We start from the raw sequence: 57671 nt of genomic DNA, 5'->3' as shown, positions 1-57671 counted from the left end.
CGAGGTCGCGCCGGTCGTGCCGGCCGCCACGCTCGCCAAGCTTCCACGCGACGTCGCCGGCGCGATCGAGGGTCACAAGGTGCTCGTGCTCGCCGTGCTGGCGGACGGCGCCAAGCACTGGCGCCCGCTCGCCGATGACGATCGCTACGTCCGCAACACGCTCAAGAAGGTCAACCGCTACGACGGCCAGGTGCTCGTCAAGCAGGTCCCGCTTGCGAGCCTCGCCTCCTACGGCCCGATCGTGAATGACCTCGACGTCAACCAGACGCCGAGCGTCGTCGTGGTCGACCGCAAGCTGCAGGCCAGCGTGATCCCCGGCTACGTCGACCGGATCTCGATCAACCAGGCGATCGCCGACGCCCGCCAGGCGAGCATCAGCCCGCTGATCTCCGACGCCTACCTGCGCAAGGCGAACGAGGTCTGCGCGAATCGCAACGTCGTGTCGACCCGGTTCTCGCTGCCCACGATCCGCGGCCGCAAGGCAGCCGTGGCGGCCAGCAAGCGGCTCCAGAAGGTCATCCGCGACTACATCGCCGCGGTCCGCAAGCTTCCCGCGCCCGCGCGCTGGCGCGGTCTCAAGCGCCAGTGGCTGAAGGCGATGGGCGTCGAGTCCAAGACGATCGACCGCTCGTTCGCCGCCGCCAAGCGTGGTGACCTCGAGACCGCGGTCGGTGTGCTCGCGAACTTCGACGACACGGCCGCGCGCAAGCTGGATCACCGCTTCGACGAAGTCGGCCTGACCAGCTGCTCAGTTCTGCGCCGCCAGTAGCCGGCTCTAGACTCGGCGCTCGTGGACAACGAGCGCTTCGCCGAGCATCTCGCCGCGCCCGAGGGGCGCGGCGACCCACCGCCGGGCGCCCATGACGGGGCGGCCGGCGGCAGCGTGTGCGGGGACCTGATCCGCTTCTCGGTGCGCGTGCGCGGCGAGCGCGTGGAGGCCGTCACGTTCGCCGCCGAGGGCTGCGGCGCGCTCACCGCGGCGGGCTCCGCGGCCGTGACGCTGGTCGGCGGCGAGCCGCTTCTGCAGGCCGCGCGCGTCGGCACGCGGGAGATCGCGGCCGAGCTCGGCGGGCTCTCGCCGGGCAAGCTGCATGCGGCCGAGCTGGCCGCCGACGCGCTGCACCGCGCGCTCGGCGCGGCATCCGCCGACGCGGCGATCGCGCCCTCCGGCAACCGCACGCTGGTCGCGCTCTCGGGCGGCGTGGACTCCGCCGTCGCGGGCCTGCTGCTCACGCGCGCCGGGCGCGAGGTGGTCGCGGTGACGCTCGAGCTGTGGGCCGACCCGGCCAACGACGCGGAGGCGTCCTGCTGCTCCGCCCACGCCGTCCGGCTCGCGCGCTCGGTCGCGCATCGGATGGGCCTGCCGCACCTCACGCTCGACCTGCGCGAGCCGTTCCGCGCCGGCGTGGTCGACCCGTTCCTGGCCGGCTACGCGGCGGGGGAGACGCCCAACCCGTGCGTCGGGTGCAACGGCCACGTGCGCCTGGACGCGATGATCGAGCTCGCCGACCGGCTCGGCGCCGCGGACCTCGCGACCGGGCACTACGCGCGGCTCTCCGACGGGCTCCTGCGCACCGCGGCCGACCCGGCCAAGGACCAGACCTACATGCTCTCGGCCCTCTCGCCCGCGTCGCTCGCCCGCATGCGCTTCCCGCTCGGTGAGCTGACCAAGCCCGAGGTGCGCGCGCTCGCGGCCGAGGCGGAGCTGCCGGTCGCGTCGCGCGCCGACAGCATGGACCTGTGCTTCCTCGCCGGCACGGGCAAGGCGGCGTTCCTCGCTCGCCACGCGGCGCTCGAGGACCGCGAGGGCGAGATCGTGGACGCGCGCGGCGAGGTGCTCGGCACCCATGCCGGGTTCCATCACTTCACCGTCGGGCAGCGGCGGGGGCTCGGCGTCGCGGCGGAGGAGCCGCTGTACGTGCTGCGCACCGAGGCGCGGGCGAACCGCGTCGTGGTCGGCACGCGCGAGGAGCTGGCCACGCGGCGTGTGCGGGTGCGGGGCGCGCGGATGCACCGGCCCGACGAGGAGGTCGACGCGGTGCGCCTGCGCTACCACTCGCGCGCCGTGCCGTGTCACGTGGAGCGGACCGGGGACGGGGTCGAGCTCGCGCTGGCGGAGGACTTCCACGGGGCCGCGCCGGGGCAGGCGGCGCAGCTGCTGCGGGGGGACGTGATCGTGGGATGGGCGACGATCGCTCGCGCTGGCGGCTCGGATCGTTGAGAGTGTTCGCCCAGGGGGCGAAGCTCTCGCGCGGCTCACTTCGTCTTCGCGAGACACCAGGCGGCGACTGACGCGGCGTCCCGGATCTGGTTCGACCGCACCATCCGCTCCACCTCGTCGATCGTGAACCGCGCCGCCACCAGCCCCCGCTCGGTCTCCTCCAGCGCCGGCTCGCCGGGTTCGAGTCCGCTCGCCCGCCACACGTCCACGGGCTGGTTGGAGATCCCGTAGGCGAAGTAGAGGCGGCCCAGCAACTCGACGGAAGCCGCACGCAGCCCCGTCTCCTCGGCCAGCTCACCCCGCGCGAGCGACTCGGCCGAAGCGACCGGATCGTCTTCCCAGGAGCCCTGCGGGAACTCCCAGAAGCGCCGCCCGACCGGGTGGCGGAACTGCTCGACGAGCCACACGTGGCCGTCGTCGACGGGCACGATCATCGCGGCCGGCGGCTTCTCGATCCAGCCGTAGAGGCCCGGCGACCCGTCCTCGCGCTCCAGCCGGTCCTCGTGGACCCGCATCCAGCGGTTCTCGTAGACGACGCGAGTCGACGTGACGCGGTGAGGGCGCAACCTAGACTCCATCCTGCCATGACCTCAGACGAGATCCGCGAGCGCTTCCTCAGCTTCTTCGAGAGCCGTGACCACCGCCGGCTCCCCTCCGGCTCTCTGGTCCCGGCCGAGCACGACCCGAGCGTGCTGCTCACCACCGCGGGCATGCACCCGCTCAAGCCGTACTTCCAGGGCCGCGAGAAGCCGCCCCACCACCGGCTGACGTCGTGCCAGAAGTGCTTCCGCACGCCCGACATCGACAAGGTCGGCACGACGACGCGGCACCTGACGTTCTTCGAGATGCTCGGCAACTTCTCGATCGGCGACTACTTCAAGCAGGGCGCCGCGGAGTTCGCGTGGGAGCTGTCGCTGGAGGGCTTCGGCTTCAACCCCGACGACATCTGGGTCACGGTCTTCGAGGGCGACGACGAGCTCGGCATCGGCCCCGACGAGGAGGCGATCGAGGCCTGGCTGGCGATCGGCGTGCCGCGCGAGCGGATCGTCGAGCTTCCGCGCAGCGAGAACTTCTGGCAGGCGGGCGACACCGGCCCGTGCGGGCCCTGCAGCGAGCTGTACCTCGACCGCGGGCTCGACTTCGGCAACGCCGACGACCTGCCCGGCGGCGAGAACGAGCGCTTCCTCGAGTACTGGAACCTGGTCTTCATGCAGTTCGACCAGAACCCGGTCGGCACGCTCACGCCGCTGCCGGCGAAGAACATCGACACCGGCCTGGGCCTCAACCGCCTGGCGGCGATCCTCCAGGGCGTCACGACCGTGTTCGAGACCGACCAGTTCGTGCCGCTGATCGCGCTCGGCGAGGAGCTGTCCGGCAAGAGGTACGGGACCGGATTCCCGACCGACCGCGCGCTGCGCGTCCTGGCCGACCACACGCGCGGGATGAGCGCGCTGATCGCCGACGGGGTCGTCCCGTCCAACGAGGATCGCGGCTACGTCCTGCGCCGGCTGATGCGGCGCGCGATCGTGCAGGGCCGCCGGCTGGGCATCGAGCCCGGCTTCCTACCCGCCTACGCAGGGCGCGTGCGCGAGCTGATGGGCGCCGCGTATCCCGAGTTGGTCGAGCAGGCCGAGACGATCGACATGTGGGTGCGGACGGAGGAGGAGACCTTCAACCGCACGCTCGAGCAGGGCCTGAAGCTGCTCGAGGACGTGATCGAGCGCGCGCGCGACGAGGGCCGCGAGGGGATCGGCGCCGACGAGGCGTTCCGCCTTCACGACACCTACGGCTTCCCGTTCGACCTCACGCTGGAGATCGCGGCCGAGCGCGGGCTGGGCGTCGACAGCCAGGGCTTCGAGGAGCTGATGGAGCAGCAGCGCGTGCGCGCGCGGGCGACCGAGGGCCGCGAGAGCCAGGACCGCACGCGCGAGGCGCTGCGCACGTTCGCGGCCGGCGCCGGCGGCGCGACCGTCTTCACCGGCTACGAGACGACCGAGCAGGCGACCGCGGTCGCGGGTGTCGGACGGCAGAACGGCCACGTGCTCGCAAAGCTCGTCGAGTCACCGTTCTACGCGACCGGCGGCGGCCAGGTGCACGACCTCGGGACGATCGAGTGCGAGCACGGCGACTGCCGCGCGCGGGTGCTGGACGTCGTGCGGCTCGGCGACGACCAGGCGCTGGTGCTGGAGCCGCTCGAGGGCGAGCTCAAGAACGGCGAGCGCGTGATCGCGCGCGTCGACACCAAGGCGCGCCGCCCGACCGAGTGCAACCACACCGCGACGCACCTGCTGCACGCGGCGCTGCGCGAGACGCTCGGCACGCACGTGCGCCAGGCGGGCTCCTACGTCGGCCCGGACAAGCTGCGCTTCGACTTCACGCACGGCGCTCCGCTGTCCCGTGAGGAGCTGCGCAGGGTCGAGGACCGCGTCAACGAGATGGTGCTGGCGAACATGCCGGTGCGCGCGATCACGACGACGCTCGACGAGGCGCGCTCGCTCGGCGCGATGGCGCTGTTCGGCGAGAAGTACGGCGACGTCGTGCGCATGGTCGAGGTCGGCGACGGCAGCTGGTCGCGCGAGCTCTGTGGCGGCACGCACGTGCGTGCGACGGCCGAGATCGGCGTCTTCAAGATCACGCAGGAGACGTCCTCGGCGGCCAACGTGCGCCGCATCGAGGCGGTCACCGGTCCGGTCGCGGTCCAGCTGCTGCGCAAGTACGACCGCGTGCTCTCCGAGACGGCGGCGACGTTGCGCACGCAGCCCGAGGCGGTGGCGGACATCGTGGCGGACCGCGAGCGCAAGCGTCGCGAGCTCGAGAAGCAGCTGCGCTCCGGCGCCGCGGCGGCGCCGAAGGAGCTGGCCGCGGACGAGATCGTCGAGATCGACGGGATCCGCGCGGTCTTCGAGATCACGCAGGTGCCCGATCCCAAGGCGCTGCCTGACCTCGCGGACCGGCTCAAGAACCAGCTCGGCGATCCCGCGGTGGTCGTGCTCGGCGCGCCCGGAGAGGGCCGCGCGTCGCTGCTCGTCGCGGTGACCCCCGGCGCCGTCGAGCGTGGCGTGAAGGCCGGCGCGGTCGTCAAGGTCGCGGCGGCGGCGGTCGGCGGCGGCGGCGGCGGGCGCGACACGATGGCCCAGGCCGGCGGCCGCGATCCCGACAAGCTGCCGGACGCGCTGGCCGCGGCGCGCGCGGAGATCGAGCGGGCGCTCGCGTCCTGAGGGTCCTCGCGCTCGATTACGGCGCCGCCCGCTGCGGGGTGGCGGTCAGCGATCCGACAGGCACGCTGGCCACCCCGCTGGAGCCGGTCCTGCGCCCGGGCACCAAGAAGGGCTTCGCGCGCGTCGTCGCGCTGGTGACCGAGTTGCAGGCCGAGCACGTCGTCGTCGGCCTGCCGCTCTCGCTCTCGGGGCGCGATTCCGCGCAGACCACGGAGACCCGCGCCTTCGCGGCCAAGCTGGCGGCCGCCGTGGCGGTTCCCGTGGAGCTCTACGACGAGCGCTTCACCACCTCGCTCGCGCATCAGGCGGGCGGAACCGCGTCGCTCGACAGCAGAGCCGCAGCCGTCCTGTTGGACGAATGGCTACATCTGCCGATGAAGGAGGGGACGGACTAAGCCTCGCCCCCCGGAGACCGCCCAGATGAACCCCTCGACCACCCCTCCCTCGAGCACGCCCGATGCCGTGCTCGCGGGTGCCGCGGAAGGCGCCGAGCCGCCCGACGCGCTCGATGCGCTGCTGCGGCAGATCGTCGGCGGGTACTTCGTCCTCACGGACGGCCAGGGCGCGGTCTCCAAGTGGTCCGAGCCCGCCGAGCTGCTGTTCGGCCGCGCGAGCGAGGAGATCCTCGGCCAGGGCTTCTTCGAGACGCTGGTCGGCGGCTCGCTGCCGCCCGGCGGCCAGGCGTGGCGCGGGTTCCTCGACCTCGGCGAGCCGCCCCAGGCGCCCGGCACGGTCGAGCTCGTCGGCCGCAGCACCGACGGCACCGAGTTCCCGCTCGCCGCCGTCTTCGTCCCCGTCAAGCTCGACGAGGGCTTCGACTTCTCGCTGTTCCTCGAGGACCTGTCCTTCGAGCTTCCCATGAACTTGATGCTGCTGCGCATGCGCCAGCAGCACCCGGTCGTCGTGCGCGCGCTGCGCCAGGCGATCGAGCCGGTCGCGCAGCCGTGGGAGGGCTGGCGGACCGCCGGCACGCTGATCGTCTTCACCCCGCTGGCGGCGACGCCGTGGGTCGAGGTCGAGCTCACACGCCGGCGGGCCGAGCGAGAGGCTGCCGACGCCGAGGCCGAGGACCGCCTGACCAACGCGGATCCGGGCATCCAGGGCTCGGTCGCCGATCTCGACGATGCGGCCGCCGTCGTCGCGCGCCTGCTGAGCGCGCTGGAGCGCATCGACGAGCTCGAGCGCGTCGCCAACGCCCTTCCCGCCCAGGTCGACGAGGCCCGCCGCGAGGCCGAGGAGCGCGCCGAGCGCGCCGAGCAGGCGCTGCGCGCGGAGCTCGGGCAGAGCACCGGCCCCGACCTCGAGCTGCTCGCCCGCCTCGACCGGCTCGAACGCGCTCGCATGGACGGCGAGCAGGCCGACGCCGACCGCCGTCGCGCGCTCGCCGCCGCGGAGTCCGCGCAGGCGCAGATCGCCGCGCGACTGGACCAGCTGGAGCGCGCCGGGGGCGACGCCGTCGCCGTCGCCGACGCGCGCCTGGCCGAAGCGATCGCCGCCGCCGAGGCGCGCGCGGAGGCCGCCGCGGCCGAGGCGAACCGTCGTGCCGACGCCGCGCGCGCCGGCCTCGAGGCGCGGCTGGCCGAGCTCGAGCGTGGCGGCAACGCCGCCGTCCAGGCCGCCGAGCTGACCGCTCAGCTCGAGCGCGTCCGGGCCGAGCACGAGGAGGCCGCGCAGGCCGCGCGCCACGAGCTCGCCGCGACGATCGAGCGCCTGGAGCGCGACCGCGAGCGGGAGCGCGAGGCCGCCCGCGCCGAGCTGGCCGGCGCGCTGGAGCGCGTCGACCGCGTCCAGCGCGAAGCCGACGCGGTGCGCGAGCAGCTGTCGGCCGTCACGGTCGAGCGCCACACCGCCGAGGGCCTGGCCGGCGACGACCGCCGCCGGCTCGAAGAGCTCCAGCGCGACGCCGAGGCGCTGCGCGCGCGCATGGACGCCATGCGCGACGAGAGCGAGGCCGCGCGCGCCCAGGCCGCCGAGCTGGCCGAGCTGCGCGCCGTCGTCGAGCGCCAGGCGGCCGCCGCGGCGGAGCTGCGCGACGAGATCGCGCGCCAGGACGCCGCCGCGGGCGAGCTGCGCGACGCCGTCGCGCGCCACGAAGGCGCCGCCGACGAGCTCGCCGCGCTGGGCGAGGCGCTCGCGCGCCAGGAGGCCGCGGCGGGCGAGCTGCGCGAGGCGCTCGCGCGCCACGACGCGGCGGCCGCCGATCTGCGCGACCAGGACGTCTTCGGGCAGATCGCCTCCCTGCGCGAGGCGATGGGCCGCCAGGAGGCCGGGGCGGAGGAGCTCGCCGAGGCGCGCCGCGCCCGCGCCGAGCACGACGAGGCCGTCGCGGCGCAGCTCGAGCAGTTGCGCGCGCAGATCGCCGCTCAGGAAGCGGCCGCCGGCCGCGCCCCGGAGCCCGAGGCGGTGCGCGAAGAGGTCCACTCGCTCGTCGGCGACGCGCAGACGCAGCTCGCCGCGCTGCACGCGCGCATCGAGGTGCTGGCCGACACCGGCCGCGACGTCGACGCGCTGCGCGAGCGGGTCGAGCAGCTCGCCGGCCGCGACGAGCTCGATGGCCTGCGCGAGGAGCTGCACCAGCTCGCGAGCCGCGGCGAGCTCGACCGGCTCTACGAGCAGCTCGACGGCGTCGCACGCCGCGACGAGCTCACCGGCCTGGCCTCCGCCGAGGAGATCGCCGCGCTGCGCGAGCGCCTCGACGGCTTCGCCGGCCGCGACGAGCTGACCGTCCTGCGCCAGGGCCTGCAGGCCGTCGCCGGCCGAGACGAGGTGCATGCGCTGCGCGAGCGGCTCGACGCCGCCGCCGGCCGCGAAGACCTCTCCGCGCTGGCCGCACGCGTCGACGCCCTCGCCGGCGCCGACGAGGCGCTCGCGCTGGCGCGCGAGGCGATGGCCCGGATCGACGAGGTCGACCGCGGCGCCGGGACCGTCCTCAACGACGTGCACGCGACGCGCGCCGACGTCGCGCGCCTCGGCGGCGAGCTCGAGGTCGCGCGCGGGCAGATCGACCAGGCCGAGGCCGAGGCGCTCGGGGCGCGCGAGGTCGCCGCGAGCGCCGGCGGCGCCGCCGCCGCCGCGCGCGAGGACGCCGCCCGCGCTCGCGAGGAGTCCACCGCGATGCGGCGCGAGCTCGAGACCGCGGCCGAGCGGCTGACGCTGCTCGGCGGCGACGTCGAGCGCCTCGGCGACTCGATCGCCGGCGTGCGCGAGTCCGCCGAGGCGGCCGCCACCGCCCGCGCCGACGCGGCCGAGGCCCGCGCGGCCGCCGACGGGCTGGCCGACCGCCTGACCGCCGCCGACGAGCGCGCCGCCGCGCTGCGCGCCGAGCTGGCCGCCGGGCGGGAGCGCCTGGACTCGGTCGGCACACAGGTGGAGCGGCTGGGGGAGACCGTCACACGCCAGACCGAGGCCGTCGAGGCGGTCCGCGGCCGGCTCGACGAGCGCGCCGACGCGCTGCGCGGCGAGCTCGCCGAGGTCCGCGACGTCGCCGAGGCGGCGAGCCGGGGACTGCACGAGCTGCGCGGCGAGCTGAGCGCGTTCCGCCAGGCCGCCGACGCGCTGCGCCAGGACGCCGCCGCAGCACGCGACGCGGCCAAGCGCTCCAACGAGCGCGTGGAGGCGATGCAGGCCGAGGTCACGTTCGCGATCTCCAACCTCGACGAGCTCAAGCAGGGCCTCAGCTCCGCCGGCCAGGCCGCCGTGATCGCGCGGCGCGAGGCCGAGCAGGCGCGCAAGGCGGCCCAGATCGTCGGCGACGGCTCGACCGAGCGCGTGACCGAGGTCTTCCAGCAGATCCTGGGGCTCGCCGCCGCCCGCAACGCGAGCTCGCGCCGTCCCGCGCCGGCGCCGGCCAAGAAGCCCGAGCGCGTCAAGCGCGAGCCGAGGCACGGCTTCGACGACGTCACGACGCCGATGGCGATCCTCGCGCTCGACGGCAAGTTCAAGGAGCTCAACCCGGCCTTCGCGCGCCTGGTCGGCTACCAGGAGCACGAGTTCGCCAAGGCCGCGTGGCCGTCCCCGCACGATCGCCGCGACTACAAGGACCAGCTCGAGCAACTGCGCAAGCTCGGCCTGGGCGAGCTGACCGGCGTCGAGGTCCAGAGCACGTACATGCACGGTCAGGGCCTGATGGTCCCGGTGGTCGGCAAGCTCTCGGTCGAGCCCGGCGAGGACGGGCGGCCGCTGCACCTGGTGCTCGAGGCCGAGGACCGGCACACCGGATGACGCCGGCGGCGTCGGCCGCCGGAGCGCTCGCTAGGATGGCGACCGGTCAGCAACCCAGCTCCGCGGAAACGTAGCTGGGAGTATCGCCCTCTGGGCGAACACTCCACAAGAGGTCCGCGAAGCGATTTTCCATGTTCGGCAAGCGCTCGGACGAGACACGCACAGCAGAAGATCGCGCCCACGCGGCGGCGGAGCGCGCTGCGCGCCGCGCCGGACGGCCCCTGCCGCCGGAGGCGTTCGAGGACGCCGTGCGCCCGCCCGACCTGCAGGACTTCCGGCGCCCGGAGGCCGCGCCCGAGCCGCCGCCTCCTCCTCCGCCGCCCCCAGCGGTCGACCCGGTGGAGCAGCACACGGTCGAGTACACGCCATTCCAGACGGGCGAGCACAGCGTGCCCGAGCCGGTGGAGGCTCGCGTCATGCCCGAGCCGGCGGGCTCCGAGCCGCGCGTGCGGCGCATCCCGCGCACCGACCGCCCGGCGCAGCCGGTCGAGCCCGAGGCGCCGGCGCCTGAGCCCACGCCGGAGCACGACCTCGAGCCGGTGGAGCCGGCTCCGCCGATCGCCGTGACCGACCGTCCTCCGCTCCCGCCGCGGCGCCGCCCCGCGCCCGCGACCCCGCGCAAGCGCCCCACCACGCCGCCGCCCGGCGCGCCGCGCCGCAGCCGCGGCAGCTACTGGGGCCGGCGCCTCTTCGGCGTCGTCGCAGTGATCGTGATCCTGCTCGTGCTCTACGCGGTCGACAAGACGTTCCAGCCGTTCCATTCCGCGTCCACGAGCCGGCCGGTCGCGGTCTCCATCCCCCAGAACAGCAGCGTGGGAGAGATCGGCACGCTGCTCGAGGCCAAGGGCGTGATCGGCTCCGCGCGCTTCTTCGGCGTCAACGCGACCGTCACCGGCCGCCGCGGCGACCTGCACCCGGGCCGGTACACGCTCTACCGCGACATGTCCAACGGCGCCGTCCTGGACCAGCTCACCAAGGGACCGAAGGGCGCCAAGGCGGCGCCGACGTTCAAGGTCACGATTCCCGAGGGGCCGTCGCGCAAGGAGATGGCCGCGAGGATCGACAAGAGCGAGGTGGGCGGCAGCTACCTCAAGGCGTCGGCCGCCGGCTCCGTGCTGACGCGGATCCGCAAGCTCGGCGCGCCCAAGCGCACGAAGACGGCGGAGGGCTTCCTCTTCCCGGCGACGTACACGTTCACCGCCGGCGCGACCGCGAAGGACCTGGTCGGCGACCAGCTCGCCGCGTTCGCCGACAACTTCGCGAACGTCGACATGAGCTACGCCAAGTCCAAGCACCTGTCGCGCTACGACGTGCTCATCATCGCGTCGATGATCGAGCGCGAGGCGCAGCTGCCGCGCGAGCGCGCGCTCGTGTCGGCCGTGATCTACAACCGGCTCAAGCAGGGCATGCCGCTCGGCATCGACGCGACGATCCGGTACTACACGAACAACTGGACGCGCCCGATCCGGCAGTCCGAGCTGCAGGCCGACGAGCCGTACAACACGCGGCTGAACCGCGGGCTGCCGCCGACGCCGATCGGCAACCCGGGCCTCGCGTCGCTCAAGGCCGCCGCCAAGCCCGCCAAGAAGTCCTACCTCTTCTACGTCCGCAAGCCGGGCAACTCGGGCGAGCACGCGTTCTCGAGCACCGACGCGCAGTTCGAGCGCGACGTGCAGAAGTACCAGGACTCGCGCAAGGGCAAATGACGCGGCTGGGGGTGTGCGGGTGGCCGGTGGCCCACTCGCGCTCGCCGCAGATGCACCACGCGGCGCTCGCGGAGCTCGGCCTCGACTGGCGCTACCAGCGCCTGCCGATCCCGCCCGGGTTGTTCGCCGAGACCGTGCGCGCGCTGCCGCGGCTCGGCTTCCGCGGCGTCAATGTGACGATCCCGCACAAGGAGGCGGCGCTCGCGCTGGCCGGCGCCGCGACCGAGACGGCGCGCGCCATCGGCGCGGCGAACACGCTCACGTTCCAGACCGACGACACGATCCACGCCGACAACACCGACGCCACCGGCTTCCTCGCCGCGCTACCGCGCTCCGCCTACGGCGCGACGGCGCTCGTGCTCGGAGCCGGCGGCACCGCGCGCGCGGTCGTCTACGCGCTGCGCCAGGCCGGCGCCGCCGACGTGCGCGTCTGGAACCGGACGCGCGATCGCGCGGAGATCCTCGCCGACGACCTCGGCGCGGTCGCCGTCGACCGCGCGGATCGCGCCGACATCGTGGTCAACTGCACGTCGATTGGGCTCTTGAACCCAGGCGACACGTTCAAGGCGCTTCCGCTGCGGGCCGATGACCTGGGTGCCGGATGCCTTGTCGTGGACATGGTCTACCGGCTCGGCGGCACCCCGCTTCTCCAGGCCGCGAAAGCCGCCGGGGCCGAGGTAGTCGACGGGCTGGAGGTCCTGGTCGCCCAAGGCGCAGCCTCACTCGAGCGCTGGACCGGCCGGACGGTTCCCGACCAGGCGATGCGGGAGGCCGTCAAAGACATCGCCACATGAGCTCGTCGACCGATACAGCCCCCGCCCGGCCGAAGCGCGGCAACGGCATCACGCAGCCCTCGCGCCGCGGCGGCTCCGGACGCGTGCTCACGGACGTGATCGTCGACCTCGGGTTCGTCGACCGGGGCACGATGGACATGGCGATCGAGCGCGGCACCGACAACGGCTCGGCGCCGGAGCGCGTGCTCGTCACCGACGGCACCATCGACGCCGATCAGCTCGCGCGCGCCACCGCCGAGCGCTTCGGCCTCGATCACATCGACCTCGGCGTCTATCGAGTGGACCCGGACGCCGCCAAGCTCGTCGCGCCCGCCGCGGTCAAGCGCTACCAGGCGATCCCCGTCTCCTTCGCCGGCGACCGCACGCTGCTGGTCGCGATGGTCGACCCGGCGAACGTGCTCGCGATCGACGACATCGCCGTCATGACGGGCTACGAGGTGCGGCCGGCCGTCGCCTCGCTGGCCGACGTCGAGTGGCTGCTCGAGCGCCTGCAGGACCCGAACTTCGGCGACGGCGCAACCGCGCCGGACGAGGCCGATCCCGCGGGCGAGACGCAGGGCCCGGCGCCGGATGGCCCGGCCGGCGGCGCGCCGATGTACGACTACCGCCAGGAGAACCAGCCGATCAACTTCGGCGTCGGCGGCGAGGACGCGTCGGTCATCCAGCTCGTGCAGCGCGTGATCAAGGACGCGGTCGATCGCGGCGCCTCCGACATCCACTTCGAGCCCGGCGAGGACGAGATGCGGATCCGCTACCGCATCGACGGCGTGCTCCAGGAGGCCGCCACCGTGCCCACCAGCGCGGTGCCCGCCGTGATCTCGCGCGTGAAGATCCTCTCCGACCTCGACATCGCCGAGCGGCGCATCCCGCAGGACGGCCGCATCTCGATGCAGGTCGAGACCAAGCCGATCGACCTGCGCGTCGCGACGCTGCCGGCGTCCTACGGCGAGAAGGTCGTCATGCGAATCCTCGACCAGAGCAAGGTCATGATCGAGCTCGAGCAGCTCGGCATGCTGCCGCAGGCGCTCGAGCGGTTCACGAAGGCGTTCGGCCAGGCGCACGGCGCCGTGCTCGTCACCGGCCCGACCGGCTCCGGCAAGTCGACGTCGCTCTACGGCGCGCTGAACCAGCTCAACACGGTCGAGAAGAACATCATCACGATCGAGGACCCGGTCGAGTACCAGCTCCCGGGCATCACGCAGGTTCAGGTCAACAACAAGGCGGGCCTGTCGTTCGCCTCCGGCCTGCGGTCGATGATGCGCGCCGACCCGGACATCATCATGGTCGGCGAGATCCGCGACCGCGAGACGGCGCAGATCGCCATCGAGGCGGCGCTCACCGGCCACCTCGTGCTCTCCACCCTGCACACCAACGACGCGCCGGGTGCCGTCACCCGGCTGATCGAGATGGGCATCGAGCCCTTCCTCGTCGGCTCGGCGGTCGACTGCGTCGTCGCCCAGCGGCTCGCGCGGCTGCTGTGCGAGGAGTGCAAGCGGCGCACGACGATCACCGCCGAGGTGATGCGGGCCAACGGCTTCAACGTCGGCCTGGCCCTGGAGGCGTACGAGCCCGTCGGCTGCGCGCGCTGCGGCGGCACGGGCTACAAGGGCCGGATCGGGCTCTACGAGGTGATGTGGGTGTCGGACACGATCCGCTCGCTCGCCGTCGCCCGCGAGCCCACCGAGTCGATCGCGCACGCGGCGGTGCACGAGGGCATGATGCGGCTGCGCGAGGACGGGCTCGAGAAGGTCCGCCGCGGGCTCACGTCGATCGCCGAGATCGCGCGCGTCGCCGGCACGCGCTAGGGCGGGCCCCCGTGCGTTCTCTAGGGCCTGCGCCCCACTAAGGCATCGCGGTCGCGATGCCGATGAGTGAGGTGGCATGAACTTCGATTTCGCGGACATCCTGCTCAAGGTCGTCGAGCACAAGGCCTCCGACCTCCACATCACCGCCGGGGCACCGCCGACCGTCCGCGTCCGCGGCTCGCTGGTGCCGCTGGAGGGGCTTCCGAACCTGACGCCGACCGACACGCGCGAGATCGTCTACGCGATCCTGTCCTCCTCGCAGCGCCAGAAGCTCGAGACCGAGTGGCAGCTCGACTTCGCCTACTCGGTGCCCGGCGTAGGCCGCTTCCGCGTCAACACGTTCTTCCAGCGCGGCACGCTCGGCGCCGCGTTCCGCCTGATCCCATCCGAGACCGTGCCGATCGAGAAACTCGGCCTCCCTCCGGTGATCCGCGGGTTCGCCAGCAAGCCGCGTGGGATCGTGCTCGTGACCGGCCCGACGGGCTCGGGCAAGTCGACCACGCTGGCGTCGCTGATCGACGAGATCAACGAGACGCGCGACGAGCACATCCTCACGATCGAGGATCCGATCGAGTTCCTGCACAGCCACAAGCGCTGCATCGTCAACCAGCGCGAGCTGGGCCAGGACGCGCCCTCGTTCGCGCTCGGCCTCAAGGCCGCGCTGCGCCAGGACCCCGACGTCATCCTCGTCGGCGAGATGCGCGATATGGAGACGATCGCCACGGCGCTGACCGCCGCCGAGACCGGCCACCTCGTCTTCGCGACGCTCCACACGCAGGACGCGCCGCAGACGATCGACCGCATCATCGACGTCTTCCCGCCCGCCCAGCAGGGCCAGATCCGCGCGCAGCTGGCGATCGGCCTCCAGGGCGTCGTCACGCAGACGCTGATCCCGACCGCCGACGGCCAGGGCCGGTGCGTCGCCGCCGAGGTGCTGGTGCCCACACCGGGCGTCCGCAACCTGATCCGCGAGGGCAAGACGCATCAGATCTACTCGCTGATCCAGACGGGCAGCGAGCACGGGATGCAGACGATGGACGCCTCGCTCGCCGGCCTGGTCCGGATGGGCAGGATCACGATGGCCGTCGCCGAGGCCCGCTCCTCGCAGCCGGTCGAGATGCGCAGGCTCGCCGACAGCATGCAGGCGATCCCGCTGGCCGCCTGACATGAGCGCCGCGATCTGGACATACAAGGCGGTCGACGGGGCCGGCGTCCCGTCGAAGGGGCAGATCACCGGGACCTCGAAGCAGGAGGTCACCGACCAGCTCCGGACCCAGGGGCTCAAGGTCATCCAGCTGGCCGAGAAGAAGTCCGGCCTGCAGATGGAGCTCTCGCTGGTCAAGCGCGTGAAGGCCACCGAGCTGACCATCATGACCCGCCAGCTCGCGACGATGATCGCGTCGGGCATGACGCTCCTGCGGGCGTTCTACGTGCTCGAGGATCAGATCGAGAACAAGCTGCTCAAGGAGACGGTCAGTCAGGTCCGCGAGGACATCGAGTCCGGCCTCGCGTTCTCCGAGGCGCTCGCCAAGCACCCGAAGATCTTCAACCCGCTGTACGTCGCGATGGTGCGCGCCGGTGAGACGGGCGGCATGCTCGAGGAGGCGCTCGAGCGCGTCTCCGACCAGCTCGAGAAGGACGACGCGCTGCGCCGTCAGGTCAAGGCCGCGATGGCCTACCCGGTGGTCGTGCTCTCGTTCGCGCTCTGCGTCCTGATCGGCCTGATCGCGTTCATCGTCCCGGTGTTCGTGGGTGTGTTCAAGGACTTCGGCGGTGACCTGCCGCTGATCACCAAGGTCACGGTCCAGGCTTCGCACTTCGTGACGGGCATGTGGTACGTCCTCATCGGCGGCGCCGTCGGCGGGGTCATCGGCTTCAAGAAGTGGCGCACCTCCAAGAAGGGCCGCCCGCAGTGGGACCGCCTGCGCCTGCGCGTCCCGTTCAAGATCGGCAACACCGTCCAGAAGATCGCGCTCGCCCGCTGGTCGCGCACCTTCGCCGCGCTCTACTCCGCCGGCGTGCCGATCATGCAGGCGATCGAGATCACCGGCCAGACGGCGGGCAACGCCGTCGTCGAGAAGGCGATGGGCGACGTGATCGAGTCGGTCAAGTCCGGCGGGTCGATCGCCGAGCCGCTCAAGGACGCCCCGATCTTCCCGCCGATGGTCGCCCAGATGATCGCCGTCGGCGAGGAGACCGGCAACCTCGACGCGATGCTCTCCAAGGTCGCGGACTTCTACGAGGACGAAGTCGCCGCCGCCGTCAAGGCGCTCACCTCGATCCTGGAGCCGGTCATGATCATCCTCGTGGGCGGCATCGTCGGCTTCATCGTGATCGCGATGTACATGCCGATGTTCAAGGTCTACGACGCGATCAAGTAGCGCTTCTTTCTGTGCCTCAGAAGACCGCCTGCGGGCGGTCTTCTGCTGTTCCGGTCTGCGCGGCTAGCGGCGAAGACGGCGACGGCGGCCCGCTCGTCGACCGGTGCGTAGCGCAGCGGGGTGTCTTGATGCTCGCAGCGTCATGCCCGCAAAGCGAGCGACGTGCGGCCGGCGTTCAGCGAAGGGCCGTCATTTCCGCGCGCTCTCTCCAAGCGTTTCACGCGGTTCCGCCCGGCGTCTCATCTGGCGCTCCTCAAGTGCGCCGAACCGCGTCGTGACGTGCGGCGTATCCCGCCCTGAGTGACGTTCACGAGGTTCGTTGGAGGTACAGGTATGCGTCGTTTGATCGTGGCGGCCGTGGTGGCCGCCGGACTTGTCGTCGCGGGCGCGGGCACGAGTGTCGCCGCGGGGAGTACAGCGACAGTGAAGACCCGGCACGGACAGCTCGGCACCTTCCTCGTGGGGCCGAACGGCCGCACGCTGTACCTGTTCGAGAAGGACAAGACGAAGAAGAGCACGTGCTCGGGCGCCTGTGCAAAGGCGTGGCCGCCGCTGCTCACGACCGGCAAGCCGAAGGCCTCCGGCTCCGCCAAGGCGTCGCTTCTCGGCACGACCAAGCGCAGCGACGGCACGACGCAGGTCACGTACAAGGGCCACCCGCTCTACTACTTCATCCAGGACACGAAGGCCGGCCAGACCAAGGGCCAGGGCATCGACGGGTTCGGGGCGGAGTGGTACGTCCTGTCGCCGTCGGGCAAGAAGATCGAAGGCAAGGACTGAGCCTGCGGCAGATGTCTGAGTCCGATCGTGGGCAGTCTCAAGTCGTGCTTGAGACTGCCCGCGGGGTGAGGCGGCAGTTGACCAGTCCGAGCGCGCGCATCTGCCACGCCGGGGTGACCTTCAGCCGCGGCGCGGGCCCGGCGTGACGCTGGTCGCCGGCGCGCAAGCGATCACCGCGAGGGTGAGCAACGCCTCCTCGATTGCGGACGATCTCACCGCCGCAAAGGCCGTGATCGGGGCCGCCGGTGGGATCGCTGGTCGACGCGCTCGGCGCCGCGAACAGCCTCGACGGGTCGGCGTTCGGCCGCCTGCACGCCCTGGCCGACGGCATCACTCCCGGCTGCTGGTCGGCTCCCGCGCCGCCGCAGACGCTCCTGGACGGCATCGACCGGGTGGCCGCCTGCTGAGAGCGGGCGCCCGATCCCGGACGGGCGCGCCCGCGTACGGGCGCGCCCGGAGAGCCCAGGCTTACTTGCCGATCGCCTGCGGCAGCTCGAGGACGATGAACTCGTCGTCGTCAGGCTTGCCGCTGCCGGGGTGCCGGCCGATGGAGAACGGGAAGTTGTTGTCGTTGATCACCAGGACGGTCCTGTTGTCGAGGAAGACCACGTCCTCGATCGTCTGGAAGGGGAACGCGAACGGGTGGCCCAGGCCGACGTCGCCCGGGAGCGCCGGCAGTGAGATGCCGGACCTGTCGTCGATGTGCATCAGGTCCGCGGCCTCGGTCTTGCTGAGCACCGTGCCGGGCTTGCCGAACTTCACCTGCTCGAGCGCCTTGAACCCGTTCAGGTCGCCCTGCGAGTTGTCACGCTCGATCGCGAGGCCGTACTTGCCGTCGAACAGCTGGTAGTCACCGACCGACACGCCGGTCGGGTCATACGGGTACCACCAGCGGGCGCGCGTATAGCCCTCGGTCTTGAGGTTGAAGTCGAACACCGGCGACCGGTTCTGCGTCGCGCCGGCCTCCGGCTTCTCGAGCATCGGGCGCAGGTCCTTGCCGTCGGCGGTGATCGCCATGCCCTCGAAGCCGCCGCTCGTCTGGACGCGGAACGGGTTCTCGTCGGCCGTGTGGCGGTACGGCCAGTACAGGCCGGCCAGCCAGCGCGTGTTGGACTCCTTGCCCTCCGGCTGGAGATTGGTGCCGTCGCCGCTCTCGCCCGTGCTCGCGTTGCCGGCGAACACCGGGTCGTCGCCCCACAGCGCGACGGTGGCGAGGTCCGGGTGGTCCTGGTAGGTGTCGCGCAGCGTGTCGAAGTCGAACGACTGGATGTCCGAGCGGGCGGCCATGTCGTTGGACTCGATGACACCGGTGACGGCGCGCTCGATCGTCCGGTGATCGGGCGTGCGGTCCGTGTAGACGTTGTTGTGGTAATCGCGGCCGGAGCGCGGGTTGAGCTTCGTCTCGATGTTGAAGTGCACCTTCTCCGCGTTCTGCCACTTCTCCGTTGCGCCGGGCGTGTCCTTTCCGGCGCCGGTCTTGTAGTAGGTGACGTAGAAGTCGACGAAGTCGAACAGCTGCTGCGTCGTCGGATCGACGTACGGGTCGGCCAGCTGCTGCTTCTTGGCGAACGCGACCGCGACGGGGGAGAGCTTGCGGTCGTTGCTCTGCGGCGTGCCGGTGCGGATGATCCCGTCGCAGATGTACTTGGACTGCAGCTGCTCGAGCGTCAGCGTCTTGATCAGCACCTCGTCGCCGAACGTGTACGGCTTGCCGTCGGCGAGCCGGCACTTGCCCGTATCGACGTACGGGTCGTGCGACAGGACGGGGACGCCGTCCTTGGTGAGGTGGTTGTCGGTCTCGAGCGTGGTGACGAGGTTGTCGAGGCCGGCCTCCATCGCGGGCAGCGTGTTCTCCGGCCGCAGGTCGCGGCCGCCACGGTGGCCCTCGACGTCGAACGTGGTCAGGTCGACGCCGTCCTGCACGGCCACCTGGTGTGCCAGGTCGGGGCGGTCGCTGATCAGGCCGTCGACGCCGAGCTTGATCAGCTTGTCCATCTTGACCGGGTCATCCACGGTGTACGGGACGACCTTGAAGCCGGCCGCGTGCAGAGAGGAGACGCTCATCAGCTCGCTCGAGGCTGCCTTCAGGCCGGGCGGCGGCGTCTTGCGCGTCGGTTCGAAGGTCGTCGCGTCGTTGTCGGCGAGCAGGTTGGCGTCAGGCGACACGATCGGCGCCTTGGCGTCGCCGTGCGCCTGCGCGTCGCCGCGCAGCGCGTTCATGACGCGCAGCGTGCTGGACTCCTCCGAGTACGGGTTCTGCGCGGCGCGCAGCTCCTGGCCCGGATGGTCGGGATCCGGCAGCGGGTACGGCGCGTGCAGCACCTTGCCCGTCTCGTCGGTGTGGATCAGGAACGGGCCGAACTCGTCGCCGAACCACAGCGTGCCATCCGGCGCGCGCTGGATCGACTCGATGTCGAAGTCGGCGCCGGTCAGGACGCGATCGGACGTCCAGTTGTGGACGATCGCGAACGGCACCTTGTGAGCGGGGTCATGCAGCTCGATGAAGCGCTGGACCTTGACCGTGCCGGGACCGCCGACCGCGGTCTCGAAGCTCGGCTTCATCAGGTACACGCGCAGGTTGAAGTCCGCGGAGTTCTCGATCTGGCCGTAGCCGTTGTCCTCCATGACCCAATAGCGGCCGTCGCCCGCGGGGATGGCGCCGGAGAAGCCCTGCACGGGCTGGCCGGAGAACGGGACGGGGACGCCGTTGACGGGCGCCGAGCCGAGCAGCGCGCCCGACGGAGGCCCGTCGGCGAACGTCGCCGCGGGGAGGACGGCACGGCCTTCGAGCTGTGCGCTCGTTGCCGCACCGGCGGTGGCCGGCACGGCGACGAGCGCCGTTGAGATCAGCGCTGCGTGCAACATGCGACGCAAGAGAGCCTCCTTGTTAGGGGGCGGAGTTATGTCGTCGGCCAGACCGCTCCCCGGTGAAAGTACGGTTGACGGTGAAGCGCGCGTGAGAGTCAGGGGAACCGATGGCGGGTGGCGATGCCCGGATAGTCCAGGACGAGACCGTCGTCGCCGTAGACGAGCTCGCACGCGAAGCCGAACGCCGGCGAGGCGTAGGCGTAGCGGTCGCCGGCGATCCGCTCGTAGCGCTGCTCGAGCCGCTCGACGGCGAGATCGAGCGCGCGGACGTAGGCGGCCGGGGCCTCGGCGGCCTCTCCGATCGCCAGGCGCATCCGCTTGACCGGGAAGGCGTTGGTGAGCGAAGACGCCTCCAGGTCGACGTCGAGGCAGCCGGACAGGTGCGGCGCGGGGCGGCCGTCGATGCGCCACTCGCCGTGGCCGGCGGCCTCGATCGCGATCTCCCGCTCGCCGCCGCGCGACCGGCTCCACACGCGCGCGCGGCGCGTGCGCCAGGCGTCGTCGAGCTCGATGGCGTAGCGGACGGCGAACGGCTCGCCCGCCTCGACCGCCGCCGTGGCGCCCTCGAACCGCGGTGGATCGATGAAGACGACCTCGAACCCGGTGCTGGCCTCCTGGTGGCGCCAGGCGGCGAACGATGGCAGCGGCATGAGGACGAAACCTAGTCAGATCCGAAGCCCTCCGGACGACTCACCAGAATCACCGGAGTGCTCCACGTCCACCGAGCAGAACGAGCCGACGCGCTCGTCGACGCCCTTCGCGAGCTGCTTGCGACCCCGCCGGCCGATCCGTTCGCGCCGGAGGTCGTCGCCGTGCCGACGCGCGGGATGGAACGCTGGCTCACCCAGCGGATGGCGGGGCGCCTCGGCGCGAGCGCCGGCCGCGGCGACGGCGTGTGCGCGAACGTCGAGTTCCCTCCGCCGCGGCGGCTCGTCGGGGAAGCGGTGGCGGCGGCGTCCGGCATCGCGCCGGATGAGGACCCATGGCTCCCGGAGCGGATGGTGTGGCCGCTGCTCGACGTCGTGGACGGCAGCCTCCTGGAGCCGTGGGCGCAGCCGCTCGCCGCCTACCTCGGCGGTACGGAGGGCGACCCCGACCGCCGCGCGCGCCGCTTCGCCACCGTCCGCCACCTGGCCGAGCTGTTCGACCGCTACGCGCTGCACCGGCCCGACATGCTGCGCGCGTGGGCCGCGGGGGAGGACGCGCCGTCGCGCTGGCAGGCCGAGCTGTGGCGGCGGCTGGACGAGCGGATCGGCGTGCCCGGGCCGGCCGCGCGGCTCGAGGCCGCGTGCGCGGCGCTGGTCGAGGCTCCCGCCCTTGCCGCGCTCCCCGAGCGGCTGAGCCTGTTCGGGCTCACGCGGCTGCCCGCCGGCCGGCTTCGCGTCCTGCGCGCGCTCGCGGCCCACCGCGAGGTGCATCTGTTCCTGCTCCATCCGAGCCCCGCGCTGTGGGACAAGGTCGCGGCGGAGCTGGACGGCGCGATCGTCCGGCGCGCCGACGACGTCACCGCCCGGCTGCCGGCCAACCGCCTGCTCGCGTCGTGGGGCCAGGACGCCCGCGAGCTGCAGGTCGTGCTGGGCGATCACGTCAGTCATCACCATCAGGTGGAGGTCGAGGGTGGGTCACTTCTGCGCCGCCTCCAGCGCGACGTGCGCGAGGACCGGGCGCCGGAGCCGCTCCCGCTCGACCCCGGCGACCGCAGCGTCCAGGTCCACGCGTGCCATGGCCGCGCGCGCCAGGTCGAGGTCATGCGCGACGCGATCCTGCACCTGCTCGCCGAGGACCCGACGCTCGAGCCGCGCGACGTGATCGTGATGTGCCCCGACGTGGAGACGTTCGCGCCGCTGATCCAGGCCTCCTTCGGCGCGGCGGAGGAGGACGTCCCGGAGGAACGCCGCCCGCCCGACCTGCGCGTCCGCCTGGCCGACCGCGCGATCCGCCAGACCAACCCGCTGCTCGGCGTCGCGGGCCGCCTGCTCGAGCTCGCGTCCGAGCGGCTGACGGCTTCGCAGGTGATCGATCTCGCCGACCGTGAGCCGGTCCGCCGCCGCTTCCGGCTCGACGACGACGACCTCGGGCGCATCGAGGACTGGATCCACGAGAGCGGGATCCGCTGGGGCCTCGACGCCGATCACCGTGCGCCGTTCAAGCTCGAAGCGCTGACGGCCGGCACCTGGCGCGCGGGCCTGGACCGCCTCCTGCTCGGCGTGACGATGACCGAGGACGAGCAGCGGCTGTTCGGCGGCGTGCTGCCGCTCGACGACGTCGAGAGCGGGGCGATCGAGCTCGCGGGGCGCCTCTCGGAGCTGATCGCGCGCGTGCAGGCGGCGCTCGCGCGGCTGCGCGCGCCCCAGCCCGTGGCCGAGTGGGCCGCCGTGCTGGCCGACGCCGCCGACGCGCTGACCGCGACCGCGCCGCGCGACGCGTGGCAGCGCTGGGAGCTGCGGCGGCTGCTCGACGACGTCGTGGCAGAGTCGGCGGGGTCGCCGGCGAAGCTCGCGCTGCCCGAGGTGCGAGCGCTGCTCGGCGAGCGCCTGGAGGGTCGCCCGACGCGGGCGAACTTCCGCACCGGCCACCTCACGATCTGCACGCTCGTGCCGATGCGCTCGGTCCCGCACCGCGCCGTCTGCCTGCTCGGGCTCGACGACGCCGTGTTCCCGCGCCGGGGGCCGCGCGACGGCGACGACCTGATGCTCGACGATCCGCACGTCGGCGACCGCGACGCCCGCGCCGAGGACCGCCAGCTCCTGCTCGACGCGCTGATGGCGGCGACCGACCGCCTGATCGTCACCCACACCGGCAACGACGAGCGCACGAACATCGCGACGCCGCCGGCGGTGCCGGTCGGCGAGCTGCTGGACATGATCGAGCGCTCCGGCGTGCCGCGCGAGCAGGTCGTGACGCGCCATCCGCTGCAGCCCTTCGACGTGCGCAACTTCGCGGGGCAACACCCCTGGAGCTTCGATCGCACGACGCTCGAAGGCGCTCGCGCGCTGGTGTCGGAGCGCAGCGCGCCGAGGCCGTTCCTTGCGGGTCCGCTCCCGGAGGAACGGGAAGCCGTGGTCGAGCTGGCCGATCTCGTCGCGTTCGCCGAGCGCCCGGTGCGCACGTTCCTGCGCCGCCGCCTCGGCATCCTCGCCGCCGACTACACGGACGAGATCGAGGACGGGCTGCCGGTCGAGCTCGACGGCCTGGGTGTCTGGGGCGTCGGGACGCGGCTGCTGGAGGCGCGGCTCGCCGGGGCCGAGACGCGCGGCGCGATCCTGGCGGAGATCGCGCGCGGCACGCTGCCGCCGGGCGTGCTCGGCAAGCCGGTCGTGGACCGTGTGGTGCCGGTCGTCGAGGAGATCGTGCGCCACGTCGCACCGGGCGAGACGGGGTCCTTCGACGTCAAGGTGAGCTTGAGGGATCGCGCGCTCCGCGGAACGGTCGCCGGCGTGTGCGAGGGCGAGCTGCGGACGGTCACGTACTCGCGGGTGAACGCGCGCCACCGCCTCGCCGCATGGGTGCGGCTGCTCGCGCTGACGGCGAGTACGGGCCGGGAGCTGTCGGCGGTCACGATCGGCAAGGCACGCGCGGAGGCCGAGCGCGGGCGCGTCACCGTCGCCCGCATCCCGCCCGTCGGGGTCGAGGTCGCGCGGCAGGAGCTGAACGGGCTGCTCGAGGTCTACGACCGCGGGATGCGCGAGCCGCTGCCGCTGTACTGCTTCACGTCGGCCGCCTTCGCGCAGGGCGGCGAGGCGCTGGCGCGGGCCGCGTGGGCGTCGACGTGGAACCAGCCGAAGGAGGACGCCGAGCCGGAGCACCAGCTCGTCCACGGGGGCGTGCGACCGTTCGACGAGGTGCTGGCGGACCGGCGCTTCGCCGAGCTCGCGGGACGGGTCTGGCGCGGGCTGCTCGAGCACGAGCGGGTGACGGACGAGTGAGCGGCGAAGCCTCGCCCTGCGGGCTCGTTTCGCTTGGAGTGTTCGCCCAGAGGGCGAAACTCCCGGGGGTTGTCCGTTGAGCGCGTTCGATGTCCGCGGGCCGCTCCCGACCGGCGTGACCGTGCTCGAGGCGAGCGCCGGCACCGGCAAGACGTACACGATCGCCGCGCTGGCGGCGCGCTATGTCGCCGAGGGCACGCCGCTCGAGGAGCTGCTGCTCGTCACGTTCACGCGCATGGCGACGGGCGAGCTGCGCGAGCGCGTGCGCGACCGGCTGGTCGCCGTCGAGCGCGGGCTGGAGACCGGCGTGTCCGACGACGAGATCGTCCAGCTGCTGTCCGGCCGCGACGTCGAGCTGCGGCGCCGGCGGCTCGCCCGAGCGCTCGCGGACTTCGACGCGGCGACGATCGCGACCACGCACGGCTTCTGCCAGGAGGTGCTCGGCGGGCTGGGGATCGCCGGCGACAGCGGCCGCGACGTCGCGTTCGTCGAGGATCTCGGAGACCTGCTGGAGGAGGTCGTGGACGATCTCTATGTGCGCCGCTTCCATCGCGAGGGCGCGCCGGCGTTCGACCGCGCGGAGGCGCTCGCGATCGCCCGCGCGGCCGTTGCGAATCCTGCGGCGCCGGTCGAGCCGCGCCAGGCGCTCCCCGACGGCGTGCCCGCGATGCGCCGGCGGCTCGCCGAGGCCGTGCGCGAGGAGCTGGAGGCGCGCAAGCGGCGCGCGGGCGTGATGACCTACGACGACCTGCTGACGCGGCTGGACGAGGCGCTGAAGGGCACGGGCGGGCCAGACGTCGCCACGAGGCTGCAGGCGCGCTACAAGGTCGTGCTCGTCGACGAGTTCCAGGACACCGACCCGGTGCAGTGGGACATCATGCGGCGTGCGTTCGGCGGCGGGTTCTCGACGCTGGTGCTGATCGGCGACCCGAAGCAGGCGATCTACGCCTTCCGCGGGGCCGACGTGTACGCCTACCTGGCGGCCAAGCACGCGGCCGGGAAGGTGGCGACGCTGCAGGTGAACTGGCGCAGCGACCAGGGACTGCTGAGCGCCTATGACGCGCTGTTCCGCGGCGCCCGGCTCGGGCACGAGGACATCGCCTACCTGCCGATGCGGGCGGCCGAGGCGAACATCGCGCCGCGGCTGAAGGGCGCGGGCGCGCCGCTGCGGGTGCGCGTCGTCGCGCGCGAGGGGCTGGAGCGCACGCCGCAGGGGTACGCGCGCAACGCGGCCGCGCGCGAGCACATCGCGCGCGACGTGGCGAACGAGCTCGTCGCGCTGCTGGAGTCCGGCGCGCGCGTGGAGCGGCGCGGCGCATCGCCGGGGTCGGGCCCGGTGCGGCCGGGGCACGTCGCCGTGCTCGTGCGCACGCACCGCAACGCGGCGCTGGTGCGGGAAGCGCTGGACGCCGCCGGGATCCCGGCGGTCATCAACGGGGCGGGCTCGGTGTTCGGGACGCGGCCCGCGATCGAGTGGCTGCGGCTGCTCGAGGCGCTGGAGCGGCCGACCGACCCGCGCCGTGCGCACGCGGCGGCGCTGACGTGCTTCTTCGGCTGGGACGCCGCGCGGGTCGCCTCGGCCGGCGACGCGGAGTGGGAGGAGGTCCACCGGCGGCTGCACGACTGGGCGCGCGTGCTGCGGCTGCGCGGCGTGGCGTCGCTGGCCGAGACGATCTCGCTGGTGGAGGGGCTGCCGGCCCGCGTGCTCGCGCTGACCGGGGGTGAGCGGCGGCTGACGGACGTGCGCCACGTGGCGCAGCTGCTGCACGCGGCGGCGACCGCCGAGCACCTCGGCACGACGGCGCTGACGGGCTGGCTGCGGCGCCGGATCGCGGCGGCGGAGGAGGAGACGGGCGACGAGGAGCGCTCGCGGCGGCTCGAGTCCGACGCAGAAGCGGTGCAGCTGCTGACGATCCACCGCAGCAAGGGGCTGGAGTTCCCGATCGTCTACTACCCGTTCCTGTGGGAGCCGGGCTTCATCCCCCAGCGCGTGCCGGTCGCCTATCACGACCCGGAGGCGGGCGACCGGCGCACGGTCGACGTCGGGCTGGAGGGCGCCTCGTTCCGCGTGCACGCCGAGCAGCACCGGATCGAGCAGCGCGGCGAGGACCTCCGGCTCGCGTACGTCGCGCTGACGCGGGCGCAGCACCAGGCGGTGGTCTGGTGGGCGGGCTCGCGCGACAGCCGCGACTCCGCCCTCGGGCGCCTGCTGTTCGCGCGCGACGCCGAGGGCAACGTGGCGCCGGCGGGGCGCTCGACCCCCTCCGACGAGGTCGCGATCGCCCGCTTCGAGGAGCTCGCGTCCGCCGCGCCGGGGTGCATCTCCGTCGAGCCGTCGGCGGGCGGCGAGCCGGTGCGCTGGCAGCCTGAGCGGATGCCGGCGGCCGCGCTGCGCGCGGCCGACTTCGCGCGCGAGCTCGACGCCGGCTGGCGCCGGACCTCCTACAGCGACCTCACCGCGCTCGCGCACGAGGCGCGCGTGGCGAGCGAGCCGGAGGTGGACGTCGTGACCGATGAGCCGGGGGCCGGCGAGGACGGTGAGGACGCGGCCGCGGTGGGCGGGCTGCCGCTCGCGACGGCCGCCCTCCCGCCCGCGATGGCGGCGCCCTCCTCGGAGCCGGACGGCGGCGTTTCCACCGCGACGCTGTTCGACGCGGCGACCGCTGCCACGCTCTTCGACGCCGGTGCCCCGCCCGCCACCGCCTCCGCGTCGCCGCCCGCCGGCGTCCTTGCCGCGCGCCCTCTCCTCGCCGCCATGCCGGCCGGCGTCGACGTCGGCACGTTCGTCCACCGCGTGCTCGAGGCGGTCGACTTCTCCGCGCCCGACCTCGACGCCGAGCTGGCGCGCGGGATCGGGGCGGTGCGGGCGCGGCGGCCGTTCGAGATCGGCGACACCGGCGTCGTCGTCGCCGGCCTTCGCGCCGCGATCGAGACGCCGCTCGGCGAAGCGTTCGGCGGTCTGCGCCTGCGCGACGTCGCGCGGGCCGACCGGCTGGACGAGCTCACGTTCGAGCTCCCGCTCGCCGGCGGCGACGAGCCCGCGGGACGGTTCTCGCCGGCCGCGCTCGGCGCGGTGCTGCGGGAGCACCTGGCGCCCGGGGACGCGCTCCACGGCTACGCCGCCCGGCTGGCCGACCCCGATCTGCGCCACGGCGTGCGCGGCTACCTCACCGGCAGCCTGGACCTCGTGATCCGGCGCGGCGACGAGTTCCTCGTCGTCGACTACAAGACCAACTGGCTCGCACCGCCCGGCGAGGAGTTGAGCGCGTGGCATTACCGTCCCGCCGCGGTCGCCGCGGAGATGGAGCGCGCGCACTACGGCCTGCAGGCGCTGCTGTATCTCGCGGCGCTGCACCGCTACCTGCGCTGGCGCCTGCGCGACTACGACCCGGACCGCAACCTCGCCGGCGCCGCGTACCTGTTCCTGCGCGGGATGACCGGCCCCGACACGCCCGGGGCCGGCGGCTCGCCGCACGGCGTGTTCGGCTTCCGGCCGCGAGGGGAGCTCGTCGAGGCGATCAGCGACCTGCTCGACACGGGGGGAGACGCATGAGCGCGCTGCCGGTGCCCGGCGCCGACGAGTTCGATTCCGCCCGGGTCCTCGGGGCGCCTGAGCCGCTGCGCGCGTTCAACGAAGCGGGGGTGCTCGCGGCGGCCGACGTGCACGTCGCCGTCAGGCTGGCCGCGCTGGCAGGCGAGGACGGCGGAGCCGTCGCGCTCGCCGCGGCGCTCGCCGTGCGCGGGCCGCGGCTGGGGCACGTGTACGTGGACCTGGCCACGATCCGCGAGACGGCGGCTGTCGAGGGCGAGGAGCCGGTCGATCTCGCGGCGCTCCCGTGGCCGGAGCCGCGTGAGTGGCTGGAGCGGATCGCCGCGAGCGCGCTCGTCGGCGAGGACCGTCCGCTCCGGCTCGAGGGCAGCGCGCTCTACCTCGACCGCTATTGGCGCGAGGAACGGCGCCTGGCCGACGATCTGCGGGGGTTCAGCGAGGCGCCGCCGGAGCCGGGCGCGCGCGAAGCGGAGCTCGCGCGCTTGTTCCCGGAGGATGGCCTCCAACGCAAGGCGGCCGAGACCGCCGCCCGGCGCCGCTTCGCCGTGATCGCCGGCGGCCCGGGAACGGGAAAGACCACCACGCTCGCGAGGATCGTCGCCCTGCTTGCCGCGCCCGGGGATGGCACCGCGCCGCGCGAGGCTCCCCTCATCGCGCTCGCCGCGCCCACCGGCAAGGCCGCCGCGCGGCTCGAGGAGGCGGTTCACGACGAGGCGCGCAAGCTCGGCGCCACGGGCCTGCTGGATCTCCACGCGATGACGCTGCACCGCCTCCTCGGCCGCCGTCCGGGGAGCCACAGCCGCTTCCGTCATCACCGCGGCAACCGGCTCCCGCACGACGTCGTGATCGTCGACGAGACCTCGATGGTCTCGCTCTCGCTGATGGCCCGGCTCGTCGAGGCCGTGCGGCCGGAGGCGCGGCTGATCCTCGTCGGCGATCCGGGGCAGCTCGCGTCGATCGAGGCCGGCGCCGTCCTCGGCGACATCGTGCGGCCCGGGCGGCCGGGCATCGTCGTGCTCGAGCGCGTCCACCGCTTCGGTGCCGGAATCGCGCAGCTCGCCGAGGCGGTGCGGGCAGGCGACGCGGATGCCGTCATCGAGACGCTCGAAGGCGCGCCGGACGGCATCGCGTGGCTCCCGGTCGACGTCGCCGCCGTGCCGGAGGCCCTCGCCCCGGTGCGCGACGAGGCGGTCGCGGCGGCACGCGCGGTGATCGAGGCGGCCGCGGCGGGCGCGAGCGCCGAGGCGATCGCGGCGCTCGGCGCGTTCCGTGTCCTGTGCGGCCACCGCCGCGGCGCGTACGGCGTGAGCACGTGGGTCGCCCGCATCGAAGGCTGGCTCGCGGAGGCGGTCGACGGCTTCGCCGCGCGCGGGCGCTGGTACCCCGGCCGGCCGCTGCTCGTGACCGAGAACGACTATGGGCTCGGCCTCTACAACGGCGACACCGGGGTGATCGTCGCCGCCGGTGAAGGCATCGCCGCGGCGTTCGAGCGTCGCGGCGAGGTGCTCGCCCTCCCGCCGACCCGGCTCGCGGCGATCGACACCGTGTACGCGATGACGGTGCACAAGAGCCAGGGCTCGCAGTACCGCACGGCGGCGGTGCTCCTGCCGGACCCGAGCTCGCGCGTGCTCACCCGCGAGCTGCTCTACACCGCGGTCACGCGCGCGCAGGAGCGGCTGATCCTGGCCGGGACCGAGGAAGCGGTCCGCGCGGCGGTCGAGCGGCCGGTCGCGCGCGCCTCAGGGCTCGGCGCGCGCCTGTGGGACGGCGTTTAACCGATGCATTACCGACACCTCACCGCCGCTGCCGATGCTGGTCGGCGTGATGGCATCACTGGCCACGGTTGGCACGACACATACCGGCAGCTCATCCCTTCCACCCGTGCTCGTCGCCGCCGAGCCCGACACTGGAGCGGTACTTCCTCACGCGACGTGGGGTGAGGAATGGCGGCCGCTCCTGCGGCGGTTCGGAGAGCAGGCGCGGACCATGCGGCCCGTCCAGCGTGTCTCCTATGAGCCGCTGCCCCTGTGGATGCGGGCGAAGGTCGCGTGGACCAAGCTGCGCACCGGGCACGAAGGGCACACCTTTTACACGCTCACGTGGCACGTGCCGGTCAATGAGATCCTCGACGGAGGCTTGCGGCGCGAGATGCTCGACTTCGCGCGCGGCATGTACCACTACGAGCTTCCGCCCGGTGACGCCGTGATCCTTACCGGCATGCTCGACGGCCCCGGCGCCGGCGGGGCGCTGCACCTGTTCGGCTGGCTGCGCGCCGCGCTCGCGGCGATCTCGGGCGAGGAGTCTTCGGCCATCGCAGCCCCGACGGGCCAGTCCGGGGATGAGGACGGCTCGTTCGGGCTGCATGCGGACATGTGGATCCCCGCGCTGCTGTTCAACGTCTTCAACCACGTCGTCGCGGCCCAGGGCGCGTCGCTGCTGCTGCCGATGGACGAGATGTGGGGCATCGCGGCGGCTGCCGGCGTCCCCGCGGACGTACGCGCCGAGATGGCGGAGGCGCGGGTCGAGGCGGGGGAGTGCGACTACTTCGAGCAGTTCAACGGCCTGCTGTACGGCGACCATCCGTGGACGGACAGGGTCCGCCGTGCGCTGCGGGAAGCCGCGATCGAGGTCCCCTTGGGGCCGGGCCAGGGCTACTTCGTCAACGACCGCGAGTGGCTCCACGGTCGCACCGAGCTCGCGCCGGACGCCCTCCCGCGCGAGCTCAAGGAGGACCGGCTCTACCGGCTCGCCTACAACAACGCCCGCCTCGACGCGGCCGCGGGCAAGCGCCGCGTGGAGTGGGAGTGGACCGGCCGCCACGCGGCCGGCTGCAAGAGCTGAAGTCCGGCGCCGCCGCGAGCGCTTTCGCCTCTAGCTACGCGGCGTAACGGGCCGCCGCGCGAGCGCGGGCCTTGGCGGCCTCTTCCTCGCGGTTCTTCGGCGGCGCCGCGGTGATCAGCTCGTCGAGCAGCTGCCGCGTCGCCGCCGCGACCGCCTCGACGGCGCGCTCGAACGCGGCCGCGTTCGCCTGCGAGGGCTTCGTGGAGCCGCTGATCTTGCGCACGTACTGCAGCGCGGCGTCGTGGACTTCCTCAGGGGTGGCCGGCGGAGCGAAGTTGTGGAGCTGGCGGATGTTGCGGCACATGCCCCCGATCGTACGGGGCTATTCCGCGTCGCGCGAGGCCGGCGTACGGTAGCCGAGCTCGGTGAGCGCGAACACCGTGCCCTCCGGCGACGTGCGCTGCTCGAGCAGGCCGAGCGCGACGAGGGCGACGAGGTCCTCGAGCAGGGAAGCGTCCTCCTGCGGCGAACCGAACGTGTCGAACAGGCTGGTGGGCGGGGGCGCCGGACGCCGGCGACGTGGACGCGGTGCGGGTGGCCGGCGGCGGGTTGAGCGGGGCATCGGCGGGCTCCTTCGGAGTGCTACGTGGTCACGCGTAGGACCGGACACGGTCTCGCACGGGTCGGACGGAATCGTGGCTGCCGACGCGAAATGCCCGCTCTTTGCGGCGAACCGCTGTGTTTGTCGACAGACCTGTGAACACCTACGTGGCGCTCGTGCACCACACCACCGCGCGTATGAACACGTTGTGCACAGGGGCGATCCGGCCGGAGGTGTAGAACCGGGACCGCCTCGATGCCCGCCCCAGCGCCCTCCACCCGCCTCCTGCGCGCCGTCGCCGCCGAGCGCGACCAGCTCGATCGCCATCGCGCCCGGATGGCAGAGGAGGCCGACGAGCTCCGCCGCGCGCTGGCACGGATCGAGCGCGGCCTGGCCGAGATCGACGAGCGCCGCGCACTCCTGGACCGGGTGGCGGGAGCTGGCGCGGAGAGCCGGCGAGACGCGGTGACGGCGCGCGGCGACCGCGCGGGGGAGGGCGGCGAGGACGCGGGGCGCGGCGATCGCGCGCGGGATCGCGAGGAGGGCGCCGGCCGGCGCCTCCGCGGCCCCGAGATCCGGGAGGCCGCCGTCCGCGCGCTGATCGAGCGCGACGCCGGGGAGGCGCTGCACTACCGCGACTGGTTCGCGCTGCTCGTCGACGCCGGCCACGAGATCGCCGGCAAGGACCCGCTCGCCGTCTTTCTCACGCAGCTCTCGCGGTCGCCCGTCGTCAGGCGCGGCTCGGGCGCGGGCGTGTACGAGCTCGACCGCCACGCCGGCGCGCGCCTGCGTGCCACGCTCGAGGGCCTGCAGCGCGAGCTTCGCGAGCTGACGATCTCGCACGGGAACGACCTCGGCGCCATCCGCGCGCGGCGGGAGCGGCTCAATGCGGAGATCGGCCGCGTCGAGCGCGCGCTCGAGGAGATCGAGCGGGTCCTCGGGCCAACGCCGCCGCTCGCCGCGGCGGGCTGACCGGCTCCAGCCTCGACCTCGACCACAGCATTAGCCTGACGCCGCCGCACCTATGATGTCGGCACCCATGCCGAGCGCCGTGCACGTCCGTCCCGCCACTGCGGACGACGCGAGCGCGGTGGCGACCATCTACAACCACGGGATCGCGGAGCGCCAGGCGACGTTCGAGACGCACGCGCGCTCGGCCAAGGAGGTCGCGGCGTGGCTGGAAGAAGGCCGGCCGTTCCTGGTCGCCACCGCTTCGGACGGCACGATCCTCGGCTTCGCCCGCCTCAGCCCGTACTCGGTCCGCAAGGCCTACGCCGGGATCGGTGAGCACGGCATCTACGTCGACCCGCAGGCCCGCGGCAGGGGCGTGGGCAAGCTCCTGCTCCAGGAGCTCGCGGCCGCCGCCGAGCAGGCCGGCTACTACAAGCTCACCAGCCGGGTATTCACGACCAACCACGCGAGCTTGGCGCTTCACCGCTCAGCAGGCTTCACGGAGGTCGGCATCCAGCGGCGCCACGGCCGTCTCGACGGCGAATGGAAGGACACGATGCTGGTCGAACGTCTGCTCGGCGACGCCGCTCGCTGAATACGATCCCCCTGAGTGGAGAGAGATCGCCCCGTCCAGACGGGCGCGCTGGCGCTCGCGATCGCGTTCGAGCTCGCGCTCGGCGTCGTGGACGCGAACGTGAGCAGCGAGATCGCGCTCACCAGCGCGTTCGTGCTCGCGCCGTTCGCGCTCGCGATCGCGGGGAACTGGCGCCATGTCGCGATCACGGCCGTCCTCGCCCTCGGGCTGGCGATCGCGAGTGGGTGGTGGAACCACTATGCGGGCTCGCTCGATCACCTGACGCGGATCACGATCGTCGCGCTCGGAAGCACGCTCGCGACGCTCGCCGCCCGCGCCCTCGGCCGCGCCGGGGAGCAGGGCGCTCGAATGGAGGTCCTCGCCGCCGTCGGGCGGCTCTCCGGCACCGAGGACCACGACGCCGCGATCACGGGCATCCGGAGCGCCCTCGTCCCGTCGATCGCCGCCGCCTGCTGGATCGAGCTGCCCGAGCTCCCCGCGCCGGAGGATTCCGCGCTGGCCGATCCAGCGCGGCGGACGCTCGAGCGGGGGGAGCCGCAACTCGTCGCCGACAGCGGCGCGACGATCCCGCTGAAGTCGGCTGACACGACGTTCGGCGTGCTCGCGCTCGAGAAGCCCGGCTACACCGCGCACGACGTCGCCTTCTTCGAGATCCTCGCCGGCCGCGTCGCGCTCGTGCTCGCGAACGTCCGCCTCGTCGGCGAGCTGCGGGCGGCGCAGGCCCGGCTCGACGGGATCCTCGGCACGCTCGCCGAGGCCGTCACCGTCCACGACGAGGGGGGTCAGACCGTCTACGCCAACCAGGCGGCCGCCGATCTGCTGGGCCGCTCCACCCCGGAGGACGTCCTCGCCGCGCGCCCCGGCGAGCTCGCGAAGCGCTTCACGATCGCCAAGGAGAGCGGCGAGCCGGTCGGGGTGGAGGAGCTACCGGGGCGCCGGCTCGTCCACGGCCAAACCGCGGCCCCGCTGCTCACCCGCACCGTCGATCGCGAGACCGGTCGCGCGTACTGGCTGCTGACGAAGGCCACGGCGCTGCACGACCGCGGCCGCACCTACGCCGTCAACATCATGGAAGACGTCACGCAGGCCAAGGAGGCCGAGCTCCGGCAGCGCTTCCTCGCGCAGGCGGGGCAGCTGCTCGCGTCCTCGCTGGACTACGAGCAGACGCTCCAGCGGGTCGCGCAGCTCGCCGTCCCATGGCTGGCGGACTGGTGCGCCGTCGACCTACCGGGCGAGCACGGCGAGATCGAGCAGGTCGCGCTCGCGCACGTGGACCCGGCCAAGGTCGCGATGGCAGAGGAGTTCCGCCGCCGCTTCCCGCCTGATCCGCTCGCCCCCAACGGTGTCGCCGGCGTGCTCAAGGGCGGCGACGCCGAGCTCTTCCCCGACCTGCCGCCGGACCTGCTCGAGCGGGAGGTGACGGACCCTGAGCAGTTGCGCGCCCTGCGGGAGATCGGCATCCGCGCGGTGATGATCGTGCCGATGCGGGTGGGGGAGGAGACCCTCGGCGCGATCACGCTCGTGTCGTCCGACAGCGGCCGCACGTTCGACGAGGACGACTTCCTGTTCGCGCAGGATCTCGCCCTGCGCGCCGCGACCGCGGTCCAGAATGCGCGCCTGTACCGCGAGCAGGCGCACGTCGCCGCGACGCTGCAGGCGAGCCTGTTGCCCGAGCGCCTGCCCGCGACGCCCGGCTGGGAGGCCGCCGCGTCCTACCAGGCGGGAGAGCGCGGCGCCGAGGTGGGGGGCGACTTCTACGACATCACCCCGGCGGCCGGCGAAGGCAAGCTCGTCTTCCTCGGCGACGTCACCGGCAAGGGCATCTCGGCCGCCGCGCTCACCTCGCTCGTGCGCCACACCGTCCGCACGGCGGCGCGCTTCGACCCGCGCCCGGCGTCCGTGCTGCGCCTCGTCAACGACGTGCTGCTCGGCCTCCCGCGCCTGTCACCGGTCACGCTCGTGTGCGTGCTGATCGAAGGCACCCGCGCCACGATCGCCGCCGGCGGCCACCCGCGTCCGCTGCTGCGACGCGACGGCGAGGTGCGCGAGGTCGGCCATCACGGCGTGCTGCTCGGCGCGCTCGGCGAGTTCCAGGGCGAAGAGGAGACACTCGAGCTCGCGCCCGGCGACACGCTGATGCTCTACACCGACGGCGTCACCGACACGCCGGGCGCCGCGGACCGCTTCGGCCACGAGCGGCTGATGGCGATCATGCGCGACGCGGGTCCCACGCCACAGGACGTCCTCGAGCGCGTCGACGCGGCGCTGCGCGACTTCCAGGCCGGCAGCGCGGTCGATGACCGCGCGATGCTCGTGCTGCGCTACAGCGGTGCGCTGACGCCGGCGCTCAAGCTCAGCCAGGGGCGGCCGATCCTCAGATCGTCGTGAGCTCCGCACCGCCTCCCGCTCCGCCCGGCGCCGCGCGCGATCATCTGCTCGTCCTCGAGCCGCGCGGCTGGGGCCGCCGGCACTCGACCGACGAGCTGCGGCTGACGCCCAACGGCGCGACCTTCGAGCACGGCGAGTTGCTGCGCGCGCCGTTGCGGCTCCCGCTCGGCCTGCTGCAGCTCGGCCTCGTGGACCGCGGCAGCGCCCGCGGCGCCGGCGGACGCTTCCCGGTGCTGCGCCGCCTCAGCGCGACCGCGGTGATCCCGCGCGAGGAGGGCATCGAGGGCTGGCTGTGGACGAGCACGGGCGGCAGCGCGCTGACGACGCTCGGCGATCCCGAGGAGGCGCCGAACGCCGCGCTGCTGTTCACCAAGCCGCTCGGCCCCGAGCAGCTCGGGCCCTGCCTGCAGCCGGAGGCGCTCGCCGCGATCGTGGCGCGCTCGCCGCTGGGCGTGCCGGCCGTTCCCGGCTTCCTCTTCCGTGTCGAGGATCCCAGCAAGGCCGAGACGGCGTTCCGCGCCTACAACCTGCTCAGGCCGCTGACCGACCGCGAGGTGCCGCCCACCATGCGGCGCTCGCTGCCGACCGACCGCTCGGCCGATCCGGCGGTGCACGTCGCCGTCTCGGGGCCTCCGCGCTCCGTCGCTCCTCCCGGCTTCTAAAGTCTCAGCGCCGTGAGCGCGCCCCAGGACTCCTACGACCCTTCGGTCTGCACCGCCTGCCGGGGAACCGGCGAGGTGATCTCCGGCCTCGGCGGCACGCCGCACCGTGTCAAGTGCCCGTGGTGCGAGGGAAGCGGCCGCTTCGTGCCCGAGCACGACGCCCAGGCCGCAGGCGGCGTGGACAAGGGTTGACCGGCGCGGCGCGGGCCCCGCTCGCGCCGGCGCGGTGTCCGCGACGCGTCGAGCGCGTATCGGCCAGATTCACCTCAAGATGACTTAAGGCTCCCGCCGGTACTGCCGATACCGGGGGTGCCAGCCGAGGTGTCAAAGGCAAGTCGCTCGTGAGGGCGGCATCGCAAAGCCACGGGGCTCTTCCGGATGAAGAGCTTGCCGGGTTGCCACTTCAATCGGGACCGAGGACCTGGCAGCGCAGTTCACAGGCCCAACGATCCCTTCAGGAGGGACCACCTTCATGCTTCACAAGCTCCGTAAGCGCGCTCAGGACGAGAAGGGATTCACCCTGATCGAGCTCCTGGTCGTCATCCTGATCATCGGCATCCTGGCCGCGATCGCTCTGCCGGCATTCCTCAACCAGCGCGGCAAGGCGCAGGACACCGAGGCCAAGTCGCAGGCGCGTACCGCCCAGACCGCGATGGAGACGCTCTACACCGACGAGCAGAGCTACCTCAGCGGCGACGAGACCAAGCTGATCGAGATCGAGCCGGCGCTCGGCTCCGGCAACGCGACGCTCAAGGTCGTGACCCACGCGGCTGACAACTACGAGGTGATGTCGACGTCCAAGACGGGCGACACCTTCTCGATCAAGAAGACCAACACCGGCGTGGTCACCCGCAGCTGCACGGGGACCAAGGGGGGCTGCCCGACGGGCCTCACGTGGTAGTCGGCTGACGCTGACCACACCCTCTGCAAAGCGGGCCCCCCCGGGGCCCGCTTCGTCGTTAACCGACACATCGGGTGACGGCCCCAACCGGCTCAAGGCGAAGCGCCTTCCGGCCGACTTAGACCGTGTGACCCGACGCGCGCTCGCCTCCCAGCACGGCTTCACCATCCTCGAAGTGCTCGCGGCGATGATCGTCCTCGCCGTCGGCGTGCTCGGCACCCTCGGGCTGCTCAACGTCTCCGCCCGCGCCGCCGCGAGCGCCCGCGCGCAGGAGGCGGGCACCAGCCTCGCGCGCGAGTTGATCGAGGGCGCCCGTTCGGTTACCTACGCCAAGCTCCAGCCCACGTCCATCGACGGCGAGATCCAGGCGCTGCCCGGCTTGGCCGACGCGGGCGCCGGACCCGGCTGGACGATCGTCCGACGCGGCATCACGTTCACCGTGCGGACGAGCGAGTGCATCTTCGACGACCCCTCCGACGGAGGCGGCCCGCATGGCGCCTCGTTCTGCAGCGACGGCGCCGCGGCGGGCACCGCCGACAAGGTCCCGGAGGACTACAAGCGCGTGCGGGTGGACATCGACTGGACCAGCCGCGGAGTCGCGCACAACGTCCACCAGTCGGAGCTGATCAACAACAACGGAAGCGCGGGAGCTCCCGCCGTGCGGACGCTGACCCTGTCGAGCCCGTTGCTGGTCAACAACCAGGTCACGAGCGGAACCACGGTCCGATTCGCGCTCACGACGTCCAGCGCGCCGGTCACCACGCAGTGGCTGTTGGACGGCACCGCGCAGGGACCGATCACGAACGGCTCGGGGCTCGCGTGGACGTTCGACTGGAACGTCGGGACCGCCGGCACCGCGAACAGCGTGGTCGACGGAACCTATGTCGTGAGCGCGCAGGCGTTCGACACCTACGGTCAGTCGGGGCCCACGAAGTCGAACACGGTTACGCTCAACCGGCTCGCGCCGACCAAGGTGGCAGGCCTCGTCGGCGGCCGCACGGCCGACCCGAGCGATCCCACGCGCCAGGCCGTCGACCTCGAGTGGCTGCCGAACCCCGAGCGCGACATCACCGGCTACTCCGTCGATCGGACCGACAGCAGCGGCACCAACCGCGTCACCGTCTGTCCGCGCGCGCTCAAGACGAGCTGCATCGACACCTCGCCGCCCAACCAGGACAACCTGAAGTATTACGTCCAGGCGTGGGACACGGACCCGGCGGGCCAGCCTCGCTCCGGGGACTTCTCGGATCCGCTCACCGTGGTGCTCGGCAACACGCCGCCGAACCCGCCGGCCTCGGTGACCGCGATCACCAACGCCGACGGGTCCGCCACGCTGACCTGGGTGGCGCCTAGCCCGGGCGACACCGATCCCGGTGACTCGATCGCCTTCTACCGGATCTACCGCGACGGGAAGACGTTCGCCGATCGGTACGCGACGTGGAGCGGGCCGGGCAGCGCACTGACCTTCGTCGACGCCAACACCAACGACGTGCAGCACGACTACTGGATCACAGCGGTCGACGAGCACTACGCGGAGTCGGTCGTCGTGGGCCCGGTGAGCGCGTGATGGGCCGGCTGAGAAGCGAGCGCGGCATGACGCTCATCGAGCTCCTGCTCGGCAGCGTCATGGCCGTGATCGTGCTCGGATCGACGCTGACCGTCCTCGCGGCCACGAACGACAACGCCCGCCATCAGCAGACGGCGTCCGACAACCAGGACGCCGCCCGGATCTATCTCGACCGCCTCGCGCGCCAGCTTCGCAATCTGGCGAGCCCCTCGCTGTTCAGCGCGAACTACCAGGCTCAGCCCTACGCGGTCGACTCCGCGAGCAACTACGACCTCGTGTTCCGCGTGGTCGGTGACACGATGCCGCCCGGCTCGCTCAATACCGCGAACGTCAAGCGCGTCCGCTACTGCCTCGACAATGCGCAGCCGAGCCAGACGCTGTATCAGCAGGAGCAGACGTGGACCAACGCGGCCAGCAACATGCCGCCCGCGCTCCCGTCGACCGCCGCATGCCCCGGGACGGGATGGACGACGACGAAGAAGCTCGTCAGCGTCGCCGCCAACCGTGTAGGGGGCCAGAACCGTCCGCTGTTCACATACAACTCCAGCGACCCGCAGCGGATCACCGAGGTCCATTCCGAGATCTTCGTCGACACGACGCCGGGGACCCCGGCGAAGGAGACGCGTCTCGCGACGGGAGTGACGCTGCGCAACCAGAACCGCGTCCCGATCGCCGGCATGACGGCGACGGCGACGGCGGGACATCACGCGATCCTCAACGGCTCCGGCTCCGAGGATCCCGAGGGGATGCCGCTCACCTATCAGTGGTACCTCGACCCTCCTTCACCCCTCCCCGACTGCGGCGGCACACCGGTGCCGGCGAGCTGTATCGGCACCGGCGTGGTGTTCGAGAAGGACCTGACGGCGGGAAATCACCGCATCGTCCTGCTCGTCAAGGATCCCGCCGGGCTGCCGGCCACCGACGAGGACACGAGGCTCTACTGATGACTCACACGCTCCGCCGCCAAGAGGGCTTCGCCCTCGTGACCGCGATCCTCGTCATGGCGATGTGCCTGATGATCGGGATCGCGTTGGCCGCCCTCACGGGACGTCAGCAGGGCGACTCCCGGATGCAACGCGAGCGCGAGTCGTCCTTCTCGGCCACCGAGGGTGCGCTCAACGCGCAGATCTTCCAGCTGTCGAAGCAATGGCCCACCAAGCCCGACGCGACCTACGTCTTTCCGGACCAGTGCACGTCCGCCACCGTGAATGTCAACTGCCCGACCGCGTCGACGCTGAGCAAGGCGTTCACCGGAGCCGACTACGACAAGGGCATCCAGTGGTCGACCGAGGTTCGTGACAACGACACCGCCGCAGCCCAGTACTACAACGACGCCACCGTCAGGCAGGAGCCGAGGTGGGACTCCAACGGCGACGGGCTCATGTGGGTGCGCGCGCAGGCGGTCGTCCGCGGCAAGCGGCGGACGCTCGTCGCGCTGATCCGCGCGGAGCGGCTGGACACGCTGTTCCCGCGCAACGTCATCACCGCCAACACGGTGACGATCAGCGACAGCGGCAACCAGAACTACATCAACACCGCCGGGTCGTATCTCATCCTGCGCTGTAACAACTCGGGCGGCGGGCAGCTCTCGGACACCGCCTGCAAGAACTGGAACCAGTCCGTGCAGGTCGGCCCGAACGCGACCGTCAACGTCGTCCCGAACCAGGCGTCCGCGCTCTCGCCGGAGACGATCGACCGGATGCGCAACTACGCGCGCGGGACCGGCAAGTACTACGCGAGCGGCTGCCCCGACCTCGCCGGCGACGTGGTCTTCGTGGAACGGATGAACCCGGGCTGCAGCTACACCGGCAACAGCGAATGGAACTCGGACGCGGCGCCCGGGATCCTGCTCATCGGTTCCGGGTCGATGTCGCTCAGCGGCAACACGACGTATCACGGCATCGTCTATGACGTCAACGGCTCGGACGGCGTAGGCCCCCAGAGCAATGCGGCCGACGTGATCGAGTTGCATGGCAACGGGTGCGTCTCCGGTGCGGTCGTTATCGACGGGCCGGGCGGGCTGACCGTCGGGAACTCGCACGGCGCGTCCAAGTGCAACGGCAACCTGGGCTTCCTGCCGAACGCGGCGAACAACCTGCACGCCTTCGGCACCGCCGGCATCGTGCAGAACTCGTTCCGCGAGATCGTCGCCACCAACTGAGCCGTCTCAAGCGCCCGACCGCCGCTGCCGATACCACCACCGTGTTCAAGCGATCGCGATCCTCCAAGTCGGCGCCCATCGTGGGGCTGGATATCGACGGCGGCCACGTGGCCGCCGCCCAGGTCATGGCGAACGGCACGTTCTCGGTCAAGAACGCCGCCGTCAGCGAGCTGCCGCGCGGGATCATGCGCGACGGCGAGCTCGCCGATCCGGGCGCGCTCACCGAGGCGCTGCGCGGATTCTTCGCCGAGAACGGCCTTCCGCAGCACGTCCGCCTCGGCGTGGCCAGCCAGCGCATCGTCGTCCGGACGCTCAACCTGCCGCCGCTCGCCGACGAGCGCGCGCTCGCGGCGGCGGTCAAGGTCGAAGCGCCCGACCACATCCCGATGCCGATCGACGAGGCGGTCGTCGACTTCCAGTCGCTGGGCGACGTGGACACGCCGGCCGGTCCGCGCACGCGCGTCGTCGTGGTCGCCGCGCGGCGCGAGATGGTGGAGCGCTTCGCGGTCGCGGTCGCGGATGCAGGGCTCCGGGTCGAGGGCATCGACCTGTCGGCGTTCGCCATGGTCCGAGCGCTCCGCTCCGGAGCGGAGACGGACGCGCGGCTCTACGTCAATCTCGGCGGGCTCACCAACCTGGCCGTGGCCAACGCATCCGGGTGCCTGTTCGCGCGCGCCGCGTCCGGCGGGCTCGACACGATCGTGAGCACGCTGGCCGAGCGGCGGGCGCTGACCACAGAGCACGCGGCGCAATGGATCGCGCACGTCGGCCTGGCCGCGGACGTGGACACGATCGAGGGCGATCCGGATCTTGTCGCCACCACGCGGGCGACGCTCGAGCAGGGCGTGAACGAACTGGCCGAGACCGTGCGCGGCTCGCTCAACTTCTATCGCAGCCAGGAGGCCGTGGAGACGGTAGAGCGCGGCCTTGTCACGGGCCGGGGTGCGACTGTGCCCGGGCTCGTCGAGCGTCTTGGCGAGAAGCTGCGGCTGCAGCTCGAGGCCGGCGTGGTGCATGCCGACGATGCCGTCGCCGAGCCGAGCCGCCTGACCGTTGCCGCTGGGCTTGCGGTCGCATCGCGCGACTGACATGGCGCGGCGCGCCGCCGCCCCGCGTGCAATCGTGCCGGACCGCATGAGACGATCCGCACCGACCGCCGGCGGGCGCGCCTCGCGCGCCGGCGCCCGATGAGCACCGCTGCGGCCGCCGTCGTCGCGGCCATCGCGGGCGCCCTGATCGGCTCCTTCCTGAACGTCGTGGCCTACCGGATGCCGCGACGCGAGTCGCTGGTGCGCCCGGGCTCGCGCTGCCCGACCTGCGGCTCACCGATCAAGCCCTACGACAACGTCCCGGTGCTCGGATGGCTGCTCCTGCGCGGGCGCTGCCGGGCCTGCGGAGCGCCCGTCTCAGCGCGCTATCCGGTCGTCGAGGCGGTCACCGCGCTGCTGTGGGCCGGCGTGGTCCTGCGCTTCGGGGCCGACAGCGACGTCTGGCTGCCGCTCGTCTTCGTGACCCTGCTCGTCCCGGTCACCCTGATCGACCTGGACTTCCACATCATCCCGAACACGCTGATGATCGCCGGCGCGGTCGCCGCACTCGCGCTCGTGCCGGCGTTCGAGTCCGGCGATGTCGTGGAGCACCTGATCGCGGGCGCGGCGGCACTCGCGTTCTTCCTCATCGCGGCCGTCGCGTATCCCGCCGGCATGGGGATGGGCGACGTCAAGCTGGCCGGCGTCATGGGTCTCTTCCTCGGCCGCGCAGTGGCACCGGCGATCTTCACAGCGCTGATCGCCGGGACGCTCGTCGGGGTCGTCATCATCGCGCGCTTCGGTGCCGCCGAGGGCCGCAAGAAGGGCATCCCGTTCGGTCCCTGGCTCGCGCTGGGCGGCGTCGTGGGCGTCTTCGCGGGCGACGCGCTGGTCGACTGGTACCTCGACACGTTCACGTAGGCGCAGGCCCCTGGGGTCGCGGCCCCACGTGCCTCAAGGGGTCTGGAGACGATGCCGATACACGGGATCGTGAAAGCCGTCAACCTCCTTCCCCCCGACACGCGCGGCGCGTCCAAGCGGACCGCCGAGCTGGGCGCCCGCCCGGAGGCGACCGGCGGCGCAGGTCCTTTCATCGTCCTCGGCGTGCTCGCGGCCTGCGTGGCCGGAGCCGCCGGATACGTCCTGACCACCAACACCATCAAGCAGCGCGAGGCGGACCTCGCCGCCGCCACCGCCCGGGAGCAGTCGATCATCCACGAGGTGGCGCAGCTGAAGCCCTTCGCGGACTTCGACGCGCAGACACGAGGGCGCGTGGCGACCGTGCGCGACATCGCCGGCTCCCGCTTCGACTGGGAGCAGGCTCTCCGCGACCTTTCGCGAGCCGTCCCGCGCGACGTCACGTTGAAGTCGCTCACCGGCGACATCAACCCCACCGCGGGCTCCGCCGGCGGCGGCTCCAGCTCGCTGCGCGGGCTCATCCAGTCCCCCGCGATCACGCTGAAGGGCTGCGCTCCCGGCCAGTCCCAGGTCGCCCAGCTGATGGCGCGCCTGCGCAACATCGACGGCGTCACCCGCGTCTCGCTGAGCAAGTCGGACGTCCAGAAGTACGACTCCACGGTGGACAGCGGCACGTCGTCCACGGCGCAGCGCCGGAACGCGGCTCCCTGCGGGCTCGGAAAGCGGCCTTCGTTCGAGGTCGTAGCGTTCTTCGAGCGCGCCGACCCGGCGACCGTGGCCGCCGCCGCGGGCTCGCCGGGCGCCGCACCCACGCCGACGCCGACGCCCGGAGCGACTCCGGCGCCGGGCGCCTCCGCGACGTCCGCCGGAACCTCCGCTGACGCGTCCACCTCGACCGGAGGGTCCAACCCGTGAGCCGTACGTATCGAATCGTGATCGTCGCGGTCCTTGCGCTCGGCGCCGTCGGCGGGTACTGGAAGCTGCTGCTCGCTCCGAAGCGCGAGCGCGCCGCCTCTCTTGCCAAGGAGCTGACGCTCCAGGAGGCCAAGGCCGCTCAGGCGCAGGCCACGCTCGGGAGCTACCGGCAGGCCAAGGACGCCTACCGGACCAACTTCTCGACGCTGGTCGCGCTCGGCAAGGCCGTGCCGGCGGACGATGACACCCGCTCGCTCGTCGTCCAGCTCGACGCCAGCGCCAAGCGCAGCGGGGTGGACTTCGACAACATCGACGTGAACTTCAGCGGCGCTGCGGCGACCTCGGCGTCGCCAACGGCGTCGGCGCCTGGGGCCGCCAAGACGGTCCCCGGCGCGATCGGCGCCGGCACCTTCTCGGTGATGCCGTTCACGCTCTCGTTCACCGGTGAGTTCGACGGCCTCGGGAACTTCTTCTCCCGGCTGGAGCGGTTCGTGACCGTCGACGGCGATCGGATCGCCGTCAACGGCCGGCTGCTCCGGATCGAGAGCCTGACGCTGCAGCCGGCGGACACCGGCTGGCCCGGCGTGGCGGCCCAGATCGGCGCCGTGTCGTACATCGTGCCGAAGGAGGCCGCCGGCGGGGCCACGCCGGCGTCGCCCGGGACCGGGACGAGCACGTCCGCCTCGTCGACCACGACGGCGAGCGCCCCGTCCACCTCTGCCGGAGACCTCCGATGACCGTCCTCACCGATACCTTGCGACAGCTCGTCCGGCGGCGCCTGTGGCCGGTCGCGCTGCTCCTGGTCGCCGCCCTGGTCGCGGTGCCCATGACGCTGGCGAAGTCCCCGGACCCGGTGCCGCCGGTCCCCGTGGCCACGACGGCGAAGGCCGGGGTGGCCCAGAACGTCGCACGGCCGCTCGTCGAGCTGCGCGAACCGGCCGCGGGCGAGACTCGCCGTCGCCGCGTGCTCGGCGCCGCCAAGGATCCGTTCGAGCCCGCGCCGCTGCCCAAGGCCAAGAAGAGCAAGAAGGTCAGCAAGGCCGAGCCCAGCCCGACGCCGACGCCCGAGGCGCCCGCAAGCAGCGGGCCCGGGTCCGGCGCACCGGGCGGGTCCGGCGGCGGGACCTCCGCGCCTCCGTCGGCCGAGCCGACGCCGGCGCCGACGGTCACGATCCCCAAGGGCTCGATCAAGGTCCGCTTCGGCGTGCCGTCCGACACATCCGAGCTGCCCGAGCTCCTGATCGGCCACCTGGAGGCACTTCCGTCCTCCGATGCGCCGGTGCTCGTGCTCGAACGCCTGAAGGACAACGGCAAGACCGCGGTCTTCTCGATTCCCGGCGACATCACGGCCGTCGGCGACGGCAAGTGCCAGCCCACGCCCGACGACTGCGCGTCGCTCGAGCTGCGGGCCGGCGAGACCGAGTTCGTCACCGTCAAGGGCGGCGCCGACGACGGCTCCGACGTGCAGTACCAGCTCGACCTCGTGAAGATCTTCGCCAAGGCGACCGAGGTGCCCAAGGACTCCGTCCCGGTCACCGACGGCGCATCTTCCTGACAGCCTGCGGCGGGAGCCGATGACGCGCGCGGCGGGCCTCGAGGCCCGCCGCCGCCCGTTGCGAGGGCTCGTCCTCCTAGGATCTCCGGCGTGCCGCTGCATGTCGTCACCGCCGGGGAGTCCCACGGACCAGGCCTGACCTGCGTCGTCGAGGGCCTGCCCGCGGGCCTCGAGCTCGATCTCGCCGCCATCGACGGCGACATGGCCCGCCGTCAGCTCGGACACGGGCGCGGCGGCCGGATGAAGATCGAGAAGGACTCCGCCCAGGTCACCGCCGGAGTCCGCCACGGGCGCACGCTCGGCGGCCCCGTCGCGCTCCAGGTCGCCAATCGCGACTACGCCAACTGGGAGGAGCGGATGAACCCGTGGCCGGTGGAGAACCCGGTCCCGGAGGTCCATCTCCCGCGTCCGGGGCACGCCGACCTCGCCGGCGTGCAGAAGTTCGGCTTCACCGACGTCCGTAACGTGCTCGAGCGGGCCAGCGCCCGCGAGACCGCGGCCCGCGTCGCCGGCGGCGCGCTCGCGAAGGCGTTCCTGCGCGCGCTCGGCGTCCACGTCGTCTCGCACGTCACGCAGATCGGCTCGATCCGGGCTTCGGAGCCATCCGGAGATCTGGCGCCGTCAGACTTCGTTGACGTCGACGCGTCGCCCGTCCGCTGCCTCGACGCCGACGCGGCGAAGGCGATGGTCGGCGAGATCAACGTCCTGCGCAAGCGCAACGAGTCGATCGGCGGCATCTTCGAGGTGCGCGCGTTCGGGCTCGTGCCCGGCCTCGGCTCGCACGTCTCCTGGGAGCAGCGGCTGGACGGCCGCATCGGCATGGCGCTGCTCTCGATCCAGGCGGCGAAGGGCGTCGGGCTCGGCGACGGCTTCGACCTTGCCGGCCGGCCGGGATCGGAGGCGCACGACGAGATCTTCTACAGCGACGAGCGCGGGTACTACCGCGAGACCAACCGCTCCGGCGGGCTCGAAGGCGGCATGACCACCGGCGAGCCGCTGATCGCTCGCGTCGCCATGAAGCCGATCCCGACCTTGACCAAGCCACTTCGCTCCGTCGACATCTCGACGCACGAGCCGGCGCAGGCGCTGCGCGAGCGCACGGACTCCTGCGTCGTGCCCGCCGCGGGCGTAGTGGGGGAGGCGATGCTCGCGATCGTGCTCGCCGGCGCCTACCGGGACAAGTTCGGCGGCGATCACATCGATGACGTGCGCGCGTCGATAGACGCCTATCGCGCGCGGATCGGGTGGAAGCCGCGGTGACCGTTCCCGGCGGCGTGCGATGACCGCGGGCGGAGAGGGCGCCCTCGTCTTCATCGGCTTCATGGGCGCCGGCAAGACGACCGGGGCCCGCGCCGCCGCCGCCGCGCTCGGCGTGCGCGCGATGGACACCGATCGCGCGCTCGAGGAGCGCCTGGGCACCTCGATCGAGGACTACTTCGCATCCCACGGCGAGCGCGCGTTCCGCGAGGCCGAGGAGGACCTCGTCGCCGAGTTCCTCGAGGACCCGCCGGCGCCCGTGCTCTCGCTCGGCGGCGGCGCGATCGCCTCCTCGCGCGTGCGCGATCTGCTGCGCCGCCACACCGTCGTGCTGCTCGATGTGGACGAGCCCACCGCGTGGCGCCGCGCCGGCGGCAAGAAGCGCCCGCTGGCGCGCGATCGCGAGCGCTTCGCCGCCCTGCACGCCGAGCGCTCGCCGATGTACGAGTCGCTGGCCGACGCGATCCTGCTCGACGGCGCCGCCGACACGATCCGCGCCGCCTCCGCCGCGCTGCGCGACATCCCGCCGGGCGTGAAGGTCGTGTGGGCGATCGCGGGCGGTGCGCAGTACCCCGTCTACGTCGGCGACGTGCTCGACGGCCAGTTCTGGCCGGTCCCCGGACGCCGCTTCGTGATCAGCGACGAGACCGTCGCCTCGCTGCACGGCTCGCGCCTTCCGACCGCATACGCCCGCTTCGCGATGGAGCCGGGCGAGGGAGCCAAGACGCTGGCCACGGCCGAGCGGCTGCTGCGCGGGCTCGCCGAGGCGGGGATGGATCACGACGACCACGTCGTCGCGCTCGGCGGCGGCGTCGTCGGCGATGTCGCGGGCTTCTGCGCCGCCGTCTACCAGCGCGGCGTCGGCGTCGTGCAGGTGCCGACCTCGCTCGTCGCGCAGGTCGACTCCGCCTACGGCGGCAAGACCGGGGTGGACCTGCCCGAGGGCAAGAACTACGTCGGCGCCTATCACCAGCCGCGCGCCGTGCTGGCCGACCCGCGCACGCTCGCTTCGCTGCCCGCGGCCGAGCTCGCCGCCGGCTGGGCCGAGGTCATCAAGACGGCGCTGATCGCCGGCGGCGGCCTGTGGGAGCGCGTGCGGCGCGGGCACCCGAACGTCGACCGCGAGCTCATCCTCGCCTGCGCGCGCACGAAGCTCGGCGTCGTGGCGAGCGACGAGCGCGACGCCGGCCGCCGCCAGGTCCTCAACCTCGGCCACACGATCGGCCATGCGATCGAGACCGCGACCGCCTACCGCCGCTACCGGCACGGCGAGGCCGTCGGGCTCGGCCTGCTCGCCGCCCTGACGCTCTCCGCCCAACCGGGGCTGCGCACCGAGGTGGCCGACCTGCTGGCGGAGCGAAGCCTGCCGGTCGAGCTCGATCCGGCGGTCGACCGGACCGCCGTCCTCGCGGCGGTGCAGCGGGACAAGAAGCGCCGCGCCGGGCGCGTCGGGTTCGTGCTGGTGGAGGCGCCCGGCAAGGTGCAAACCGGCGTCGCGATGGCGGAAAGCGACATCCGCGCCGCCCTGTCAGAGTTGCGCTGAATGGGTAACCGCGTCACCGTGCTGCACGGTGTGAACCTCAGCGCGCTGGAGCACCGGCCCGCCGAGCATTACGGCAGCCTCACGTTCACCGAGCTCGAGGTGCGGATTGCGCGGTTCGGGCGCGAGCTGCAGCTGGAGACGTCGTTCTTTCACTCCAACCACGAAGGTGAGTTCGTGGAGGAGCTGCACAAGGCTCCCGACTACTCCGACGGGCTGCTGCTCAACCCCGGCGCGTGGACGCACTACTCGTGGGCGATCCGCGACGCGCTGGAGATCGCAGGGCTGCCGGCGATCGAGGTGCACCTCTCGAACGTGCAGGACCGCGAGGACTTCCGGCGCGTGTCTGTGCTCGATGGCGTCGTCGTGGGGAAGGTGCACGGCCAGGGCGTCGAGGGCTATCGCACGGCGCTCGAGCAGCTCAAGGCGGCGCTCGCGTGAGCCGCGCCGATCGCGTGTCCGCCCGGCTGGCCGAGCGCGGGCTCGACGCGCTGCTCGTCACCGACCCGGTCAACCTCCGCTACGTCACGCGCTTCACCGGCTCGAACGGGCTCGCCGTCGTCGGACCGGACGTGCGCCGCTTCGTCACCGACTTCCGCTACGTCGAGCAGGCCAAGCTCGAGGTCGACGGCTTCGACCGCGAGCGCGCCGCACTGCAGCTGATCGAGCCGCTCGCCGAGGGCTGGGCGGACGGGGACGTGCGGCTCGGCTTCGACGACGCGTCGCTGTCCGTGCGCGCCCACGCGCAGCTGCGCGAGAAGCTGCCCGACCGCGTCGCGCTGGTGCCCGCCGCCGGGGTGGTCGAGGAGGAGCGGGCGGTCAAGGAGCCGGAGGAGATCGAGCGCCTCGCCGCCGCCGCGGCGATCGTCGACGACATCTACGGCTGGGTCCTGGAGCGCGGGCTCGTCGGGCGGACCGAGCGCGACGTCGCCGTCGCGCTGGAGCACGAGATGCGCCTGCGCGGCGCCTCGGGGTCGAGCTTCCCGTCGATCGTCGCCGCCGCCGAGCACGGCGCGCTCCCGCACGCGCAGCCGCGCGACGTCGAGATCCCCCGCGACACGCTCGTGACGATCGACATCGGCGCGCGGCTCGACGGCTACTGCTCGGACTGCACGCGCACCTACGCGACCGGCGCGCTGCCGGGCGATCTCGCGGAGGCCTATGAGCTGGTCCTGCGCGCGCAGCTCGCGTCGCTCGCCGCCGTCGCGCCGGGACCGACGGGCCGCGAGATTGACGCCGTCGCGCGCGAGCTGATCACCGAGGCCGGCCACGGTGATCACTTCGGCCACGGGCTCGGCCATGGGGTCGGGCTCCAGCCCCACGAGGCGCCGCGGCTGTCTCGCGCCGCGCCGGATTCGCCCCTGGTGGCGGGCAACGTCGTGACGGTCGAGCCGGGCGTCTACCTGCCCGGGCGCGGCGGCGTCCGCATCGAGGACCTGGTGGTCGTGACCGAGCAGGGCCACGATGTCCTCTCGCGGACCACGAAGGATCTCCTGACGGTCGGATAGGGTCGCCGCCCCACCTGGCGCGCTCAAGGCGAGCGGAGCGGGCGCCGATACCGGTGACCGATGGAACTTCGATCCCGCCACCGCCTGCAGCTGCGCCGCGCCGCCATGACGGCCGCGCTGGGTGCGCTCCTCGTGCCCGCCACGGCGGGTGCGGCCACCAAGAAGACGCCGACGATCCGCAAGGTCGCCCCGAAGACCATGAACGTCGGCGACACCATGACGCTCACCGGCAATTACTTCCGCCGGGGCAAGGGCAAGAACAGCGTGCTGTTCAAGCGCGACCGTGGCAAGCAGCTGTTCGTCAAGGCCAACGTCAGCACGGCCAAGAGGCTCACGGTCGTCATCCCGAAGAAGCTCGAGAAGTACATGGCGATCAAGAACGGCCAGCCGGCGCCGACGAGGTTCCGTCTGCGCGTGCTCAGCACGCGGCTCGGCAAGGCGTTCACGTCGGTCAAGCTCTCGCCGACGATCGGGCCTGAGAAGCCGAAGACCGGAGCCGGGCCTGGACCCGCCGCGCCGGACGGCGACTGCGACGGGGACGGTGTGCTCAACGGGGTCGACGGCGACGACGACAACGACGGCCTGCCCGACACGCTCGAGCTCCAGCTCAAGCTCGACTCCTGCAGCGCGGACACCGATGGCGACGGCGTCGCGGACGGCTACGAGTATGCCTCCGCGGTGGACCTCAACAACGACGACTACCGCAACCCGTCGATCTCGCTGCCGTACCCGGGCAAGCGGGCGTACCCGAATCCGCTCGACTCCACGGACGCGAACACCGACTACGACGGCGACGGGCTGACCATGGCGCAGGAGTACGCGCTGTGGAAGTACACGATCGCGAACGGCGCCGACGCGTCGCTGCAGAACCTGACCTACTCCGACGGCCTCCAGTTCTCGATCTACCGGCGCGACGCGAACGGGCGCCGTGTCCCGAACCTGCCGGCCGCCGGCTACACGAAGCATCTCGCCTTCCTCACTGCGGTCGCCGCCAACGGCTACTCCACGGTCACCCTCCCGGACGACCCCGGCAACACCTACGCGTTGCTCGACTTCGATCGCGATCACGCCGTCTCGCCGCAGGAGGACCAGTACCTCGATTGGCACGGCACCGGCTGGAACGGCACCGCCGACGGCCATTTGTCGGACGACGAGCGCGACGAGGACGGCGACGGTCTCTCGAACTGGGCCGAGGACAACGGCTGGCTGACGTCGGACTGGTGGAAGGGGCGGTACGACAGGGAGACCGCGTTCCGCATCACCTACGTCGGCACAAGCGCGACCGACCCGGACTCCGACGGCGACGGCCTCGTGGACGGCGCCGACGATCAGGACCATGACAACTACCCGAACGTCGTCGAGCAGGACCGCTACCAGATCACGTGGGCGACGCACGGCTTCGACGTCCCGGCCGCCTCGCCGCCGAACTCGACCCCGGCGTACGGGCGCGTGAATCCCTTCAATCCGTGCCTGCCGTACATCTACTCGCGCACCTGCCCGACGTTCATCCCCTTCAAGGGCGCCTGGGCTCCGTTCGACGGGCCGCCGTACGACCCGGGCGGCTCCGATCCGAACTACCTCGTGCTGCGCTGACCTCTCCTCCCAGTTCAGCCGCGTCCGAGGGCCCGCCGGCATCCGGCGGGCCCTCGGCCGTTAAGCGGTCGCCCCGGCGCGCTCGAGCTTGACGTCGAGCGCCGGCGTCGTCGCAAGCGTCTGGTAGACGACGCAGTAGCGCTCGGTCAGCTTCAGCAGCGTCGCGAGCTGCTCGTCGTCGGCGTCGGTGTCGAGCTCGAAGCGCAGGCGGATGTCGCGGAAGCCGACCGGCGCGTCGCGATCGACCGCGAGCGTCCCGCGGAAGTCGAGGTCGCCGTCAGCCTGCACGCGGCCGCCCTCGACGTTCACGCCGAGGCTCGTCGCCACGGCGCGCAGGGTCACGCCGGCGCAGGCCACGAGCGCCTCGAGCAGCATGTCGCCCGAGCACAGCAGCGATCCGTCGCCGCCCGTGGCAGGGTGTAGGCCGGCCTCGGCGATTGCGCGCCCGGTCTGGACCGAGCAGGAGATCCCCTCGCCGAGGTTGCCGGTCGCCGAGAGCGTGATCAGCGCGGCATCGGGATCGGTCTTGTACGAGTCTTTCAGCGGCGCCTGCAGCGCGCGGAGCTCATCGCGGTCCATGCCTAGAGCGTAAGCGACCACGTCTGCTCGACGAGGTCGTGTCCGAACGCGCGGTGCGGGGACTCGCCGGTGAGCGTGAACCCGGCGCGCTCGTAGATCCGCCGGGCGGCCGTGAGGACGTCGTTCGTCCACAGCGTGAGCTCGGCGTACCCGCGCGCGCGGGCGTGACGGATGACCTCGTCGACGAGCCGGCCGCCGAGGCCGAGGCCGCGCGCGTCGGGCTCCACGAGCAGCGTGCGGAGCTTGGCGGTGAGCTCGTCGTGGTGGACGCACAGCACGCACCCGGCGCGGCGGCCGTCCACCTCGGCGATCCACGCCTTGTCGCGCTCCGGGTCGAACGCGGCGGCGATGCCCGCGACAAGCGTCTCGAAGCTGGCGTCCCACCCGTACTCGCGGGCGTAGAGGGCGCCGTGGCGCGAGACCATCCAGCCGAGGTCACCGGGCTCGAGCCGGTCGCGGATCGACACGGTTCGCGGCCCAGGGTCCTGCAGCGCCGCGCGGACCTCGGCCAGGGCGCTGACGAGCCTGGCGCGGCGGACGTCGCCGAGGTCGTCGAGCAGCCGGCCGACCTGCTCGACGGTGCGGCGATCGAGCGTCGCGAACGCCTCGGCGCCCGCCGGCGTGAGCCTGATCAGCCGCCGCCGGGCGTCGCCCTCCGAGCGTTCACGCGCCAGCAAGCCCGCGGACTCGAGGCGCGTGAGGAGGCGGCTGAGCTGCCCGGCGTCGACGTCCAGCGCGTCCCGGAGCGCCGAGGTCTCCAGCGCCTCATGGTGTCCGAGCTCGTAGAGCACGCGGGCTTCGGCCAGCGGGTGCGGCGTGCGCACCAGGCCGCCGCGCACGAGCCCGAGCCGGCGCGTGTAGAAGCGATTGAACGAGCGCACGGCATCGATCTGCTCGACGGTCGACATGCTTGACATTGTCAACATGTTCCTTGACAGAGTCAAGCCGCGGCACCCCGCGGCGCGATCTCTACACAGTCGCGCCTTGTTCCGTTCCACCCACCGGCGCGATCGTGGAATGGGTGCCGCGAGCGAGGTCGCCGATACGCGCTGGAGCCGACAAACCCGACACGCTCGTCGCCGCCCGCGCCGCCGAGCAGTGGGGAGCCGTCTCCACGGCGGATCTCCGCGGATGCGGTCTGACGCGCGACGCGATCCTGCACCGCGTCCGCGCCGGCCGTCTGCACCCGATTCACCGGGGCGTCTACGCCGTCGGCCACCCGCGCCTCACGCTCGAGGGTCGATTCCTTGCCGCCGTGAAGGCGTGCGGACCGCGTGCCGTCCTCAGCCACCGCTCCGCTGCCGTGCTGTGGGGCCTGCTCGATCCGGTGGAGCGTTATCCCGACGTGACCGTGCCCGTCAAGCGAGAACGCCCGGGCATCAACACCCACCGAACGCGCTCTCTCGTCGATGCGGTCGTCGTCCACCGAGCCATCCCGGTCACCACGCCGAAGCGCACGCTCCACGATCTCGCGAGAACCCTCCCGGACAAGACCCTCCGACGCGCGGTGCGCGAAGCGCTGACGCAGCGCCTCATCCGCCCACAAGACCTCGCCGCAGGCGGGCCGCGAATCCGCGCCATCGTCCCGGCGCCCACCCGCAGCGTCCTCGAGGACATGGTCCTCGATCTCATCCTCACCGCCGGCTTCGCCCGCCTCGACGTCAACGTCCCGCTGCACATCGGCGGCGCCCTGGTCATCCCCGACTTCCGCTGGCCCGCCGAGCGCCTGATCGTCGAGGCCGACGGCGCCGCCTACCACGCCCACACGCGCGACGAGGACGCGCAAAGACAGGCGCTGCTCGAGGCCCACGGCGAGCGCGTGCTCAGGATCACCTACGCGCAGGCCACCGAGCGCCGCCGCGAAACCGTCCGCAGACTCCGTCTCGCGGGCGCGCCCCTAGACTGAGCAGCGGCCATGATCTCCACCAACCAGTTCAAGAACGGCAATCACATCGAGGTCGACGGGACGGTCTTCAAGATCCTCGAGTTCCAGCACGTCAAGCCCGGCAAGGGCGGGGCGTTCGTCCGCACGAAGCTGCGCCGGGCGACCGACGGCAATGTGATCGACCGCACGTTCCGCGCCGGCGAGAAGTTCCGCCCCATCCACACCGAGGCGCGCAAGATGCAGTTCCTCTACGCGGATGGGACCGACGCGCACTTCATGGACGAGGAGTCCTACGAGCAGATCGCGCTGCCCGAGTCGGGCGTCGCGGAGCCGCTGAAGTGGGTCAAGCCCAACGAGACCGTCGACATGCTCTACATCGACGGCGAGCCGGCGGACATCCAGCTCTCCGCCTCGGTCGAGCTCGAGGTCACGCACACCGAGCCGGGCGTCCGCGGCGACACCGCCTCGGGCGGCGGGAACAAGCCCGCGACGCTGGAGACCGGCGCGACCGTCAACGTTCCGCTGTTCGTCAACATCGGCGATCGCGTGAAGGTGGACACCCGCTCCGGCTCCTATATGTCGCGCGCCTAGCCTCAGCTACCCTCACGCGCCAATGCGCAGGTCCGAGCAGCGGCGCGCGGCAGTCTTCGCCCTCTATCAGCACGACCTCACGAAGAGGCCGCTCGACGACCTCTTCGAGTCGGGCACCGGTCCCTTCACGCGTGCGCTCGCGCACGCGACGTCGGACTTCGCCGACGAGCTCGACGCGCACATCGAGCGCCACGCCCGTAACTGGACGATCGACCGCATCGCCCCGCTGGAGCGCGCGATCCTGCGCACCGCGCTGCTCGAGATGACGCATCCCGAGCTGATCGAGGGCGAGCGGCCGATCCCGCCCGAAGGCGCCATCGACGAGGCGGTGGAGACCGCCAAGGCGTTCTGCGGCGCGGAGGCCCCGGGCTTCGTCAACGGCATCCTCGCGGCCGTGCTGCGCGAGTTGCGCGGCGCCCAGACGCGCTAGGACGTCGTTCACGCGCGGCGCCGTCCGGCACGCCTGCCCGATCGCCAAGCATCGCCTCGCTCGGCCTTCCGCGCCGACCGCTGCCACAATGCACCGCCATGCCGCCAGAGCCACTTGAGCGACTGATCGAGCGCCTCGAGCTCGCCGCCGTCACCCTGCGCGCCGGCGAGCTGCCGGCCGACCGTGCCGCCGCGCTCGTCGAGGAGTGCGCCCGCGTCGCCGCCGAGGCGGGCGCCGAGCTGGATCGCCAGGTGCGCGCGGCGGACGCCGGGCCTGCCCCCGCGGGCCAGCTCGCCCTGCCTTCGTGAGCAACTACCCGGACAACCTCCGCGTCCAGATCGAGGAGTACCTCGAGACGCTGCGGTTCTCGCGCGAGCCGGCGACCGACGGGCTCGAGGAGGCGATGCGCTACAGCCTGCTCGCAGGCGGCAAGCGGATTCGTCCGGTGCTCGCGCTCGCGACGGCGCGTGCGATCGGTATGGAGCCGGCCGCCGTACTCCCGTTGGCGGCGGCGATCGAACTCATCCACACCTACTCGTTGATCCACGACGATCTCCCTGCGATGGACGATGACGAGCTGCGCCGCGGCCGCCCCACATGCCATGTCCGCTACGGCGAGGACGTGGCGATCCTCGCCGGGGACGCGCTCTACGCCGAGGCGTTCCGGCACGTCATCGCCGAGCAGGCCGGGCCGCCGGAGCGCGTGCTCGCCGCCGTGGGCGAGCTGGCCGCCGCTTCGGGCGTGGACGGGATGGTCGGCGGACAGTACATCGACGTGAAGGGCCTGGTGGAGGACGGCGGCGCCGAGCTGCGCCGGCTTCATGAGCTCAAGACCGGGCGGCTGATCGGCGCATCCGTCGAGTGCGTCCTGCTGCTCGCCGGTGATGGGATCCGCTCCACTACACTGCCTCACTTCCGTGCGTTTGCTGCTGAGCTCGGGGTGCTGTTCCAGATCGTCGACGACATTCTCGACGTGACCGGCACCGACGTGGCATTGGGCAAGCCGCAGGGAAGCGATGAGCGCCATGGCAAGATCACCTACGTGAGCCGCTACGGCCTGGAGGGCGCGCGCGAGATGGCGGCGGAATCCCATCGCAAGGCCCGCGCCGCGCTCCCGCCCGAGGCGCACGAGCTCGCCCAGGTGACGGACTTCATCTCGACCAGGACCTCATGACTTCACTCCTCGACCGCATCGACCGCCCCCAGGACCTGCACGGGCTCTCAGACGACGAGCTCCAGAAGGTCGCGCAGGAGGTCCGGGAGCTGCTGATCGACACCGTCGGGGAGATCGGCGGGCACTTCGGCGCCAACCTCGGCGCGTGCGAGATCGCCGTGGCGGTGCACTCGCTGCTGGACTCGCCGCGCGACAAGGTCCTGTGGGACGTGGGTCATCAGGCGTACCCGCACAAGGTCCTGACCGGCCGAAGGCAGGAGCTCGGAACGATCCGCAAGTACGGCGGCCTGGCCCCGTTCTGCACGCCGGCCGAGTCCGAGCACGACACCATGGGCGCCGGCCACGCCTCCACCGCGATCGGCTACGCCGTCGGCATCAAGGAGGCGATGCTGCACGGCGGGATCCCGGACGGCAAGGTCGTCTCCGTCGTCGGCGACGGCGCGATGACGGGCGGCGTCGCGTTCGAGGCGGTCTCCCAGGCCGGCGGGCTCGGCACGCCGATCGTCGTGATCCTCAACGACAACGGGATGTCGATCTCCCCCAACGTGGGCGCGCTCTCGCGCTACCTGAACCGCGTCCGGCTGGACCCGGGGCTGTGGGAGGCGCGCGAGGGCGTCGAGGAGAAGCTGACGAAGCTGCCGGCCGGCATCGGCGCCGCGTTCGAGCGCCTCGGACCGCGGCTGAAGGAGTCCGTGAAGGCGTTCTGGGCTCCTGGCCTCTGGTGGGAGGAGCTCGACTGGGCGTACATGGGCGTGATCGACGGCCATGACGTGCGCGCGCTGCGGCGTGCCCTGAAGGCCGCCTTCGAGGCCGAGCGTCCCGTCGTCATCCACTGCGCCACGGTCAAGGGCAAGGGCTTCGCGCCGGCGGAGAACGGCGGGCTCGAGGGCATGGAGAAGTGGCATGCCGCCAAGCCGAAGTCGATCGCGCAGCGTCGCCCGGCGCCGTCGCGTCCCGCCGCGCCTGCGCCGCCGCAGTACACGCAGGTGTTCGGCGAGGCGATGGTGCGCGAGTGCGAGCGGGACCCGCGCGTGGTCGGGATCACCGCCGCCATGAACTCGGGGACCGGCCTCTCGATCCTCCAGAAGGCGCTTCCCGACCGCTACTTCGATGTCGGCATCGCCGAGCAGCAGGCGATCCTGTTCGCTGCGGGACTCGCGCTCTCCGGCATGCGGCCGGTGGCGGCGATCTACTCGACCTTTCTCCAGCGGGCGTTCGACCAGATCGTGCACGACGTCTGCCTGCAGAAGCTGCCGGTCACGTTCGCGATGGACCGCGCCGGCCTGGTCGGCGACGACGGCCCGACGCACCACGGCGTGTTCGATATCGCCTATCTGCGGATGCTTCCGAACATCACGCTGATGGCGCCGCGCGACGAGGCGATGCTGGTCCACATGCTCCACACCGCCCTGCAGATCGGCGGCCCGGCGGCGCTGCGCTACCCGCGCGGGGCGGGCGTCGGCGTCGAGCTGCCGGCGGCGCCGTCGCTGATCCCGGTCGGCACGGGCGAGGTGCTGCGCCACGGCGAGCGGGTCGCGCTGGTCGGCTACGGCACGGGCGTGGGGAAGGCGCTCGGCGCCGCGGACCTGCTCGCGGAACGCGGCCTGGACGTCACGGTCGCCGACGCGCGGTTCGCCAAGCCGCTGGACGCGGCGCTGCTCGCGTCGCTCGCCGCCGAGCACGACCTGCTGGTGACCGTCGAGGAGGCCCAGCTCGCGGGCGGCTTCGGGTCGGCCGTGTGGGAGTCGTTCTCCGAAGAGGGCGCGGGGGTGGCGCCCCGGATCCTGCGCGTGGGCCTGCCGGACCGCTACGTGACGCACGGCGCTCCCGCGCTGCTGCACGAAGAGGTCGGCTTCACCGCCGAGAGCATCGCGGCGCGCGTCGAGAGCGCCGTGCTCGATCCGCGCGGCTCGTTCGCCTAGTGCGTTGATGTAAATCAACGGGGAATCCGTCGAACGGCGGACTCCCCGGCTGCGTAACCACGCCCGAACGACACTTCGGAGGGGGCTGCATATCCCGCCCGAACAACATCTCGGAGGGGGCTGCGTGGGTCTTAGGGCGAGGTACTTGCCGTGGCTGGTCTGCGGCACGGCGGCGGCCGTCGGAATCCCGGCGCTCGCGTACGGGCAATCTTCTTCCGCTCCGCCGTTGAGCGGGAGCATCCAGGCGTTCGATTTCGGGTTCAAAGACCCGGGAACCGGCGACGACACGATCACGATCGCCGCCGGCGGGACCGTGAATTTCTCCTATCCGACGGGTGGGAGCTTCCACGACGTGGACTTCGGCGACGGGCCGCAACCGGCGTCGTGCTCACAGACGTCGGGGACGGTGTCCGGTCCGGTGCCGCCGCTGCCGGCGGGGCCGACGCGCTCGGGGTGGGCTGGGACCTGCCGGTTCGACGTGCCGGGGACGTATGCGTTCTTCTGCGACGCGCATTCGAACATGACGGGGACGATCGTTGTGGAGGGCGCGACGCCGACGCCGACTCCCACGGCGACGCCGACCGCCACGCCGACCGCGACGCCGACCGCCACGCCGACCGCGACGCCGACGGCGACGCCGACCGCGACGCCCACGGCGACGCCGACCGCGACGCCCACGGCGACGCCGACCGCGACGCC

49 protein-coding genes and 1 riboswitch (1 of these 50 running past the window's edge) are annotated in these 57671 nt (G+C 72.5%); of the genes, 42 read left to right on the top strand and 7 right to left on the bottom strand.

The window, feature by feature from the left end:
- On the top strand, positions 1-769 hold the 3' portion of the coding sequence (locus tag H958_RS0122420; RefSeq protein ID WP_028060292.1) for a hypothetical protein. 287 nt of this gene lie to the left of the window's left edge; only the last 769 of its 1056 coding nucleotides appear in the window; its start codon lies off the left edge, out of view; it ends in the stop codon at positions 767-769.
- A 21-nt stretch (positions 770-790) separates the two neighbouring features.
- Positions 791-2221 carry a tRNA 2-thiouridine(34) synthase MnmA gene (gene mnmA, locus H958_RS0122415; RefSeq protein ID WP_051324681.1) on the top strand — a complete coding sequence of 477 codons (1431 nt, stop codon included), beginning with the start codon at positions 791-793 and terminating at the stop codon, positions 2219-2221.
- 35 nt (positions 2222-2256) lie between these two features.
- Here the strand turns inward: mnmA and H958_RS0122410 are convergent, their stop codons facing one another.
- Complete coding sequence (locus tag H958_RS0122410; RefSeq protein WP_028060290.1) at positions 2257-2787, bottom strand: NUDIX domain-containing protein; 531 nt, start codon at positions 2785-2787, stop codon at positions 2257-2259.
- 18 nt (positions 2788-2805) lie between these two features.
- Between H958_RS0122410 and alaS the strand changes: the two genes are divergently transcribed.
- From alaS to H958_RS46620, 10 genes are all read left to right on the top strand, one after another.
- The gene (gene alaS / locus H958_RS0122405; protein WP_028060289.1) at positions 2806-5439 is read left to right on the top strand and encodes an alanine--tRNA ligase; all 2634 of its coding nucleotides are present in this window, start codon (positions 2806-2808) and stop codon (positions 5437-5439) included.
- Positions 5436-5834 carry a Holliday junction resolvase RuvX gene (gene ruvX / locus H958_RS0122400; RefSeq protein WP_028060288.1) on the top strand — a complete coding sequence of 133 codons (399 nt, stop codon included), beginning with the start codon at positions 5436-5438 and terminating at the stop codon, positions 5832-5834. The genes alaS and ruvX overlap by 4 nt, the downstream gene beginning before the upstream one ends.
- Before the next feature lie 25 nt (positions 5835-5859).
- On the top strand, positions 5860-9660 hold the full coding sequence (locus tag H958_RS43895) for a PAS domain-containing protein (protein WP_081686166.1): 3801 nt from the start codon (positions 5860-5862) through the stop codon (positions 9658-9660).
- A 131-nt stretch (positions 9661-9791) separates the two neighbouring features.
- Positions 9792-11366, top strand: coding sequence for an endolytic transglycosylase MltG (gene mltG, locus H958_RS48915; RefSeq protein ID WP_051324680.1), 1575 nt, complete (start codon positions 9792-9794; stop codon positions 11364-11366).
- Positions 11363-12160: a shikimate dehydrogenase gene (gene aroE, locus H958_RS0122385; RefSeq protein WP_028060286.1), complete on the top strand. Its 798-nt coding sequence runs from the start codon at positions 11363-11365 to the stop codon at positions 12158-12160. Before mltG ends, aroE begins: the two co-directional genes overlap by 4 nt.
- Entirely contained in the window at positions 12157-13965 is a 1809-nt protein-coding gene (locus tag H958_RS0122380; RefSeq protein WP_051324679.1) for a GspE/PulE family protein, read from the top strand. The genes aroE and H958_RS0122380 overlap by 4 nt, the downstream gene beginning before the upstream one ends.
- A 76-nt stretch (positions 13966-14041) precedes the next feature.
- Positions 14042-15130: a type IV pilus twitching motility protein PilT gene (locus H958_RS0122375; RefSeq protein WP_028060284.1), complete on the top strand. Its 1089-nt coding sequence runs from the start codon at positions 14042-14044 to the stop codon at positions 15128-15130.
- Position 15131: 1 nt separating this feature from the next.
- A complete protein-coding gene (locus tag H958_RS0122370; RefSeq protein ID WP_028060283.1) occupies positions 15132-16346 on the top strand; it encodes a type II secretion system F family protein in 1215 nt (404 codons plus the stop codon).
- Between the two features lie 333 nt (positions 16347-16679).
- Positions 16680-17126 (top strand): COG4315 family predicted lipoprotein, encoded by a 447-nt coding sequence (locus tag H958_RS0122365; protein ID WP_028060282.1) that lies wholly within the window; start codon positions 16680-16682, stop codon positions 17124-17126.
- Between the two features lie 245 nt (positions 17127-17371).
- On the top strand, positions 17372-17533 hold the full coding sequence (locus tag H958_RS46620; protein WP_156028166.1) for a hypothetical protein: 162 nt from the start codon (positions 17372-17374) through the stop codon (positions 17531-17533).
- A gap of 61 nt (positions 17534-17594) precedes the next feature.
- On the opposite strand, the gene H958_RS39550 is transcribed toward H958_RS46620, so the two are convergent.
- Both H958_RS39550 and H958_RS0122345 read right to left on the bottom strand, forming a co-directional pair.
- On the bottom strand, positions 17595-19991 hold the full coding sequence (locus H958_RS39550; protein ID WP_051324678.1) for an esterase-like activity of phytase family protein: 2397 nt from the start codon (positions 19989-19991) through the stop codon (positions 17595-17597).
- A 98-nt stretch (positions 19992-20089) separates the two neighbouring features.
- Positions 20090-20644 carry a putative glycolipid-binding domain-containing protein gene (locus H958_RS0122345; protein WP_028060281.1) on the bottom strand — a complete coding sequence of 185 codons (555 nt, stop codon included), beginning with the start codon at positions 20642-20644 and terminating at the stop codon, positions 20090-20092.
- Positions 20645-20701: 57 nt separating this feature from the next.
- On the opposite strand from H958_RS0122345, the gene recC reads away from it, so the two are divergent.
- The 4 genes from recC to H958_RS0122325 all read left to right on the top strand — a co-directional run bounded on the left by recC (position 20702) and on the right by H958_RS0122325 (position 30311).
- Positions 20702-23920, top strand: coding sequence for an exodeoxyribonuclease V subunit gamma (gene recC / locus H958_RS0122340; protein ID WP_037411161.1), 3219 nt, complete (start codon positions 20702-20704; stop codon positions 23918-23920).
- 76 nt (positions 23921-23996) lie between these two features.
- A complete protein-coding gene (locus H958_RS0122335) occupies positions 23997-27473 on the top strand; it encodes a UvrD-helicase domain-containing protein (RefSeq protein ID WP_028060279.1) in 3477 nt (1158 codons plus the stop codon).
- Positions 27470-29245, top strand: a complete 1776-nt coding sequence (gene recD, locus H958_RS0122330) for an exodeoxyribonuclease V subunit alpha (RefSeq protein WP_081686162.1) — start codon at positions 27470-27472, stop codon at positions 29243-29245. Before H958_RS0122335 ends, recD begins: the two co-directional genes overlap by 4 nt.
- A gap of 211 nt (positions 29246-29456) precedes the next feature.
- Positions 29457-30311, top strand: a complete 855-nt coding sequence (locus tag H958_RS0122325) for a hypothetical protein (RefSeq protein WP_028060277.1) — start codon at positions 29457-29459, stop codon at positions 30309-30311.
- A 34-nt stretch (positions 30312-30345) separates the two neighbouring features.
- Here the strand turns inward: H958_RS0122325 and H958_RS0122320 are convergent, their stop codons facing one another.
- Together H958_RS0122320 and H958_RS0122315 are read right to left on the bottom strand one after the other, a co-directional pair.
- A complete protein-coding gene (locus tag H958_RS0122320) occupies positions 30346-30615 on the bottom strand; it encodes a DUF2277 domain-containing protein (protein WP_028060276.1) in 270 nt (89 codons plus the stop codon).
- Between the two features lie 18 nt (positions 30616-30633).
- Entirely contained in the window at positions 30634-30873 is a 240-nt protein-coding gene (locus H958_RS0122315; RefSeq protein ID WP_028060275.1) for a hypothetical protein, read from the bottom strand.
- A 234-nt stretch (positions 30874-31107) separates the two neighbouring features.
- Between H958_RS0122315 and H958_RS0122310 the strand changes: the two genes are divergently transcribed.
- The 19 genes from H958_RS0122310 to H958_RS0122220 all read left to right on the top strand — a co-directional run bounded on the left by H958_RS0122310 (position 31108) and on the right by H958_RS0122220 (position 50391).
- The gene (locus tag H958_RS0122310) at positions 31108-31824 is read left to right on the top strand and encodes a hypothetical protein (protein WP_028060274.1); all 717 of its coding nucleotides are present in this window, start codon (positions 31108-31110) and stop codon (positions 31822-31824) included.
- A 67-nt stretch (positions 31825-31891) separates the two neighbouring features.
- On the top strand, positions 31892-32398 hold the full coding sequence (locus H958_RS0122305) for an arsinothricin resistance N-acetyltransferase ArsN1 family A (protein ID WP_037411173.1): 507 nt from the start codon (positions 31892-31894) through the stop codon (positions 32396-32398).
- Positions 32399-32413: 15 nt separating this feature from the next.
- On the top strand, positions 32414-34786 hold the full coding sequence (locus H958_RS43885; RefSeq protein ID WP_051324677.1) for a SpoIIE family protein phosphatase: 2373 nt from the start codon (positions 32414-32416) through the stop codon (positions 34784-34786).
- A complete protein-coding gene (locus tag H958_RS0122295) occupies positions 34783-35448 on the top strand; it encodes a hypothetical protein (RefSeq protein WP_028060272.1) in 666 nt (221 codons plus the stop codon). The genes H958_RS43885 and H958_RS0122295 overlap by 4 nt, the downstream gene beginning before the upstream one ends.
- Before the next feature lie 12 nt (positions 35449-35460).
- Entirely contained in the window at positions 35461-35640 is a 180-nt protein-coding gene (locus H958_RS0122290; protein WP_028060271.1) for a hypothetical protein, read from the top strand.
- Positions 35641-35767: 127 nt separating this feature from the next.
- Positions 35768-35851: riboswitch (cyclic di-GMP riboswitch) on the top strand.
- A 69-nt stretch (positions 35852-35920) separates the two neighbouring features.
- Positions 35921-36349: a type IV pilin protein gene (locus H958_RS48910; protein WP_051324676.1), complete on the top strand. Its 429-nt coding sequence runs from the start codon at positions 35921-35923 to the stop codon at positions 36347-36349.
- Positions 36350-36476: 127 nt separating this feature from the next.
- Positions 36477-37916 (top strand): prepilin-type N-terminal cleavage/methylation domain-containing protein, encoded by a 1440-nt coding sequence (locus H958_RS0122280; protein WP_028060270.1) that lies wholly within the window; start codon positions 36477-36479, stop codon positions 37914-37916.
- A gap of 26 nt (positions 37917-37942) precedes the next feature.
- Positions 37943-38860 carry a PilW family protein gene (locus tag H958_RS0122275; RefSeq protein ID WP_156028164.1) on the top strand — a complete coding sequence of 306 codons (918 nt, stop codon included), beginning with the start codon at positions 37943-37945 and terminating at the stop codon, positions 38858-38860.
- Complete coding sequence (locus tag H958_RS48400) at positions 38860-40077, top strand: pilus assembly PilX family protein (protein WP_028060268.1); 1218 nt, start codon at positions 38860-38862, stop codon at positions 40075-40077. Before H958_RS0122275 ends, H958_RS48400 begins: the two co-directional genes overlap by 1 nt.
- Positions 39969-41165, top strand: coding sequence for a type IV pilus assembly protein PilM (gene pilM / locus H958_RS0122265; RefSeq protein WP_322090771.1), 1197 nt, complete (start codon positions 39969-39971; stop codon positions 41163-41165). Before H958_RS48400 ends, pilM begins: the two co-directional genes overlap by 109 nt.
- Before the next feature lie 99 nt (positions 41166-41264).
- A complete protein-coding gene (locus H958_RS0122260; RefSeq protein ID WP_028060266.1) occupies positions 41265-42026 on the top strand; it encodes a prepilin peptidase in 762 nt (253 codons plus the stop codon).
- A 69-nt stretch (positions 42027-42095) separates the two neighbouring features.
- Positions 42096-42938, top strand: a complete 843-nt coding sequence (locus tag H958_RS0122255; RefSeq protein ID WP_196807495.1) for a PilN domain-containing protein — start codon at positions 42096-42098, stop codon at positions 42936-42938.
- On the top strand, positions 42935-43675 hold the full coding sequence (locus H958_RS0122250) for a hypothetical protein (RefSeq protein ID WP_156028162.1): 741 nt from the start codon (positions 42935-42937) through the stop codon (positions 43673-43675). The genes H958_RS0122255 and H958_RS0122250 overlap by 4 nt, the downstream gene beginning before the upstream one ends.
- Entirely contained in the window at positions 43672-44493 is an 822-nt protein-coding gene (locus H958_RS0122245; protein ID WP_028060263.1) for a hypothetical protein, read from the top strand. Before H958_RS0122250 ends, H958_RS0122245 begins: the two co-directional genes overlap by 4 nt.
- A 90-nt stretch (positions 44494-44583) precedes the next feature.
- Positions 44584-45753 carry a chorismate synthase gene (aroC, locus tag H958_RS0122240; protein ID WP_028060262.1) on the top strand — a complete coding sequence of 390 codons (1170 nt, stop codon included), beginning with the start codon at positions 44584-44586 and terminating at the stop codon, positions 45751-45753.
- 19 nt (positions 45754-45772) lie between these two features.
- Complete coding sequence (locus H958_RS0122235) at positions 45773-47293, top strand: bifunctional shikimate kinase/3-dehydroquinate synthase (protein ID WP_028060261.1); 1521 nt, start codon at positions 45773-45775, stop codon at positions 47291-47293.
- The gene (locus H958_RS0122230) at positions 47294-47731 is read left to right on the top strand and encodes a type II 3-dehydroquinate dehydratase (protein ID WP_028060260.1); all 438 of its coding nucleotides are present in this window, start codon (positions 47294-47296) and stop codon (positions 47729-47731) included.
- Positions 47728-48798: a M24 family metallopeptidase gene (locus H958_RS0122225; protein ID WP_028060259.1), complete on the top strand. Its 1071-nt coding sequence runs from the start codon at positions 47728-47730 to the stop codon at positions 48796-48798. The genes H958_RS0122230 and H958_RS0122225 overlap by 4 nt, the downstream gene beginning before the upstream one ends.
- Positions 48799-48858: 60 nt before the next feature.
- Positions 48859-50391 carry a hypothetical protein gene (locus H958_RS0122220; protein ID WP_156028160.1) on the top strand — a complete coding sequence of 511 codons (1533 nt, stop codon included), beginning with the start codon at positions 48859-48861 and terminating at the stop codon, positions 50389-50391.
- Between the two features lie 60 nt (positions 50392-50451).
- Here the strand turns inward: H958_RS0122220 and H958_RS0122215 are convergent, their stop codons facing one another.
- On the bottom strand, positions 50452-50970 hold the full coding sequence (locus H958_RS0122215) for an OsmC family protein (protein WP_028060257.1): 519 nt from the start codon (positions 50968-50970) through the stop codon (positions 50452-50454).
- 2 nt (positions 50971-50972) lie between these two features.
- Entirely contained in the window at positions 50973-51878 is a 906-nt protein-coding gene (locus H958_RS0122210; RefSeq protein ID WP_196807494.1) for a bifunctional helix-turn-helix transcriptional regulator/GNAT family N-acetyltransferase, read from the bottom strand.
- Positions 51879-51991: 113 nt separating this feature from the next.
- Here H958_RS0122210 and H958_RS46610 point away from each other — a divergent pair, with 113 nt between their 5' ends.
- From H958_RS46610 to H958_RS48395, 7 genes are all read left to right on the top strand, one after another.
- Positions 51992-52876: a type IV toxin-antitoxin system AbiEi family antitoxin domain-containing protein gene (locus H958_RS46610; protein WP_028060255.1), complete on the top strand. Its 885-nt coding sequence runs from the start codon at positions 51992-51994 to the stop codon at positions 52874-52876.
- A gap of 9 nt (positions 52877-52885) precedes the next feature.
- Positions 52886-53446, top strand: a complete 561-nt coding sequence (efp, locus tag H958_RS0122200) for an elongation factor P (RefSeq protein ID WP_028060254.1) — start codon at positions 52886-52888, stop codon at positions 53444-53446.
- Positions 53447-53468: 22 nt separating this feature from the next.
- Positions 53469-53876: a transcription antitermination protein NusB gene (nusB, locus tag H958_RS0122195; RefSeq protein ID WP_028060253.1), complete on the top strand. Its 408-nt coding sequence runs from the start codon at positions 53469-53471 to the stop codon at positions 53874-53876.
- 98 nt (positions 53877-53974) lie between these two features.
- Positions 53975-54184 (top strand): hypothetical protein, encoded by a 210-nt coding sequence (locus H958_RS0122190; RefSeq protein WP_028060252.1) that lies wholly within the window; start codon positions 53975-53977, stop codon positions 54182-54184.
- Positions 54181-55050: a polyprenyl synthetase family protein gene (locus H958_RS0122185; RefSeq protein ID WP_028060251.1), complete on the top strand. Its 870-nt coding sequence runs from the start codon at positions 54181-54183 to the stop codon at positions 55048-55050. Before H958_RS0122190 ends, H958_RS0122185 begins: the two co-directional genes overlap by 4 nt.
- The gene (dxs, locus tag H958_RS0122180) at positions 55047-56972 is read left to right on the top strand and encodes a 1-deoxy-D-xylulose-5-phosphate synthase (RefSeq protein WP_028060250.1); all 1926 of its coding nucleotides are present in this window, start codon (positions 55047-55049) and stop codon (positions 56970-56972) included. Before H958_RS0122185 ends, dxs begins: the two co-directional genes overlap by 4 nt.
- A gap of 384 nt (positions 56973-57356) precedes the next feature.
- On the top strand, positions 57357-57671 hold a 315-nt coding region (locus H958_RS48395; RefSeq protein ID WP_231379340.1), incomplete at its 3' end, for an MSCRAMM family adhesin SdrC.

The sequence above is a fragment of the Candidatus Solirubrobacter pratensis genome (assembly GCF_000425945.1).
GTDB classification, from domain to species: Bacteria; Actinomycetota; Thermoleophilia; order Solirubrobacterales; family Solirubrobacteraceae; genus Solirubrobacter; species Solirubrobacter pratensis.
This window is presented reverse-complemented; position numbering and strand designations above follow the sequence as displayed.

Bases quoted from the DNA above. Each gene is read 5' to 3' on its own strand.
- alaS (WP_028060289.1), top strand. From the start codon at position 2,806: ATGACCTCAGACGAGATCCGCGAGCGCTTCCTCAGCTTCTTCGAGAGC.
- H958_RS43895 (WP_081686166.1), top strand. From the start codon at position 5,860: ATGAACCCCTCGACCACCCCTCCCTCGAGCACGCCCGATGCCGTGCTC.
- mltG (WP_051324680.1), top strand. From the start codon at position 9,792: ATGTTCGGCAAGCGCTCGGACGAGACACGCACAGCAGAAGATCGCGCC.
- aroE (WP_028060286.1), top strand. From the start codon at position 11,363: ATGACGCGGCTGGGGGTGTGCGGGTGGCCGGTGGCCCACTCGCGCTCG.
- H958_RS0122380 (WP_051324679.1), top strand. From the start codon at position 12,157: ATGAGCTCGTCGACCGATACAGCCCCCGCCCGGCCGAAGCGCGGCAAC.
- H958_RS0122375 (WP_028060284.1), top strand. From the start codon at position 14,042: ATGAACTTCGATTTCGCGGACATCCTGCTCAAGGTCGTCGAGCACAAG.
- H958_RS0122370 (WP_028060283.1), top strand. From the start codon at position 15,132: ATGAGCGCCGCGATCTGGACATACAAGGCGGTCGACGGGGCCGGCGTC.
- H958_RS0122365 (WP_028060282.1), top strand. From the start codon at position 16,680: ATGCGTCGTTTGATCGTGGCGGCCGTGGTGGCCGCCGGACTTGTCGTC.
- H958_RS39550 (WP_051324678.1), bottom strand. From the start codon at position 19,991: ATGTTGCACGCAGCGCTGATCTCAACGGCGCTCGTCGCCGTGCCGGCC.
- H958_RS0122345 (WP_028060281.1), bottom strand. From the start codon at position 20,644: ATGCCGCTGCCATCGTTCGCCGCCTGGCGCCACCAGGAGGCCAGCACC.
- recD (WP_081686162.1), top strand. From the start codon at position 27,470: ATGAGCGCGCTGCCGGTGCCCGGCGCCGACGAGTTCGATTCCGCCCGG.
- H958_RS0122325 (WP_028060277.1), top strand. From the start codon at position 29,457: ATGCGGCCCGTCCAGCGTGTCTCCTATGAGCCGCTGCCCCTGTGGATG.
- H958_RS0122320 (WP_028060276.1), bottom strand. From the start codon at position 30,615: ATGTGCCGCAACATCCGCCAGCTCCACAACTTCGCTCCGCCGGCCACC.
- H958_RS0122315 (WP_028060275.1), bottom strand. From the start codon at position 30,873: ATGCCCCGCTCAACCCGCCGCCGGCCACCCGCACCGCGTCCACGTCGC.
- H958_RS0122310 (WP_028060274.1), top strand. From the start codon at position 31,108: ATGCCCGCCCCAGCGCCCTCCACCCGCCTCCTGCGCGCCGTCGCCGCC.
- H958_RS0122305 (WP_037411173.1), top strand. From the start codon at position 31,892: ATGCCGAGCGCCGTGCACGTCCGTCCCGCCACTGCGGACGACGCGAGC.
- H958_RS48910 (WP_051324676.1), top strand. From the start codon at position 35,921: ATGCTTCACAAGCTCCGTAAGCGCGCTCAGGACGAGAAGGGATTCACC.
- H958_RS0122275 (WP_156028164.1), top strand. From the start codon at position 37,943: ATGACGCTCATCGAGCTCCTGCTCGGCAGCGTCATGGCCGTGATCGTG.
- H958_RS48400 (WP_028060268.1), top strand. From the start codon at position 38,860: ATGACTCACACGCTCCGCCGCCAAGAGGGCTTCGCCCTCGTGACCGCG.
- H958_RS0122260 (WP_028060266.1), top strand. From the start codon at position 41,265: ATGAGCACCGCTGCGGCCGCCGTCGTCGCGGCCATCGCGGGCGCCCTG.
- H958_RS0122245 (WP_028060263.1), top strand. From the start codon at position 43,672: ATGACCGTCCTCACCGATACCTTGCGACAGCTCGTCCGGCGGCGCCTG.
- H958_RS0122235 (WP_028060261.1), top strand. From the start codon at position 45,773: ATGACCGCGGGCGGAGAGGGCGCCCTCGTCTTCATCGGCTTCATGGGC.
- H958_RS0122230 (WP_028060260.1), top strand. From the start codon at position 47,294: ATGGGTAACCGCGTCACCGTGCTGCACGGTGTGAACCTCAGCGCGCTG.
- H958_RS0122220 (WP_156028160.1), top strand. From the start codon at position 48,859: ATGGAACTTCGATCCCGCCACCGCCTGCAGCTGCGCCGCGCCGCCATG.
- H958_RS0122215 (WP_028060257.1), bottom strand. From the start codon at position 50,970: ATGGACCGCGATGAGCTCCGCGCGCTGCAGGCGCCGCTGAAAGACTCG.
- H958_RS0122210 (WP_196807494.1), bottom strand. From the start codon at position 51,878: ATGTCGACCGTCGAGCAGATCGATGCCGTGCGCTCGTTCAATCGCTTC.
- efp (WP_028060254.1), top strand. From the start codon at position 52,886: ATGATCTCCACCAACCAGTTCAAGAACGGCAATCACATCGAGGTCGAC.
- nusB (WP_028060253.1), top strand. From the start codon at position 53,469: ATGCGCAGGTCCGAGCAGCGGCGCGCGGCAGTCTTCGCCCTCTATCAG.
- H958_RS0122190 (WP_028060252.1), top strand. From the start codon at position 53,975: ATGCCGCCAGAGCCACTTGAGCGACTGATCGAGCGCCTCGAGCTCGCC.
- dxs (WP_028060250.1), top strand. From the start codon at position 55,047: ATGACTTCACTCCTCGACCGCATCGACCGCCCCCAGGACCTGCACGGG.